A 47,834-nucleotide genomic window follows, 5' to 3' on the forward strand; every position below is an offset into this window, starting at 1 on the left:
ACTTCGTAATAGCACGCAAAATCATGCTACTAAAAATGTTATATATATTCATATTAACTATGTAATTTAAATTATTAAAACTGCCAAATATATATTAAAAAATAACGGCTGGTTTCTTCTTTAATAATTAATGGTTAAATTGCAATAAATCATATTCTTTGTCGATTATTTCAGGCAGTGTTGTGCCGAATTTAGTGAGTTATTAATTCGTTGTATATTTATTTATACAGCTGGTTCGGTGTACTGGAATTTAATTAGAGGAATCTATGCGAGGGAAAAAACGCATTGGGTTATTTTTTCTGCTCATAGCAGTAGTGGTGGGTAGCGGTGGGTTATTGTTGGCGCAAAAAACGTTGCACAAAACGTCGGAAACGGCATTTTGTCTTTCCTGCCACTCAATGAGCAAACCGTTTGAGGAATATCAGGGGACTGTCCATTTCTCTAATCAAAAAGGTATTCGTGCTGAATGTGCCGATTGCCATATTCCAAAGTCAGGAATGGATTATTTATTTGCTAAATTAAAAGCATCTAAAGATATTTATCATGAATTTGTTAGCGGCAAAATAGACAGCGACGATAAGTTCGAATCCCATCGTCAGGAAATGGCCGAAACAGTGTGGAAAGAATTAAAAGCCTCAGACTCTGCAACGTGCCGTAGTTGCCATTCTTTTGATGCCATGGATATTGCATCGCAAAGTGAAGCTGCGCAGAAAATGCATACCAAAGCGCAAAAAGATGGCGAAACGTGTATTGATTGCCACAAAGGGATTGCCCATTTTCCGCCAGAAATAAAAATGGATGACAACGCGGCGCATGAACTGGAAAGTCAGGCCGCCACATCAGTGACTAATGGCGCGCATATTTATCCTTTCAAACCTTCCCGCATAGGTGAACTGGCTACTGTGAATCCAGGCACCGATCTTACGGTTGTTGATGCCAGTGGCAAACAGCCGCTCGTCCTGTTGCAGGGTTATCAGATGCAGGGCAGTGAAAACACGCTCTACCTGGCGGCAGGTCAACGACTGGCGTTAGCCACACTAAGCGAAGAAGGTATCAAGGCGCTAACGGTAAATGGGGAATGGAAAGCTGACGAATACGGTAATCAATGGCGTAAGGCGTCATTACAGGGGACGCTTACCGATCCCGCATTAGCGGACCGTAAACCGCTATGGCAATACGCTGAAAAACTCGACGATACCTATTGTGCTGGTTGCCATGCACCTATTGCCGCCGATCATTACACCGTCAATGCATGGCCGTCCATTGCCAAAGGGATGGGGGCGCGAACCAGCATGAGCGAAAACGAACTGGATATTTTGACGCGGTACTTCCAGTACAACGCTAAAGATATTACCGAGAAACAGTGATCTTCGTTGATCAGGGAGGAAGTTATGACATTAACAAGACGTGAGTTTATTAAACATAGCGGTATTGCGGCAGGGGCGCTGGTGGTGACATCGGCTGTACCGTTACCTGCATGGGCAGAAGAGAAGGGCGGTAAAATTCTTACCGCAGGCCGTTGGGGAGCGATGAACGTAGAAGTGAGGGACGGTATAATTGTTTCTTCTACAGGCGCGCTGGCGAAGACCATCCCGAACTCTTTGCAATCTACGGCGGCGGATCAGGTGCATACCACGGCGCGTATTCAGCATCCGATGGTGCGAAAAAGCTATCTCGACAATCCACTGCAACCGGCGAAAGGTCGCGGCGACGACAGTTACGTTCAGGTGAGCTGGGAACAGGCATTAAAACTGATTCATGAGCAACACGATCGCATTCGCAAGGCCAATGGACCATCTGCCATTTTTGCCGGATCTTACGGCTGGCGTTCTTCTGGCGTGTTGCATAAAGCGCAAACTTTACTGCAACGTTATATGAATCTGGCGGGTGGTTATTCAGGACATAGTGGCGATTACTCAACCGGAGCTGCGCAGGTGATCATGCCGCACGTTGTCGGTTCCGTGGAGGTTTATGAACAGCAGACCTCCTGGCCGCTGATTCTGGAAAACAGCCAGGTGGTGGTGCTGTGGGGGATGAACCCGCTGAATACCTTAAAAATTGCCTGGAGTAGTACCGATGAGCAAGGGCTGGAGTACTTCCATCAACTGAAGAAATCCGGCAAACCGGTGATTGCCATTGATCCTATCCGTTCCGAAACGATCGAGTTCTTTGGCGACAACGCTACCTGGATCGCGCCGAATATGGGGACTGACGTGGCGCTGATGTTAGGGATTGCGCATACCCTTCTGACACAAGGCAAACACGATAAAGCGTTCCTTGAAAAATACACCACTGGCTATCCGCAGTTTGAAGAGTATCTGACAGGCAAGAAAGATAATACGCCGAAGAGCGCGGCTTGGGCGGCGGAAATTACTGGTGTGCCGGAAGCGCAGATAGTCAAACTCGCCGAACTGATGGCGGCGAATCGCACGATGCTGATGGCCGGCTGGGGAATCCAACGCCAGCAATACGGTGAACAGAAACACTGGATGCTGGTGACCCTGGCGGCCATGCTAGGGCAGATTGGTACGCCGGGCGGCGGCTTTGGTTTCTCTTATCATTACTCCAACGGTGGCAATCCAACACGCGTTGGCGGCGTACTGCCGGAAATGTCTGCGGCGATTGCCGGACAGGCCAGTGAGGCCGCTGATGATGGCGGAATGACGGCGATCCCTGTCGCCCGTATTGTCGATGCGCTGGAAAATCCTGGCGGCAAATATCAGCACAACGGTAAAGAACAAACTTACCCAAATATCAAAATGATCTGGTGGGCTGGCGGCGGTAATTTCACCCATCACCAGGATACCAATCGTCTGATCAAAGCCTGGCAGAAACCAGAGCTGATCGTCGTTTCTGAATGTTACTGGACGGCAGCAGCTAAACACGCGGATATCGTATTACCGATCACCACATCGTTTGAGCGCAATGACCTGACGATGACCGGCGACTACAGCAACCAGCACATCGTACCGATGAAGCAAGTGGTTGCGCCGCAATTTGAAGCGCGTAACGATTTTGACGTGTTTGCTGATCTTGCGGAATTACTGAAACCTGGCGGAAAAGAGATCTATACCGAAGGTAAAGATGAAATGGCGTGGCTGAAATTTTTCTATGATGCCGCTCAGAAAGGTGCGCGTGCGCAACGCGTCACTATGCCGATGTTTAATGCTTTCTGGCAGCAAAATCAACTGCTTGAAATGCGCCGCAGCGAGAAGAACGAGCAATATGTTCGCTATGGCGATTTCCGCGCCGATCCGGTGAAAAATGCGCTGGGTACGCCAAGCGGCAAAATTGAGATCTATTCCAAAACGCTGGAAAAATTTGCTTATAAGGATTGCCCGGCACACCCAACCTGGCTTGCACCTGATGAGTGGAAAGGCACCGCCGACGAGAAGCAGTTGCAGCTTCTGACCGCGCATCCGGCACATCGTTTACACAGTCAGCTTAACTATGCGGAACTGCGTAAAAAATATGCGGTTGCCGATCGTGAGCCGCTCACTATTCATACAGAAGATGCTGCTCGCTTTGGCATTGCGAACGGCGATCTGGTACGCGTCTGGAACAAACGCGGTCAGATCCTGACGGGAGCCGTGGTGACTGACGGGATCAAAAAAGGCGTGGTGTGCGTGCATGAAGGCGCATGGCCGGATCTGGAGAATGGCTTGTGTAAAAACGGCTGCGCAAACGTGTTAACGGCGGATATTCCCAGCTCGCAGCTGGCGAATGCCTGTGCCGGTAACACCTCGTTGGTGTATATCGAAAAATACACGGGCAATGCGCCGAAGTTAACGGCGTTTGATCAGCCAGCCATTCAGGCGTAAGAAGTGAATAGCGCCCGGAAATGGGCGCTAAATTTTTACGGCTTACGTGCAATCAGCACTGCGCGTTTAGGCGCGGGATAACCTTCTACCGTTTTACCCGGATCATGCGGGTCGAGGAAATCGGACAGAGACTCGGTAACCATCCATTCAGTGCGACGCTGCTCTTCTGTTGTAGTGACGCTCACGTCCGCAATGCGGATATCAACAAAACCACACTTCTTCAGCCAGTTTTTCAGCGCCAGCGCCGAGGGAATAAAGTAGACATTACGCATTTGCGCGTAACGATCGCCCGGCACCAGTACCGTGTTTTCGTCGCCATCAATAACCAGCGTTTCAAGCACCAGTTCACCCTCATTCACCAGCTGATCTTTCAACTGCCAGAGATGCTCCAGCGGCGAACGGCGATGGTACAGCACACCCATCGAAAAGACGGTATCAAAGGCTTTCAGTGCCGGAAGCTGTTCAATACCTAACGGTAACAGATGAGCGCGCTGATCGTTACCCAGCAGTTTGCGCACCGCTTCAAACTGGCAGAGGAAAAGTTGGGTCGGGTCGATCCCCACCGCGAGGTGCGCGCCTGCGCCGATCATGCGCCACATGTGATAACCGCTGCCGCAGCCGACATCGAGGATCGTGCGCCCGGTCAAATCAGAGAGATGGGGCAGAACACGATCCCATTTCCAGTCGGAACGCCATTCGGTATCAATGTTAACGCCATACAGCGAGAACGGCCCTTTGCGCCACGGCATCAGGTTGCGCATCAGGGTTTCAATGCGTTTAATTTGCCCGGCACTCAGCGGCTCTTCGCTTTCTGCCGTCACGCTATGCAGTAAATCAAGACGATACGGTTTAATTTCAGGCAGAAACTCCACCGCATTTGACCACTGCTTAAACAACCCGTGCTGCTGCTCGCGCTGCCAGTTAGCAATCTGCGCGGGCAGTGTTTCCAGCCAGTGCGAAAGGTGATTTTTGGCAATCAGAGAATAAAAGTTACCAAAGTCGATCATGCAGCGTCCTCTGCTTTTAATGCCACCAGCGAACCAAAGTTAAAGCACTGGAACCATAGCTCGCTATGTTCAAACCCGGCTTGATGCAGACGCGCTTTGTGGGTTTCAACAGAATCGGTCAGCATTACGTTTTCTAACATGCTGCGCTTCTGGCTGATTTCCAGCTCACTGTAACCGTTGGCTCGTTTAAAGTCGTGGTGCATGTTGAAGAGCAGTTCACCAACTTTGGCATCTTCAAAACTGAATTTTTCCGAAAGCACCAGCGCGCCGCCTGGGTTCAGCCCTTGATAAATTTTATCCAGTAACGCCTGGCGCTCGGAAGGTTCCAGGAATTGCAGGGTAAAATTCAGTACCACCATTGACGCGTTTTCAATAGCGATATCGCGAATGTCACCTTCGATCACGTCTACAGGTGTCGGCGCTTTGTATGCATCGATATGACGACGGCAGCGTTCAATCATCGCCGGGGAGTTGTCGATGGCAATAATTTTGCAATTATCATGATGAATGTTGCGACGCACCGAGAGCGTCGCCGCGCCCAGAGAACAACCCAGATCGTAAACCTGCGTACCAGGTTGAACGAAGCGTTCGGCTAACATACCAATCATGGAAATAATATTGGAATAGCCGGGAACGGAACGCTGGATCATATCCGGGAAGACTTCAGCTACCCGTTCATCAAAGGTCCAGTCGCCCAGTCTGGCGATAGGGGCAGAAAATAGCGTGTCGCGGTGAGACATAACGTAAAAATCCGGGAAAAAGAAAGTGGCGTATTGTGCGCTAACGCAGGGAGAAAACCAACTCCCAGGGCATATACCAAAGATTCGCCAGCACCATCAGCAACAGCGCACACCAGGTGGCGCTCATGCCGGAACGTCGCCAGCGGAACAGACGGTGATGAAAACCGTAATAATGCATCAGACGACCAGCAAGCAAAACGATGCCGCAAATATGCACCATCCAGGTTTCTGCGCCATTCATTTCCATAAACAGCATCAACACAATCGCGATGGGAATATATTCCACCGCGTTACCGTGAATGCGAATGGCGCTTTGCAGTTCGCTAAAACCGCCGTCGCCATAGGCAACGCGATATTGCAAACGCAGGCGAACAACATCGAAAGAGAACTTCATTAATAACAACGCACCTAAAACGGCATACAGCGCGCTTACCATACAAACTCCCTTTAAAATGGCCGATGGCACTTGTCTATGATAGGTGGCAATTTCAGAAAAGAGAAGATTGCTGTGGAATAGCCGGAACTGCTCCGATCTCTGGGAGTGTTTTACGCAAGTCTTCCCACAGAGTATGTACCAGTTCCGGTGCCTGGGCGATATCAGGTGTATGCAGGAAAAGATAAGGCGTGGTGGTCTGTTGCCATTGCGCTAATTTTTGCAACCAGACCTGAAATAATTCCCGGTTTTGTGTCATATCATCGCTACCGATAAAACGGATCAGCGGATTCTTTGCCGTCAACACGGCATGTACCGGAACTTTCGGTTTTTTCCGTTGCGCATCGCGAATGGCTTCATTATGCGGACGTGCTGCATGAACCGGACGGCTGTCTAAAATCACCCGATTAACGCTGCGTTGATGCAAACCTCGATTAAGCGTTTGTTCTTCTTCGCCTTTGGTGAAAAACTGCGGATGGCGGACTTCCACACCATAGGTAAATTCGCCAGGAAGAGAATCGAGAAAGTGCCATAGCGCAGGCAGATCCCGTGGAGCAAACGTGGCGGGCAATTGCAGCCAGTATTGTCCAATGCGCGGCGCTAACGGCGACATACGGGTCAAAAATTCAGTCACTAAATCATCGCAATGCCGCAATGCTGCCTGATGCGAAATGGTTGCCGGAAATTTAAAACAAAAACGAAAATCATCGGTGATCTGCTCGCGCCAACGCAGAACCACTTCCTGCTTTGGCAGAGCATAAAGGGTGGTGTTGCCCTCCACACAGTTAAAGTGGCGGGCATACTCTTCCAGGCTGGAGATCCCCAAACGCACCCATTTTGAATGCGACCATTGCGGCAGACCGATGTAAATCATAATGCGTTGAGGATCTCTTCCACGCGACGCACGCGGGCAATGCGCGGGTAGATATGGTTGATGCTGTTATTGTGCTGTTCGGTGCTGGCTGCACTACAGGCGTCTTCGGCAATCACCAGATTAAAGCCCAGCTCCCAGGCATTGCGGGCAGTTGATTCGACGCCAATATTGGTTGAGATCCCACATAAGACGATGGTGTCAATGCCACGACGGCGTAATTGCAACTCCAGATCCGTACCGTAAAACGCCCCCCATTGACGTTTGATGATTTCGATATCGCTGCCGGTTACACCTAATGCTGCAGGATGTTGCCACCAGTTTTCCGGCAACGTTCTGGCTGGTGAGGGAGCATCAACTGGCTGTTTTAATGCTTCGGCGTAATCGGCAGACCAGCCGACGCGCACCAGAAACACAGGCTGACCGTTAGTTCGAAATTTCGCCGCCAGCTTCCCGGCGCGATTAACGACATCTTCAGCAGTGTGCGGACCACCGGCAAACGGTAAGATGCCTTCTTGTAAATCAATCACCACCAGCGCAGTGGTTTTAGCATTCAGTTCAAGCATGATGACTCCAGATAAAACAAAATCGAGCCTCTCACCTTAATGCGATTAGCCGATGGCAGAACGACAAATTTTGTTAATTTTTATGTGCTCAGGCAACACCTTTATAGCAAACAAGGGTAGAGTCTGATTTCAGGCCTGATATAAAGTGGTAACGAGTCGTTCCAGAGCGGGCCAGACTCTTACGGTGCGGCAGAATTTCCAGTATAATAGCCGCCTTTTTTCATTCAGTTGTGACATACAGCTAACGCTGCGACTTAGGTCACCTGCGCAGCAGGGGACGTCCGCCGGCAGCTAAGTTAAGGGATATCTCATGCGTACAGAATATTGTGGACAGCTCCGTTTGTCCCACGTGGGGCAGCAGGTGACTCTGTGTGGTTGGGTCAACCGTCGTCGTGATCTTGGTAGCCTGATCTTCATCGATATGCGCGACCGCGAAGGTATCGTGCAGGTATTTTTCGATCCGGATCGTGCGGACGCGTTAAAGCTGGCCTCTGAACTGCGTAATGAGTTCTGCATTCAGGTAACGGGCACCGTGCGTGCGCGTGACGAAAAAAATATCAACCGCGATATGGCGACCGGCGAAATCGAAGTGCTGGCGTCCTCGCTGACCATCATCAACCGCGCAGACGTTCTGCCGCTTGACTCTAACCACGTCAACACCGAAGAAGCGCGTCTGAAATACCGCTATCTTGATCTGCGTCGCCCGGAAATGGCTCAGCGCCTGAAAACCCGTGCAAAAATTACCAGCCTGGTGCGCCGTTTTATGGACGACCACGGCTTCCTCGACATCGAAACCCCGATGCTGACCAAAGCGACGCCGGAAGGCGCGCGTGACTACCTGGTGCCTTCTCGTGTGCATAAAGGCAAATTCTACGCGCTGCCGCAATCTCCGCAGTTGTTCAAACAGTTGCTGATGATGTCCGGTTTCGACCGTTATTATCAGATTGTAAAATGCTTCCGTGACGAAGACCTGCGTGCTGACCGTCAGCCAGAATTTACCCAGATCGATGTGGAAACTTCTTTCATGACCGCGCCGCAAGTGCGTGAGGTAATGGAAGCTCTGGTGCGTCATCTGTGGCTGGAAGTGAAGGGCGTGGATCTGGGCGATTTCCCGGTAATGACCTTTGCGGAAGCCGAACGCCGTTACGGTTCCGATAAACCGGATCTGCGTAACCCGATGGAACTGACCGACGTTGCTGATCTGCTGAAATCTGTTGAATTTGCGGTATTCGCGGGTCCAGCGAACGATCCGAAAGGCCGCGTTGCTGCTCTGCGTGTTCCGGGCGGTGCATCGCTGACCCGTAAGCAGATCGATGAATACGGTAACTTCGTCAAAATCTATGGCGCGAAAGGTCTGGCTTACATCAAAGTTAACGAACGTGCGAAAGGTCTGGAGGGTATCAACAGCCCGGTAGCTAAGTTCCTCAATGCTGAAATCATTGAAGCCATCCTGGATCGTACTGCCGCGCAAGATGGCGATATGATTTTCTTCGGTGCCGACAACAAGAAAATTGTAGCCGACGCGATGGGCGCACTGCGCCTGAAAGTGGGTAAAGACCTTGGTCTGACCGACGAAAGCAAATGGGCGCCGCTGTGGGTTATCGACTTCCCGATGTTTGAAGACGATGGCGAAGGCGGCCTGACCGCGATGCACCATCCGTTCACCGCACCGAAAGACATGACTGCTGCCGAGCTGAAAGCGGTACCGGAAAATGCGGTGGCGAACGCTTACGATATGGTCATCAATGGTTACGAAGTGGGCGGTGGTTCTGTGCGTATCCATAATGGTGATATGCAACAGACTGTATTTGGCATTCTGGGTATCACCGAAGAGGAACAGCGCGAGAAATTCGGCTTCCTGCTCGACGCCCTGAAATATGGCACTCCGCCGCACGCAGGTCTGGCATTTGGTCTTGACCGTCTGACTATGCTGCTGACCGGCACTGACAACATCCGTGACGTTATCGCCTTCCCGAAAACCACAGCGGCAGCGTGTCTGATGACTGAAGCACCGAGCTTTGCTAACCCGACGGCTCTGGCTGAGCTGAGCATTCAGGTTGTGAAGAAGGCTGAGAATAATTGATATGACTTATAAGCGTCCCGTTTCGATCTTAGTGGTCATCTATGCACAAGATACGAAACGGGTGCTGATGTTACAGCGGCGTGACGATCCCGATTTCTGGCAGTCGGTAACCGGCAGCGTGGAAGAGGGTGAAACCGCGCCGCAAGCTGCCATGCGCGAAGTAAAGGAAGAGGTCACCATTGATGTTGTGGCTGAACAACTGACCTTAATTGACTGTCAGCGCACGGTAGAGTTTGAAATTTTTTCACATTTACGTCATCGCTATGCGCCGGGCGTGACGCGCAATACAGAATCATGGTTCTGCCTTGCGCTTCCGCACGAACGTCAGATTGTTTTTACTGAACATCTGGCCTACAAGTGGCTTGATGCGCCTGCTGCGGCGGCGCTCACTAAGTCATGGAGCAACCGGCAGGCGATTGAAGAGTATGTAATTAACGCTGCCTGAACAGGCAGGGCTATTTGGAGATATTTTTTATGGCAGGTCATAGTAAATGGGCCAACACCAGACATCGTAAAGCCGCGCAGGATGCTAAGCGCGGTAAAATCTTCACTAAAATCATTCGTGAGCTGGTGACCGCAGCTAAACTGGGCGGCGGCGATCCGGATGCTAACCCGCGTCTGCGTGCGGCCATTGATAAAGCACTGTCTAACAACATGACCCGTGACACTCTGAACCGCGCAATTGCACGTGGTGTGGGCGGTGATGATGATGCGAACATGGAAACCATCATCTACGAAGGTTACGGTCCTGGCGGCACTGCAATCATGATTGAATGTCTGTCTGACAACCGTAACCGTACTGTTGCTGAAGTGCGTCACGCATTCAGCAAATGTGGCGGCAACCTCGGTACTGACGGTTCCGTAGCCTATCTGTTCAGCAAAAAAGGTGTGATCTCCTTCGAGAAAGGTGATGAAGACACCATCATGGAAGCGGCGCTGGAAGCAGGTGCAGAAGACGTTGTGACCTATGATGACGGCGCAATCGACGTCTACACTGCATGGGAAGAGATGGGTAAAGTACGTGATGCTCTGGAAGCGGCTGGTCTGAAAGCAGACAGCGCAGAAGTTTCCATGATCCCGTCAACCAAAGCCGATATGGATGCAGAAACTGCACCGAAACTGATGCGTCTGATCGATATGCTGGAAGACTGTGACGACGTGCAGGAAGTTTACCATAACGGTGAGATCTCTGATGAGGTTGCAGCGACCCTCTGATGAGGCCGGCTAAACAACAAAACGGAGACGCGTGATGGCTATTATTCTCGGTATTGACCCGGGTTCGCGCGTTACCGGCTACGGCGTTATCCGTCAGGTGGGCAGGCAACTGTCCTACCTGGGCAGTGGATGCATACGCACCAAAGTGGATGATTTACCGTCTCGTCTGAAGCTCATCTATGCGGGCGTGACGGAAATCATCACCCAGTTCCAGCCCGATTATTTCGCAATCGAACAAGTCTTTATGGCGAAGAATGCCGACTCTGCCCTGAAACTGGGGCAGGCACGCGGCGTGGCGATTGTGGCGGCGGTGAATCAGGAATTGCCAGTATTTGAATATGCGGCACGTCAGGTAAAGCAAACGGTGGTAGGTATTGGTAGTGCCGAAAAAAGCCAGGTGCAGCATATGGTGCGCACTTTGCTAAAACTACCCGCCAACCCACAGGCGGACGCCGCCGATGCGCTGGCGATTGCCATCACCCACTGCCATGTCAGCCAGAATGCGATGCAGATGAGCGAATCGAGGCTGAATCTGGCTCGCGGGCGACTGCGTTAAGTTATACCGCCTCGGTCAGTTCTTGCTGAGGCGTTACTACTCCTTCTGCATGTATTAACGCCAGATCCGGATGATGCCACAAACTCGCTGGAGTGACCGTTTTACGCGCCCACGGAATCGAACCTAAAAACCAGAATTTCCAGAAGGTGAGTTTTGCATTCGGATTGCTGTTTAACAGTTCTTCAAATGTCTCTATTTCATCCACCGGGATACATAGCGCCTCTTTATAAATATCAAAAACGAATTTTGAACAGAACTGGCGGGAAGATTCGTATTTAAAACCGGTATGGTAGAGCTTGCGTAGCCGGGAGGGAACCTGTTCTACCAGCCGTTGTTTTTGCTGTTCTGTTAGCCCGGCACCTAATCGCTTTACTGCATAGCGTTGGTTAGCAGAGCGTTTAATAAAGCGGGACAGTGTGGTTATGGTGGAAAGGGGAACACGGCTTTCTGCGACCAGATAATCATCGCTGTCATGACCGATAATGATCCCGACGTGATTACTCCAGTAATTTGATGCGGCAGATATTTGACCAAATAATGCAGCACCTATACATGTAAATACAATATCGCCAACTTCATATTCAGAAGGGTAATTAATTTTCACTTTGTCATTCCATTGAAATAATATGAATATGCGTAATACCATAAAAAATATTTTTTTGCAGGAGCAGAAAGGTTTATTTTTTGTAGATTTATCCACTAAATATTTAACATTAAAATATTTATTATAAATATGGCTTAGCGGATCAATTATACTGCGCCATTTTTCAGTTCATCGAGACGACTCGCAATTTTTCTTCATCCTTCGCTGGATATCTATCCAGCATTTTTTTATCATACAGCCTTATCTTTGATTCATTACGCAGGAGCGTCATGTGATAGGCAGGCTGAGAGGCATCATTCTGGAAAAACAACCCCCGCTGGTGTTACTTGAAGTGGGCGGCGTAGGCTATGAAGTGCATATGCCGATGACCTGTTTTTATGAACTCCCTGAAGCGGGCCAGGAAGCGATTGTTTTCACCCACTTTGTGGTGCGTGAAGATGCGCAGCTACTGTATGGTTTTAACAACAAACAAGAGCGCACGTTATTTAAAGAGTTGATCAAAACTAACGGCGTGGGACCGAAACTGGCACTGGCTATCCTCTCGGGTATGTCAGCGCAGCAGTTTGTAAATGCCGTTGAGCGTGAAGAACCTGCGGCACTGGTGAAATTACCTGGCATTGGTAAGAAAACTGCTGAACGCCTGATCGTTGAAATGAAAGATCGCTTTAAAGGTCTGCATGGCGATCTGTTCACACCGGCTGCCGATCTGGTATTGACCTCACCGGCAAGCCCGGCAACCGACGATGCCGAACAGGAAGCTGTTGCTGCGCTGGTGGCGCTGGGCTATAAACCACAAGAAGCCAGCCGCATGGTGAGCAAAATCGCTCGCCCTGATGCCAGCAGTGAAACATTAATTCGCGAAGCCCTGCGCGCCGCGTTATGAGGTAAAGGATGATTGAAGCAGACCGTCTGATTTCTGCCGGTACGACTTTGCCGGAAGATGTGGCAGATCGCGCCATTCGCCCCAAACTACTGGAAGAGTATGTTGGTCAGCCGCAGGTTCGTTCACAGATGGAAATTTTCATCAAAGCGGCGAAACTGCGCGGCGATGCCCTTGATCATCTATTGATTTTTGGTCCTCCGGGTCTGGGTAAAACCACACTTGCCAACATCGTCGCCAATGAAATGGGCGTCAATTTACGCACCACGTCCGGCCCGGTACTGGAAAAGGCGGGTGATCTGGCGGCGATGCTCACCAACCTTGAACCACACGATGTGTTGTTTATTGATGAGATCCACCGTCTTTCGCCTGTGGTGGAAGAAGTGCTGTATCCAGCCATGGAAGACTACCAGTTGGATATTATGATTGGTGAAGGCCCGGCAGCGCGTTCAATTAAAATCGATCTCCCCCCGTTCACCCTGATTGGCGCGACAACGCGTGCTGGTTCATTGACATCGCCACTGCGTGACCGTTTCGGTATTGTGCAGCGCCTGGAGTTTTACCAGGTGCCTGATTTGCAATATATCGTCAGTCGTAGCGCACGGTTTATGGGGCTTGAGATGAGTGATGATGGCGCGCTGGAAGTGGCTCGCCGGGCGCGAGGTACGCCACGTATCGCCAACCGCCTGCTGCGTCGTGTGCGAGATTTCGCCGAAGTGAAGCATGATGGCACCATCTCGGCAGATATCGCTGCTCAGGCGCTGGATATGCTGAACGTTGATGCTGAAGGTTTCGATTATATGGATCGCAAGTTATTGCTGGCGGTGATCGATAAATTCTTCGGTGGGCCGGTTGGCCTGGATAACCTGGCAGCGGCCATTGGCGAAGAGCGTGAAACTATTGAGGATGTGCTGGAACCTTATTTGATTCAGCAGGGCTTTTTGCAGCGGACGCCGCGCGGGCGTATGGCGACAGTGCGTGCCTGGAACCACTTCGGGATTACGCCGCCAGAAATGCTGTAGGCCGGGCAAGGCATCTGCACCGCACCCAATATTAAGCTCTCGGCAAGGTGAAGCCAGACAGGCGCTCCCGCAGGAGCGCCGAATTGATTAGCGACCAAACAGGTCACGTTTTTTCGCTTTAAACGGCTGAGAGAGTACCACCAGCACTGCGACAATCAGGTAAGCAACAAAAATACCGAGCAGCCACTGCGGCATATCCAGGCCTAAAAAATCCCACTGACGCTCAGCGCAATCGCCAGAGGCGACAAACACTTGTGGCACCCATTTATCCAGCGGCAGCCAGTCCGGGAATCTAACCATGAAATCACAGGTCATAAACGGTGAAGGATAGAGCTGGAGCATGGTGTGCTCGTAAGTTAATTGCACGCCACGAAAAGCACTATACAGCCAGATGATCATCGCCACATAACGCAGCGGAGTTTTCGGGGCGATAGCGCCAATCAGCGCGGCGCCCAGAATGCCGAATAACGCACAGCGTTCATAAATACAGAGCACGCAAGGTTTAAGTAACATCACATGCTGGAACCACAGCGCCGTCAGTTCCAGAGCCAGAGCGGTAAACGCCATTAACAGCCACGCCCCCCGGCCTTGTGAACATTGGTTCAAAAATCGCAACATAATAATTTCCCTGCAATATGCATCGAATGCGCAGTTTAAACCAATTCATTCGTTGCGCCACCAGGAGGGAGTAAAAATAGGATGTAATTGAACAATTATCGGGCGGAAAGGCAAACCGGGCATAAATATGCCCGGTAAGTTGTTATCAAAGCGTTGCAATCCACCCCATTTGCATAAACCATTCAGTTACAGGAGCAAGCGTAAACTCTACGCAGAGTAATCCGACGAGGGTCAGTACGAGAGTGTAGGGCAGAGCCATCCACACCATGCGGCCATAAGAAAGACGTATTAATGGCGCGAGTGCTGAGGTCAACAGGAATAAGAACGCAGCCTGTCCGTTCGGCGTGGCGACGGAGGGCAGGTTGGTTCCGGTGTTAATGGCGACTGCCAGCAGTTCATATTGCTTCAGTGTAATCGCGCCGCTTTCCATTGCCGCTTTTGCTTCGTTGATATAAATCGTCCCTACAAAGACGTTATCCGAAATGGAAGACAGCAAACCGTTGAAGATATAGAACAGCGATAGCTGAGCGTGTTCTGATGCCTGCAATACAAACTGGATAATTGGGGAGAACAGTTGTTGGTCGATAATCACCGCCACTACCGAGAAAAAGACCGTCAACAGTGCGGTGAATGGCAGAGACTCGGTGAAGGCTTTGCCGATAGCATGTTCATCAGTTACACCGGTCAGTGATGTCGCCAGAATAATGACAGACAAACCAATCAAGCCGACCTCTGCCAGATGCAAAGCCAGCGCGGTGACCAGCCAGACGCCGATAATCGCCTGGACAATCAGACGAATTTTATCCTGACGTGTACGCTGGAGACGGCTTTGATCGTCAAACTGTTGCAGCACTTCGCGGACTTTCTCCGGCAGCGTTTCGCCGTAGCCAAACCAACGCAGCTTCTCCACCAGCAGGCAGGTTAACAGGCCGCAAATCAGGACAGGGACGGTCACCGGTGACATGCGCAGGAAGAAATCGCCAAAATGCCAGCCAGCAGCTTTGGCAATGATCAGGTTCTGTGGTTCGCCTACCATAGTCATCACGCCGCCTAATGCAGTGCCGACACCCGCATGCATCATCAGGCTACGCAGAAAGCCACGGAACTGCTCCAGAACCACTTTGTAATGCTTGTCGATATGGCTGTCGTCTTGCAGGTCGGTATCTTCGGTGCGGGAAGAAGCTACGCGGTGATAAATGCCATAAAAACCAACTGCAACACTGATCACTACGGCAACGACGGTTAAGGCATCGAGGAACGCAGAGAGAAACGCCGCCGCCATGCAAAAAGAGAGCGACAGCAGCATTTTGGAGCGAATGCTTAACAGTAAACGGGTAAATATGAACAGCAGAAGCTGTTTCATAAAATAGATGCCCGCCACCATAAACATCAGTAACAGCAAGACTTCAAGATTTGCCGCCACTTCTTCACGGACGTGTTCCGCACTGGTCATGCCGATGAAGACAGCTTCGATAGCCAACAGACCGCCGGGGAGCAGCGGATAGCATTTCAGAGCCATCGCCAGAGTGAAAATAAATTCCGCGACAAGCAGCCAGCCAGCAACAAAGGGGCTGATGAGGAAAATTAATGGGTTAACAATTAAGAAAATAATAAGGGCAAGTTTGTACCAGTCAGGTGACTGACCCAAAAAATTGCGCCATAACGCGCGGCCCCAGGAGATCTCCATGATGGTTTCCCTTACCTTACAAATAATAAATGATGTTTTTATGTTAGAACGCAAAGCTTAACGGTCAGGGGGGATCGAGGCAAGTCTTGATAGTCAAGGGGAAAGAGATACAGAAAATGAAGCCTTGATCCCTTTTTTCTTCTTTTTGTCTGCTATCAGCGTTGTTAGCCCTCTGGTATGATGAGTCCAACTTTGTTTTGCTGTGTTATGGAAATCTCACTATGGTCATTAAGGCGCAAAGCCCGGCGGGTTTCGCGGAAGAGTACATTATTGAAAGTATCTGGAATAACCGCTTCCCACCCGGGACTATTTTGCCCGCAGAACGTGAACTTTCAGAATTAATTGGTGTAACGAGAACGACGTTACGCGAAGTGTTACAGCGCCTGGCGCGAGACGGCTGGCTGACCATTCAACACGGCAAACCGACGAAGGTGAATAATTTCTGGGAAACCTCCGGGTTGAATATCCTTGAGACGCTGGCGCGACTGGATCACGAAAGTGTACCGCAACTCATAGATAATTTGCTGTCAGTGCGCACCAATATTTCGACCATTTTTATTCGCACCGCGTTTCGTCAGCATCCTGATAAAGCGCAGGAAGTGCTGGCAACGGCTAATGAAGTGGCCGATCACGCAGACGCCTTTGCTGATCTGGATTACAACATTTTTCGCGGTCTGGCGTTTGCCTCTGGTAACCCGATTTATGGTCTGATCCTTAACGGAATGAAAGGGTTGTATACGCGCATTGGTCGTCACTATTTCGCCAATCCGGAAGCGCGTAGTCTGGCGCTGGGCTTCTACCACAAGCTGTCTGCGTTGTGCAGTGAAGGTGCTCACGATCAGGTTTACGAAATAGTACGCCGTTATGGGCATGAGAGTGGCGAGATTTGGCACCGGATGCAGAAAAACCTGCCGGGTGATTTAGCCATTCAGGGGCGTTAAGCCATCCATACTGATGACCAACGCATAGTTGCCTGATGCGCTATGCTTATCTGGCCTATTGAATTTGTGATGCTTTGCAGGCGGATAAAGCGTGTACGCCGCATCCGGCAAAAATGACCCCTCCTCAAATGAGGAGGGGTTTTTTTATAGATTCCCCATTCTTGGCGGGCAGCGTTCCAGCAACTCGACGCTGCCGTCTTCGTTTTGCTGTTCCAGCATCACATCAAATCCCCACAGGCGATGTACATGCTTCAGCACTTCTTTACGCCCCCGATCCAGCGGTGCGCGGTTATGTGGAATGTAACGCAGCGTCAGCGAACGGTCGCCGCGCAAATCCACGTTCCAGATCTGAATATTCGGCTCCAGATTACTTAAGTTATATTGCGACGATAAACGGTTACGGATCTCCCGATAACCTTCCTCATTATGAATGGCGGAAATCTCCAGATAATTATGCCGATCGTCATCCAGCACGGTGAAGAAGCGAAAATCACGCATTACCTTCGGTGACAGGAACTGGCTGATAAAGCTCTCATCTTTGAAATCACGCATCGCGAAATGCAGCGTTTCCAGCCAGTCGGAACCGGCGATATCCGGGAACCAGTATTTGTCTTCTTCCGTTGGCGACTGACAAATCCGTTTAATATCCTGAAACATAGCAAATCCGAGGGCATACGGGTTAATTCCGCTGTACCACGGGCTGTTATAGGGCGGCTGGAAGACCACATTGGTGTGGCTATGCAAGAACTCCAGCATAAAACGTTCGGTCACTTTCCCTTCATCATACAGATGGTTAAGGATGGTGTAGTGCCAGAAGGTCGCCCAGCCTTCGTTCATCACCTGAGTCTGTTTTTGCGGATAAAAATACTGGCTCACTTTACGTACAATGCGCAGGATTTCACGCTGCCATGATTCCAGCAGCGGTGCATTTTTCTCCATAAAATAGAGCAGATTTTCTTGTGGCTCGGACGGATAGCGGCGCGCTTCGGCAACGGTTTTCTCTTCCTCGCGCTTAGGCAGCGTTCTCCAGAGCATATTGACCTGGCTCTGCAGATACTCTTCGCGACTTTTCTGCCGGGCTTTCTCCTCTTGCAGCGAGATTTTTTGTGGGCGTTTATAACGATCCACACCGTAGTTCATCAGCGCATGGCACGAATCCAACAGCTTTTCTACCTCATCAACGCCATAGCGTTCTTCGCACTCGGTAATGTATTTGCGGGCGAAAATCAGGTAATCGACAATCGAACTGGCATCGGTCCAGCTACGGAATAAGTAATTGTTTTTGAAGAAAGAGTTGTGGCCATAACAGGCGTGTGCCATCACCAGTGCCTGCATGGTAATGGTGTTCTCTTCCATCAGATAAGCGATACACGGATTAGAGTTAATGACGATTTCATAGGCCAGCCCTTGCTGACCGTGCTTATACAGACGCTCGGTTTCAATAAACTTTTTACCAAACGACCAATGCGGATAGTTAATTGGCATACCGACGCTGGAGTAGGCATCCATCATTTGCTCTGATGTAATTACTTCAATCTGGTGCGGGTAGGTATCCAGCCGGTAGAGTTTTGCTACCCGGTCTATCTCTGCCAAATAAATATCCAGCAGGTCGAATGTCCAGTCAGGTCCATCGCTCAAACGTGTGGAGTCCTTATTCATAGAATCGATCGTCGCCATACGCGCACCTCATTGTTGTCGGCGCTCTCTGTGTGGAACACCTCATTTCAAGCATAGAACACCAGTTAAAAACCGCGTCGCTGGAGAATTTTTTTCTTTGCGATTTCTTATTATCGGAGTGCCAATAATTAGCTTTTGAACGGAATTTTCTGCTGGATATAAAGCGCGACCAGCAGGAGATACCAAAGATGCCATATTCCCGCAAAGTCAGGGAGATGTGAGCCAGCTCACCATAAAAAAGCCATATGTTGAATAATATTTTCATCTGGGTTATCAAGATGTAATTAGATTATTGTTCTTTTACTGTATCTACCGTTATCGGAGTGGCTATGCGAGTTGTCATACTGGGAAGTGGTGTGGTAGGCGTTGCCAGCGCCTGGTATTTAAATCAGGCAGGACACGAGGTCACCGTCATTGATCGGGAACCTGGGGCAGCACTTGAAACCAGCGCAGCAAATGCCGGGCAAATTTCTCCTGGATATGCCGCGCCGTGGGCGGCGCCAGGCGTGCCTTTAAAAGCGATTAAATGGATGTTCCAGCGACATGCGCCGCTGGCGGTTCGTCTCGATGGTACGCAATTCCAGTTGAAATGGATGTGGCAAATGTTACGTAACTGTGACACCAGCCACTATATGGAAAACAAAGGTCGGATGGTGCGCCTGGCGGAATACAGCCGTGATTGCCTGAAAACATTGCGCGCCGAAACCAATATTCAGTATGAAGGACGGCAGGGCGGGACGCTGCAACTGTTCCGCACTGAACAACAGTATGAAAACGCCACTCGCGATATCGCCGTACTGGAAGATGCAGGCGTGCCATATAAGTTACTGGAATCCAGTCGCCTGGCGGAAGTTGAACCTGCGCTGGCGGAAGTTGCGCACAAACTGACTGGTGGCCTGCAACTACCCAATGACGAAACCGGTGACTGTCAGCTCTTTACCCAGAATCTGGCGAGCATGGCGGAACAGGCGGGGGTAAAATTCCGCTTTAATACACCAGTCGATCAGCTGCTTTGTGACGGCGAGCAGATTTATGGTGTGAAGTGTGGTGGTGAAGTAATTAAGGCCGATGCGTATGTTATGGCATTTGGCTCTTACTCGACGGCGATGCTCAAGGGCATTGTCGATATCCCGGTTTATCCGTTGAAAGGTTATTCTTTGACCATTCCGATTGCGCAGGAAGACGGTGCGCCGGTGTCCACCATTCTTGATGAAACCTACAAAATCGCCATTACCCGTTTCGATAACCGTATCCGCGTTGGCGGAATGGCGGAAATTGTTGGCTTTAACACCGAGCTGTTGCAACCGCGTCGTGAAACGCTGGAGATGGTGGTTCGCGACCTTTATCCGCGCGGCGGCCATGTTGAGCAGGCCACGTTCTGGACGGGGCTACGTCCGATGACGCCAGATGGCACGCCGGTTGTGGGGCGTACACGCTTCAAAAATTTGTGGCTGAATACCGGTCACGGTACGCTTGGCTGGACGATGGCTTGCGGTTCTGGTCAGTTGTTAAGCGATCTGCTTTCTGGCCGCACGCCAGCGATCCCGTATGAGGATCTAAGTGTAGCGCGCTACAGTCGTGGATTTACGCCATCACGTCCAGGCCATTTACATGGCGCGCACAGTTAAGGAATCGAGATGACTCGTCCGATACAGGCCAGCCTCGATCTGCAGGCATTAAAACAAAATCTGACCATTGTCCGCCAGGCCGCGCCGCATGCACGCGTCTGGTCGGTGGTAAAAGCGAACGCTTACGGGCACGGTATCGAGCGTATCTGGAGCGCGCTCGGGGCGACCGATGGTTTTGCGTTACTTAATCTTGAAGAGGCCATTATCCTGCGCGAGCGCGGCTGGAAAGGGCCAATCCTGATGCTGGAGGGTTTTTTTCATGCTCAGGATCTGGAAATTTATGACCAGTACCGTCTGACCACCTGCGTGCACAGTAACTGGCAGCTCAAAGCACTGCAAAATGCGCGGCTAAAAGCGCCGCTGGATGTTTACCTTAAGGTGAACAGTGGAATGAATCGGTTGGGGTTCCAGCCCGATCGCGTGCTTACTGTCTGGCAGCAGCTGCGGGCGATGGCGAATGTTGGCGAAATGACTTTGATGTCGCATTTTGCCGATGCGGAGCATCCTGATGGGATTTCTGGCGCGATGGCGCGTATTGAGCAGGCAGCGGAAGGTCTGGAGTGTCGGCGCTCGTTGTCTAATTCGGCGGCAACCCTGTGGCATCCGGAAGCGCATTTTGACTGGGTTCGACCTGGCATTATTTTATATGGTGCTTCGCCGTCCGGTCAGTGGCGCGATATCGCCAATACCGGATTACGCCCGGTCATGACGTTAAGCAGTGAGATTATTGGTGTTCAGACGCTAAAAGCGGGCGAGCGTGTGGGCTATGGCGGTCGCTATACTGCGCGTGATGAGCAGCGAATCGGCATTGTCGCCGCCGGATACGCCGACGGCTATCCGCGTCATGCACCAACCGGAACACCTGTTTTAGTGGACGGGGTGCGCACCATGACGGTGGGGACAGTCTCGATGGATATGCTGGCGGTCGATTTGACGCCTTGCCCACAGGCGGGGATTGGTACGCCGGTTGAGCTGTGGGGCAAGGAGATCAAAATTGATGATGTCGCCGCCGCTGCTGGAACGGTGGGCTATGAATTGATGTGCGCACTGGCGTTACGCGTACCCGTTGTGACGGTGTAACTTGTAGCAAGCCGGATAAGACGCACACGTCGTATCCGGCGATACAAACTCCATCAAATTTTAGATTCGGCTTCGTCCTCTGCCACCCGAACGCCGATCTTCAACACTGCATTATCTTCTTTCTCAGCCACCGTCCAGATCATCCCGGCAAACTCTACCTGGTCACCGACCACCGGTGCCGCGCCTAACAACTGCTGAACAATTTCACCCAGCGTTTGCTGTTTATCGCGATACTCCCGACCATCTTCCAGACCATAAATCAGCGCCACATCGGCATATTTCGCGCTGGCTTCGAGAATGAAGTCACCAAAGAAGCGTTGATCCAGCGCGACAGGCGGCGACTGGCTAAACAGTTTTCCGAGTGCCGGAAGATCGCGTTCCCGACCAATCACGCATAATACGTCGCCTTCACGCAGTCGGGTGCTGCCGGTGGGGTGAAGCAACTGGTTATCACGAAACAGTGCCGCAATGCGCGTCTCTTTTGGCATATGCAGGTCGCGCAGCGCCGCGCCCACGCACCATTTATCGGCACTCAATTGGTAAACAAATTGTTCCCACGGATTTTCCGGATGAATATCCAGTCCAACGCGTGACACCGGACGTCCCACTGGCGGAACCACCACTTTAGCTTTTTTCGCTGCCCACGACAGCGATGTTCCCTGCAATAGCAGTGAAACCAGAACTACGAAGAAGGCGACATTAAAGAACAGACGCGCATTATCCAGCCCCGCCATCATCGGGAACACCGCCAGGATGATCGGCACTGCGCCGCGTAATCCAACCCAACTAATAAACACGCGCTCGCGCAGATTGAAGCCACGGAACGGTAGCAATCCGGCAAATACCGAAAGAGGACGGGCGAAGAATATCATCCATGCGGACAAAATGAGCGCCGGAATGGCAATAGGCAGCAGGTCGCTTGGGTTAACCAACAGTCCCAGCACCAGGAACATGGCGATTTGTGCCAGCCAGGCGAGGCCGTCGAAATTTTGCAGAATGCCGTAGCGGTTGCGAATCGGACGATTACCCAGCAGGAAACCGCACAGATAAACAGCCAGAATGCCGCTGCCTTCCAGCGCCGTGGTTAAAGCAAAAATCAAAATACCGCCGCTTAATGCCAGCAATGGATACAAGCCCGCAGGCAGGGCGATGCGGTTAATCATCTGCAGCAGTAAATAACCACCGCCAAGACCGATTACGATCCCCAGGCCAAATTGCTGCAGAATATCGACAACGAACATCCAGCTAATAGTGCTTTCATGCTGCTGGATCATCGCAATCAAGGTAATTGTCAGAAAGACCGCCATCGGATCATTGCTGCCGGACTCTATCTCCAGCGTTGAGCCAACACGTTCGTTAAGCCCTTTGCCGCCAAGCAGAGAAAAGACCGCTGCGGCGTCGGTAGAGCCGACAATTGCGCCGATTAATAAACCTTCAATCAAATCAAGATTAAACAGCCATGCCGCCATCATGCCGGTTAAACCGGAGGTGATAATCACGCCCAGCGTCGCCAGTGAAAGAGCAGGTCCTAACGCCACGCGAAATGAACTGGCCTGGGTGCGCATTCCGCCATCGAGCAAAATAATCGCCAGTGCCAGGTTACTTACCATGTAGGCAAAAGGATAATTATCAAACGGAATGCCGCCGACACCATCGACCCCAGCCAGCATACCGATCGCCAGGAAAATAACCAGAATCGGAATGCCAAGGCGGGAAGAAAATGAACTAAGTAAAATACTACTGGTGACAAGGATGGAGCCTAAGATGAAAAGGCTAATAATTGTTGCGGCATCCAACGGTCGGTTACTCCTGATTACGCTGTCTCGTACTATAAACCTACCATATTCACGGCAGAAACAGCGTTTTACTTAGCCCGGAAGCGTGATTTTTTTACGCTTTAAGAACAGGATGACCGCTAATCGTCAATTGTGTACCGTTTTTGGCGTTTTTGAGGATAGCATGTGCGCCCAACGGGAGGGTAACTGTGCGTTGTTCATGACCAAAGTCGAGGCCGGTAATCAGCGGAATCGACAGGCGGGAACGCAAGAACGTGTACACCGACGCCAGGTTGTAACCCGCGTCATAATCATTGGGCGTGCTACCACTAAAGCTGCCGAGAATAATCGCCTTCTGGCGCTGTAAAATTCCAGCATGATAAAGCTGTAATAACATGCGTTCGACACGGAACGGATGTTCGTTGATGTCTTCCAGTACCAGAATACCGTTCTCAATTTGTGGCATCCACGGCGTACCGATAAGCGAAATCAGCATCGCGAGGTTGCCTCCCCACAGTGTTCCTTCTGTCTGACACGCCGGGCCTTCCCCTTGCCATTCAATGCTGAACGTTTCATTGCGTAACGCCAGCCAGAAGTGATGCTCGGTAAAGGCATTCAGCTCATCCGCGCCAAAATTTGCCACCAGCATCGGGCCGCTAAAGGTGATGACATTGCCTTGTGCCAGAAGACCGCACTGAATGGCCGTAAAATCGCTATGCCCGCAGATAAGCAACGGATCATTTTGTTGGCGAGCCACCAGAGCCTGCCAGTCAATATCCGCCAGTAAGCGACTGGCACCGTAACCGCCGCGTACTGCCAGCACGATGGTGTTGGGCGAAGTCAGTCTGGCAAGGGTATTGAGATCTTCCAGGCGCTCCGTTTCCGTACCAGCAAAACGCTCACAACGACGGGCGATAACCTCGACGTTATTGACCTGATGCCCCGCATCGGTAAGGCGCTGAATGCCGCGCTGTGCGGCGTGCTGATTAATGCAGTAACCCGACGGGGCAATTAAGTGAAACTGATACATGGCAATTCCTTGCTGACAACAGAAACGAAATGTATATCATGCCGCTTAGGTGTGCCGTTGTCACCTCAACGGCGATTCCAGGCGATAAGGATAGATGAAGTGAAATTGAGATGGTTTGCCTTTTTGATTGTGTTATTAGCGGGTTGTTCTTCAAAGCATGACTATACGAACCCGCCGTGGAATGCGAAAGTCCCGGTACAACGTGCGATGCAGTGGATGCCAATAAGCCAGAAAGCCGGAGCGGCCTGGGGTGTCGATCCGCAATTGATCACGGCGATTATCGCTATTGAATCAGGCGGTAACCCGAACGCGGTAAGTAAGTCGAATGCTATTGGTTTGATGCAGTTAAAAGCCTCAACCTCCGGACGTGATGTTTATCGACGCATGGGCTGGAAAGGTGAGCCGACGACCAGCGAACTGAAAAACCCGGAGCGCAATATCTCAATGGGGGCGGCTTACCTGAATATTCTGGAAACCGGCCCGCTGGCAGGCATTGAAGATCCGAAGGTCCTGCAATATGCGCTGGTGGTGTCATACGCTAACGGGGCTGGTGCGCTGCTACGGACTTTCTCATCAGATCGGAAAAAAGCGATCAGCAAAATCAATGATCTGGATGCTGATGAGTTCCTCGATCACGTAGCAAGAAATCATCCTGCACCGCAGGCACCACGCTATATCTACAAACTTGAGCAGGCGCTGGACGCGATGTAACTCAGTCGCGCACTTTGTCCGCTTTCTCCCGGGCTTCCCGTTCGAGTGAGAATATAATCCGCTGTAATTGCCGCTCCACCGTCGGGCTGACGTTAAGAAAACGAAAGCTCAGGCGGGGAGTGGAGATCGTTTCATTTCTGCTATCAATCACTTTGCGCTCGCTGATGGTCAGTAACTGGGCGTCAAAGTGAAAAACGCCCCATTGTCCCATGTTGACTTCAATCTGTGCGAAGCGCATACCTTCGTGCAACCCGCCAGGTTTTTCCGTTTCCAGTAATGCACCCATGCCACCTAGCGATAAATCACTCAGGCGAAAACGTAACGTACTGTTATCCGTCAGTTTGGTCTGACAATAATAAGGCGGATGAAGTGGGGCGGAGATGCGGAAATATCTGCGTCGTTGCACAAACCATAATGCGGGAGGGGGAGTGGCGATAAACGCCGGAAGCTGCAAATATTCACTTTGCTGTAATTGCGCAAGGGTAAATTCGATTTTGGCGCCTTGCGTTTCGGCGGTAATAGTGATTTGACGCGCTTTAAGCACGGCATTGTTGTCTTCTTGCTGACTACCAAAATCCAGCACCAGTTTATCAGGGCTTATCGCCAGTATATTGCTGATCAGCTGACCATCTGACCAACTGATACGCAGTGGCACTGCGGCTTTATGTAAATCGCGTAAAACGCCCAGGACTGCTAACGGATTTTGTTTCAGGAACTGCTCATGGTAATGACTCACGCGGAAAAACTCCTGACCGACAAACTGTCTTTGGTTTATCGGTAGGGACTAACAAAACTTAATACAAATGCGTGAATTTTTTTTACAACTTACGACTAATTCAACCGACAGCCTCCCTCCATTGATCCTGTGCTTGCCTATACTTAGAGCGTTGACGTAAGCATTTCTTGCGTCCGATTCATCGAAACGAGGGCCTGAACATGGGAATTATTGCCTGGATTATTTTTGGCCTGATAGCCGGCATTATCGCCAAGCTGATCATGCCAGGGCGTGATGGTGGTGGATTTTTCCTGACCTGCATTCTCGGGATAGTCGGTGCGGTTGTCGGCGGCTGGCTGGCGACCATGTTTGGCATTGGCGGCTCCATCAGTGGTTTTAATTTACATAGCTTCCTGGTGGCGGTGGTCGGCGCTATCCTGGTGCTGGGGGTATTCCGCCTCCTGCGAAGAGAATAACGTAATATTTCTGGCGGATAGCGGTGCAGGCATCGCTATCCGCTTTCAAATTATGTGTAAACCTCACGGTGTTTGAAAACCAGATAAAACGGCAACGTCATCCAGATAAGCAGAATGACGCTGACGGGAGAAGAAAAGATTAAGGTGTGGGTTCTGTGACTTTTGTTGGCTGCGTTGCGGAAGCACTGGTCGGGCGCGTTGCCGGAACGTTGTCACACGGTTTTTCTTTCGGGCAGATCAAATCCAACATTTTCAGCGTTACGCCGTTGGTCCAACCAAAACCATCCTGCAACGGATATTCGCCACCACCGCCACCTGTTCCGGTGGTGCTGACATCATATTTCTCCACCAGCTTTTTCTCCCGGTCATAGGTGTGCTGAACATTGGTCAGAAAGTGCCAGCTAATGTCCATCGCTACATCTTCCTGCCCGTAGTTTTGCAATCCTTCAGTAGCGACCCATTGTAACGGCGCCCAGCCATTTGGCGCGTCCCATTGCTGCCCACTTTTCACCGAGGTGGTGTTCAGTCCGCCAGGTTGCAGCAGATGCGTTCTGGTCGCCGTTGCCATTTTACTGGCGCGATCTTTCGCTGCTGCATTAACGTACAACGGGAACAGGGCAGCGGCAGTTAACTGATTACGTACTTTATTACTCTTCAGATCGTAATCGGCATACCAGCCGTGTTGATCGTTCCACAAGTATTTTTCGATCCCTTTCTGACGGGAATTTGCCAGCGTTTCGTATTGACTGGCCATCGCGTTATCCCCGGCGGCTTTACTGGCGCTGGCAAGGATTTTTTCCATTTTATACATCAGGCTATTGAGATCGACCGGTACGATGCTGGTGGTGCGTAATGTATTTAACTGCTGAGGATTGTCCATCCAGCGCGAGCTGAAATCCCAGCCAGATGCGGCGGCGGAACGCAGGTCACGGTAAATTTCAGTGGCAGGGCGATTTGGATTGCTTTTCGCGGTGGCAATATCCTCTACCCATGACTCCGGACGCGGTGTATCGCGGTCGTCCCAGTAGCGGTTAAGAATCGTGCCATCCTTGAGCTTTACAACGCGCTTTTCCTGTTGCCCGGCTTGCAGATTTTCAACGCCGTCCATCCAGTAAGCATATTCTTTTTGTAGTTGTGGCAGATACTGTTTCAACGCGGCGTCGCCTTCATGTTGCGCCAGTAACTCCACCATCAACGCAAAGAAAGGCGGCTGCGAACGGCTTAAATAGTAGCTGCGGTTCCCGTTGGGAATGTGTCCATAAGTATCTATTTCATAACCAAAATTCGCCACCATATCCGCCACTTTATCCCAGTGACCGCTTTCGCCAAGCCCCAGCATGGTGAAGTAACTGTCCCAGTAATACACTTCCCGAAAACGACCTCCCGGCACGACATAGGGTTTCGGCAATGGCAACAGAGAGTCCCATTTTTCGGTGCTTTCCGTTGTGCGGGTTAATACCGGCCAAAGTCCATCAATATGTTCACGCAGCGACTGTCCCTTCGGCGGGACATGCTTCTCGCCTTCTTTTGGCAGGGTGAAATTAACTTTCACGAAGTGACGCAAATCAAACCCGCTCTGGTTCTGTTGCATCCGATAGTCAGCGAGGATCATTAGCGGGTCGCTGTTGGGCACGGCGTCGGCAAAAGTTTTTTGATCAGGAAAAAGTTTGGCGTTTTGAACATCGTCAAACAACGGTCCCAACAAAATATCAGGTGATGGTGGTGTGACGGCGATTTCTTCCGCCTGTGCCGATAGCGTGGCAAAACACAATAAAACGGTGGTGGGAATTAACGCCATTCTTTGCAGGTGACGAGGGACACGTGGTTTCATCAATCATTCTCCTTTGGCGATACCGAACAAAACGGTAATCAAGTATCAGAAAACCTTAGTTCAGGATCGCGGCAACTGCATGATTGAAATCTCATTCTGCGAAGTGTCAGGCATTATGGACGGTGTAATTAACGGCCTAAATAGTGTTGCAATATATTCATAAAATATATGTTGTTTATTAAATGGGCAGTGACTTTTGTTGTGTGATCACAGAAGAAAAAATCATAAGAATTTAATGAAAAAACATAATAGACCGACCAAAAACTTCCGTGAAGAATTGTGCCAGTGAAAGGTATTCCGTGAAGTAAATTTATAGATAAGGATAAAACATGTCTAATGTGGAAAAATTGCCAATAAAAGAAAAAATAGGCTATAGCCTGGGCGATGCCGCCAGCCATATCGTCTTTGATTCTTCTGTTGCCATCCTCGCTTATTTCTATACCGATATTTATGGTCTGCCGCCAGCCGTAATGGGAACCATGTTTTTACTGGTGCGTCTACTGGATGCAATTACCGATCCGATTATGGGGGCAATCGCCGATGCAACCTCATCTCGTTGGGGGCGTTTCCGTCCGTGGCTGTTGGCCATCTGTGTACCATTTGCGGTCAGTTGCGTGCTGGTTTACTCCATTCCTGATTTCTCTGATAGCGGTAAGGTTGTCTACGCGGTTGCTGCATATATATTTATGACATTAATGTATACGGCCATTAATATTCCTTACTGCTCATTGGGCGCGGCGTTGACATCCGATCCACGTGAAAACCTGTCATTGCAATCCTGGCGTTTTGCCATCACACCTATTGGCGGTGCGTTAGGTACAGCATTTATCCTGCCGGTCGCTGACTTCCTCTCGCCAGGCGATCGGGCTACTGGTATCCAGATTGCGATGGCGGTGTTTGGCGTTATTGGCTGCATTATGTTTTTAATCTGTTTCCTGACCACCAAAGAGCGGGTACAACCTATTCAGGAAGAAAATCTGAATATTGCGCGCGATTTGAAGATTCTTTTTAAGAATGATCAGTGGCGCATCCTCTCTGTTTATAATTTTATGATGCTGGTGGCGGTGGTTATCCGTGGCGGTGCTGTTGTTTATTATGTTAATACCGTTTTAAATAAAGGTTCAGATATTCTTACCTGGTTTATGCTCGGCGGAATGTTTGCTTCTATGTTAGGTTCTGTACTGGCGAAACCATTTGGTACTCGCTTTTGTAAAATTAAACTTTCATTCTGGGTTAATATTATTAATGCGGCGTTGGGCGTGCTCTGTTATTTCCTACCGGTGGAATACTGGGTTATTCCATTACTGGCTCATCTGGCAATTCAGATTATTCAGGGCGGAAATGGCGCACTCCAGTGGTCGATGATTACCGATGCGAATAACTATGGTGAATGGAAAACGCGTCGTCGTATTACGGGGATGAACGTTGCTGCGAATATTTTTGTCATCAAACTGGGCGTTGCAGTAGGTGGGGCGGTGATTGGTTGGGTACTGGCTTATTATGGCTATGCAACCAGTAGCACAACTCAATCCGCTAATTCAGTACAGGGCGTAGTGTTACTGTTTACCCTCCTGCCGGCATTCTTCTACTTCCTGACTGCAATTTCTATTAAGTTTTATCTGTTGAATGAAGCGAAAATGAACAAAATAGTACAGGATTTACAACATGGTCAGTACGCTGGCTAATAGCGTAAGGCTTTCCCGGATGGCATCGTAACGACGCCATCCGGACACTGGTTTAGCCATCATGGCTAAAACGTTGTGTTTTAACGTCCAGAGTTAACGTCTCTTCAGGTTGTACCGCGTACAGTTTTTCACCCTGTAAGCAAACCCAGCCAATACCCAGTTCACGGGCAATTAAGGCGCTATGGGATACCGGACTTCCGGCACTAAGGCAGATGCCTTTAACGACCGTCGGATCCAGTTGCAGCACGGTGGAGGGGTAAATGTTCTCTGCCAGCAAAATGGTTGGTGCGCTAAATTGCGGTAGTTCTTCTTTTGTCTGTGTCAGATGGAGCAGGGTGCGATGCAGAAGATCATCCACATCGATATAGCGCGCCTGCAGATATTCATCATCAATCTGTTGATATTGCTGGCTAAGTTCTTTAAGAACCTGCTGCCAGGCATACTCTGCGGTGCAATGTTCATGCAGAAGAAGTTCGCTTGCTGCTGCCAGCAGTTCAGGATCGTCTAACAGAGTATGGTGACCGGAAAAGATCGCGGCGATATCGTTAAGCCCGCTTGCTTCTGCCTTTGCCGTTAACGTCATCAGGTCTAACAACGTAAAATCAATTGCCTGGCGTAATCGTTCCTGTTCTTGTTCCACCGTAAGGACTGATTTCGCCTGTACGGCGCATAAAACGGGTTGATAATAAAAGGCTTTCCCCGTAACAGGATTAACCTGGTGCAGCGTTGGCGGCGTAATATCTTCTGTTTCACCAAAGTTATCTTCAGCCAACTGGCGGAAAGCGGCCAGCGCCTCTTCAGCTTCTGGCCCTTTCACAATCAGGCGCAGAGTATCGTTATAGCGGACTTGTAATAGCGCAATCTGGTTAATACTTTCCGGCGTGACGCATTTGCCGTTTTTCTCCAGTAACATGTCTGCATTAAATACCGATAAGGTATAGACCAGTCGAGAGGCCGGGCGCACGTGGAGGCCGTTACGGTTTTTAATCACCACAGCCAGGGAACGGGCTTCTTCATCGTGCGGCGGGCATGTGTCAGATATCTCACTGGCGGATGACGGTAAACCCAGTTGTTCGCGTTTGGCTTCCAGCGCAGACATAGCATCATAAATAACTTTGTCGATATCGGCACCTGATGCCGCGCTAACTGTTGCCGCCAGAGTTCCTTCGACCAATGGCGCTGCGCACAAACGTACTTTTGCGGCGATCTCTGGCGCCAGCAATTCCAGAGCGGTTTCTGCACTCAATAACGCGCTCCCCATGTCCATCATAACCAGCACATGGTCGGCATCAGCAACGGATTCGATGGCTTCCATCACTTTGACGGCATCAGTACCAATGGGATTTTGCGGGTCATCAATCCCAGCGGCAATGGCGATTTTACAACTATCGCTCATTAACATCTGACGGGCTAATTCACCGACACCTTCACCCAGCCGGGCGCTATGTGAAACTATGACCAGGTTCACCATCACCAATTCCTTACTCTTTCGCGGCTAACGCCAGCATTTGCATCATAAACATCACGGAGGTCGCGCCAGGATCCTGGTGACCAATACTGCGTTCGCCGAGATAACTGGCACGGCCTTTGCGAGCTTGCATCGTAATCGTGCTTTGTGCAGCGGATTCAGCGACACTGCTGGCTGCGTCGAGCGCAGCCGGAACAGAGAGATTTTGCTCGCTGGACTGGCGTAACGACTCAACCACTGGTTCCCAGACATCGCACATGGTTTTATCGCCAGGTTCGGCTTTCCCCCGACTGATTACGCCGTCCACACCATCGCGAAACATCTGATAAAGCTCTTCCTGCGTCAGGCTCTGGCGCGCCTGAGTCGCCTGCGCGGCGCGAATAAAGAATGTACCGAATAGCGGACCACTGGCTCCACCGACGCTGGAAAGCAGTGTCATACCGGTATTTTTGAGGATGAAACCAATATCCTTGTCCTCAATGGCGGGTAGTTTTTCCACCACTTTGCAAAATCCTCGATTCATATTTAGCCCGTGGTCAGCGTCGCCAATTTCACGATCCAGCCCGGTAAGATAATCGCTCTCTTTGCTGAAGATTTCTCCACAGCGAGTAAGCCAGTTAACAATTTGAGTTCTGCTCAGTGACATCGTTATCTCCTTATTTACCCCAGTTCAGCGCCGGGGTGTGGACTGGGGCATCCCATAACGCCAACATTTCGTCATCAACTTTCAGTAAGGTGATGGAAAAACCGGTCATATCCAGTGAAGTGCAATACGCACCAATTAAATTGCGTTCGATAGTCAGCCCCGCTTGCTGACAACGCGTAGTCAGACGGTTATAGACGCCGTAAAGCTCAGAAAGTGGTGTGGCGCCAAGATTGTTGACCAGCGCAATCACCCGATCGCCAGACTGTAGCTGCTGTTTGGTTTGAATCTCTTCCTGCCAGTTTCCTTGTTGATAATTCCAGAAGCGCAGTGTGCGATGGTATGTGCCATTTTCCAGCAGCGTGTCGAACATTTCATCGACGGTTTGATCAAGGGAAGAGAAGGGGCGACGATCGATACCCGGCTCGCCATGAATGCCGACGCCAAACTCCATCTCATTATCTTCCAGCGTAAATGAGGGTTTGCCAGCGGCTGGAACGGTACAGGCACCGAGAGCGATACCAATTGAGTGACCCTGATTATTCAGCTTACGCCCCAGTTCCGCACAGGCATCCAGTGAGTCGCCACGTTCTGCCGCCGCACCCACAAGTTTTTCTATTAACACCGTATTGGCAACACCGCGCCGCCCGGCGGTATAAAGACTGTCTTTCACCGCGACGTCGTCATCAATGACCACTGTGGTCACTTTTACGCCGCTGTCGTGGAGTAATTCGGTTGCTGTTTCGAAGTTAAGAATATCGCCGGTGTAATTTTTGATGATCAGCAGTACGCCTTCGCCGCCATCAATCTGCATGGCGCATTCAAAGATTTTATCGGGGGTAGGTGAAGTGAAAATTTCGCCCGGACACGCCCCCGAAAGCATCCCCTGACCGATATAACCGCAGTGCATTGGTTCGTGTCCGCTGCCGCCGCCTGACAGCAGGGCGACTTTTCCGGCAACCGGTGCATCAGCTCGTGTGACGTACAGCGGATCCTGATGCAATGTCAGCGAAGGATGCGCTTTCGCCAGCCCTGCCAGTTGTTCGTTCAGTACGTCTTGCACATCATTGATCAATTTTTTCATTATCTTGCTCCAGCAATTATCGTAGGGCATGGATGATGTTCAACGACACGGCGACCACTGACTGCCGATGAATCCATTGTGCATCAGACTTGGGAAAAGAAAATTCATACAAATTATGTTTCATGCTGAAACATATGTTTTAATAAAAGTTCCATAATGGAACATAAGAATGCCCTGATACTTAAAATTGCGAGTCAGAACACCTTTTGCCAGAAGTGAGCGGAATATGAGAGGCGGTTTTCACAACGATGACCAGGCTAACGCCCCCTGGATTGCAGCATCCTGGGAGCGATGCCGCAAACTGATGAAACGGGAGTCGTGGAGCGTACCGCACCAGGCCCAGGGCGTGACATTTGCTACCATCTGTCGGCGTAAAAAGGCGATGCTGACACTCGGGCAGGCGGCGCTGGAAGATGCCCTGGAATATATGGCGCCACGAGCGTGCGTTTTGCTTATTCTCGATGAAACTGCCTGCATCCTTAGCCGTTATGGTGATCCGCAGACTATGGAGCAGCTTAGTGCGTTGGGATTTAATGACGGCACTTATTGCGCCGAAGGAATCATCGGTACTTGTGCGCTATCGTTAGCGGCTATCTCTGGTCAGGCGGTGAAAACGATAGCCGATCAACATTTTAAACAGGCGCTCTGGAAATGGGCATTTTGTGCAACGCCGCTGTTTGACAGCAAGGGGCGATTGACCGGGACGATAGCCCTGGCGTGTCCAGCGGAACAATCGACAGCAGCCGATTTGCCGTTGACGCTGGCAATTGCTCGCGAGGTGGGAAACTTACTGCTAACGGACAGTTTGCTGGCTGAAACTAATCGGCATTTAAATCAACGTAACGCTCTGTTAGAAAGTATGGACGATGGCGTGATTAGCTGGGACGAGCAGGGTAATCTGCAATTTATTAATGCTCAGGCGGCGCGTGTTTTGCGTCTGGACGCAACGGCCAGCCAGGGAAGAGCAATCACGGAACTGTTAACGTTACCTGCCGTGCTGCAACAGGCAATAAAACAGGCACATCCGCTCAAACATGTGGAAGCGACCTTTGAAAGTCAGCACCAGTTTATTGATGCGGTCATTACCCTTAAACCGATAATTGAACCCCAGGGAACCAGCTTTATTCTGCTGCTGCATCCGGTGGAGCAGATGCGGCAATTGATGACCAGTCAATTAGGCAAAGTTAGTCATACTTTTGCTCATATGCCACAGGATGATCCGCAAACCCGTCGCTTGATTCATTTTGGTCGTCAGGCGGCGCGCAGCAGTTTTCCGGTGTTACTTTGTGGAGAAGAAGGCGTTGGTAAGGCTCTGTTAAGTCAGGCGATTCATAATGAAAGCGAACGCGCTGCAGGTCCCTATATCGCCGTCAATTGCGAGCTATATGGTGATGCGACGCTGGTGGAGGAGTTTATTGGCGGCGATCGCACGGAGAATAAAAATGGTCGTCTGAGTCGTCTGGAACTGGCACACGGCGGCACGCTGTTTCTCGAAAAGATTGAGTATCTGGCGGTGGAGTTACAGTCAGCATTGCTTCAGGTCATCAAGCAGGGCGTTATCACGCGGTTGGATGCGCGGCGTTTAATCCCGATTGATGTCAAAGTGATTGCCACGACGACCGCAGATCTGGCAATGCTGGTGGAACAAAATCGCTTTAGTCGCCAGCTTTATTACGCGCTCCATGCATTTGAAATTACCATCCCGCCTCTGCGTATGCGGCGCGGCAGTATTCCGGCGCTGGTGAATAACAAATTGCGTAATCTCGAAAAACGCTTCTCAACTCGCCTGAAGATTGATGACGATGCGCTTGCTCGTTTGGTCTCCTGCGCATGGCCCGGTAATGATTTTGAACTGTATAGCGTCATTGAGAACCTTGCCCTGAGCAGCGACAACGGACGCATTCACGTCAGTGATTTGCCTGAGCATCTGTTTACCGAACAGGCGACAGAAGATATCAGCGCCACGCGTCTTTCCACCAGTCTGTCATTTGCGGAAGTCGAAAAAGAAGCGATTATTAACGCCGCCCAGGTGACAGGTGGGCGTATTCTGGAAATGTCGGCGTTACTTGGAATTGGTCGCACCACGCTTTGGCGAAAAATGAAACAATATGGCATTGATGCGGGTCAGTTTAAGCGTCGGGGATGATCGACAAAAACAAAAAAGCCATTATGTGCATCCACACATAATGGCTGATTTTTTGCGCCAGTACGGAGACTTCAGTACTGGTAGTAACGTATTAAACGTTAAACAGGAAGTTCATCACATCGCCATCTTTAACGATGTAATCTTTACCTTCTGCACGCATTTTGCCTGCTTCTTTCGCGCCTTGTTCACCTTTGTAAGTGATGAAATCTTCAAACGCGATGGTTTGTGCACGGATAAAGCCTTTTTCAAAATCGGTGTGGATTTTGCCAGCCGCCTGCGGCGCAGTTGCACCAACCGGAATGGTCCATGCGCGCACTTCTTTCACCCCTGCGGTGAAGTAAGTTTGCAGGTTCAGCAGTTTATAACCGGCACGGATCACACGGTTCAGACCCGGCTCTTCCAGTCCCAGTTCCTGCATAAACTCGTCACGTTCTTCGTCGTCCAGTTCGGCAATGTCTGCTTCAACAGCAGCACAAACCGGAACGACAACAGAACCTTCTTTCGCCGCGATTTCACGCACCTGGTCCAGATACGGGTTGTTTTCAAAACCGTCTTCGTTGACGTTGGCGATGTACATTGTCGGTTTCAGCGTCAGGAAGCTCAGGTAACGAATAGCAGCTTTTTCTTCTGCGCTTAAATCCAGCGCGCGCAGCATACCTGCGTTTTCAAGTTGTGGCAGGCATTTTTCCAGTACCGCCAGCTCGGCTTTCGCGTCTTTATCGCCACCTTTGGCTTTTTTCTGTACCCGGTGAATTGCACGTTCACAGGTGTCGAGATCCGCCAGAGCAAGCTCGGTATTGATAACGTCAATATCGTCTGCCGGGTTAACTTTGCCGGAAACGTGAATGATGTTGTCATTTTCAAAGCAGCGAACAACGTGACCGATCGCTTCGGTTTCACGGATGTTGGTCAGGAACTGGTTACCCAGACCTTCGCCTTTCGACGCGCCTTTTACCAGGCCAGCGATATCGACAAACTCCATGGTCGTGGGAAGCGTACGCTGCGGTTTTACGATTTCAGCCAGTTGATCCAGACGCGGATCGGGCATTGGCACAACGCCTGTGTTCGGCTCGATGGTGCAGAATGGAAAGTTGGCCGCTTCAATACCGGCTTTGGTCAGCGCGTTGAACAGGGTAGATTTCCCGACGTTGGGCAAACCGACGATACCGCATTTGAATCCCATGATTTAAATCACCTTAATATCTTAATAATCAACCTGTTATCGTAAACAGATTGTAGAAATGGAAATAACTCTGCCTATTATACACGGCACGCGGCAAAAATGCCGCAGACAACGACTTATTGCGCTTTAAAGGCGTGCAATCGGTTCGTTGCTTTGGTCAAGCCATCTGTAAACCACATTTCAGTACAACGTGCCGCTTCGTCGATGGCTTCATCAATTAACTTCTGTTCACTAACAGGAGGTTTGCCTAACACAAACCCGACAACTTTGTTTTTATCGCCCGGATGACCGATTCCAATGCGTAAACGGTGAAAGTTAGGGTTATTACCCAATTTACTGATGATGTCTTTCAGTCCATTGTGACCACCATGACCGCCGCCCAACTTAAATTTGGCGACGCCAGGGGGCAGATCCAGCTCGTCGTGGGCGACCAGAATTTCGTCCGGATTAATGCGGAAAAAACTGGCCATCGCCGCGACGGCTTTGCCGCTGAGATTCATAAATGTGGTCGGGACTAACAGGCGGACATCTTCGCCTCCAAGGGTAACTCGCGAGGTATAACCAAAGAATTTAGCTTCTTCGCGCAAGGGAGCGCGCAAACGCTCCGCCAGTAAGTCAACGAACCAGGCGCCAGCATTGTGTCGCGTTGCGGCGTATTCAGCGCCGGGGTTCGCCAGGCCGACAATCAATTTAATCGTCACGTTTTTTGTCCTGAGTGAGTGCATAACTGGCGCGTAGTTTACTGGTTGTGGCCTCGCTTGACAAAAAACAGCACCTTATACGCAGACAACATAATAATTGCCTCTGCGAACTATTAGAAAGTCAGGATGTTCAGGCGTTTATTTGTAAAGTTTTGTTGAAATAAGGGTTGTAATTGTGATCACGCCCGCACATAACCTACAGGGTGTTGTCTATACTTTACACATAAGGAAGAGGGGTATTCCCTGTTACAACCCAGAAAGTTCCGGAGGTGACACATGAAACGCAAAAACGCTTCGTTACTCGGTAACGTGCTCATGGGGCTGGGTCTGGTGGTCATGGTGGTCGGCGTGGGGTATTCAATCCTCAACCAGTTACCACAGTTTAATATGCCCCAGTATTTCGCACATGGTGCAGTGCTGAGTATTTTCGTCGGTGCCATTCTCTGGCTGGCGGGTGCCCGTGTTGGCGGGCATGAACAGGTGTGCGACCGTTACTGGTGGGTTCGTCATTATGACAAACGTTGCCGCCGTAACGATAATCGTCGTCATAGCTAACGCATAATGCAGTTTGCTGACCAGTCAGTTTGTGCTGACTGGTCAATTTAATGCCTTTCTTACAGATCAGCCATTGCTGCGCTGCGATTCGGGAAGAATGCCAGGCGTCCAGGGATCGGTTGAATACCAGAACGAGCCATGGTGCGCAGTGGCTGGAACTCCACATTACACACCCGCAGTTCACATCCTTCAGGCAGGCGCTTCACAAAACGCTGGAACGCATCAAGGCCACCGGCATCAAGAACCGGAACTGCATCCCACTTCAGAATAACAATTCGTTTGCCTTCCAGACGTGATTCAAGATCGGTGAATAAGCCTTCAGCCGCAGCGAAAAACAGCGGACCAATAACGCGCAGAACCAGTACATCCTCAGGAACATCTACCGCCACGGGTGCCAGACGAGTCATACGGGCGATACGGCGCATAAACAGCAGCGATGCCAGTACGATACCCACACTGATGGCAATAACCATATCAAACAGCACGGTCAGCGACATGCAAAGCAGCATGACGATGATGTCATCTTTCGGCGCATGGCGCAGCAAGTCGACCACTTTGTGTGCTTCACTCATGTTCCACGCCACCATCAATAGCAGGGCAGCCATGGCGGAAAGCGGCAGCCAGGAGAGCAGCGGTGCCAGTACCAACAGAGCGAGAATAACCAGAATAGAGTGGATCACCGCCGAAATAGGGGAAGTTGCACCGGCACGGACGTTAGCGGCAGAACGCGCGATGGCAGCTGTAGCGGTAATACCACCAAAGAACGGAGCGATGATATTCCCCAGCCCCTGACCGACCAGTTCGCTGTTCGCCTTGTGTTTCGTCCCGGTCATGCCATCCAGTACCACCGCGCAGAGCAGAGATTCGATTGCGCCGAGCATTGCCATTGAGAATGCCGCAGGCAGCAGTGTGCGAATAGAATCCCAGGTTAGTGTGAATTCTGAATCGGGGAGATCCCACGGCAGTACCAGTTGCGGCAGCAGTTGCGGAATACCATTACCCTGGGAACCATCGGCCAGAACGTAGTGGAATTGCGAGCCGATGGTAGCAACGTGTCCACCGAGCAGGTTAACAATGCCCATCACCGCACAACCAGCCAGCAAGGCCGGAAGATGACCAGGTAAACGAATGCCCAGACGCGGCCAGAAAACCAGAATGCCAAGCGTCACAATGCCAATGGCAGCATCACCCACATTAATGGTGGGCAGCGCCATAAATAATGCGCCGACTTTTTGCAGATAATGTTCCGGGACATGTGCCATTTGCAGACCGAGAAAATCTTTAATCTGCATCGTACCGATGGTGATCCCGATACCCGAAGTGAAGCCTAAGGTAACGGAAACCGGGATATACTCAATCAGGCGCCCGAAGCGCGCCAGCCCCATCAGGATCAAAAAGATCCCGGACAGCAACGTCGCAACCAGCAGGCCTGCCAGTCCAAACTGTTGCGAAACGGGATAGAGAATTACCACAAATGCCGCAGTTGGACCGGAAACGCTAAAACGCGACCCCCCCGTCAGAGCAATGACAATCCCTGCAACAGCAGCGGTATATAAACCGTACTGTGGAGCCACGCCACTACCAATTGCCAACGCCATCGCCAGCGGAATAGCAATAATCCCGACGGTAATCCCGGCAATCAGGTCACGGGTAAACCGTGCGGCAGTGTATTTTTCTTTCCAGCAAGCGTCGATCAGAGCGCGGAAAGGCATCACATGTGAGGAGAATATTTTGTTCACAATAATGTTTCATCCGTGAGCGCATCATCTGTCAACTAAATGGCAGGTGAAGGAGGCATAGGTCATACAAATGGATATTACAGACAAAAAAACCCGCCGCAGCGGGTCTTTGAGCCGGGTTCGATTAATGTTCGAACATAGCAGAGATCGATTCTTCGTTGCTGATACGACGAATCGCTTCGGCCAGCATACCTGACAGAGTCAGAGTACGCACGTTCGGCAGTGATTTGATTTCATCGCTCAGCGGAATGGTATCGCAGACAACGACTTCATCAATTACAGAGTTACGCAGGTTGTTCGCCGCGTTGCCAGAGAAGATCGGGTGAGTCGCGTACGCAAATACACGTTTAGCACCACGTTCTTTCAGAGCTTCAGCAGCTTTACACAGCGTACCGCCAGTGTCGATCATATCATCGACCAGTACGCAGTCACGACCTGCAACGTCACCGATGATATGCATCACCTGGGAAACGTTCGCACGCGGACGACGTTTATCGATGATTGCCATATCGGTATCGTTCAGCAGCTTAGCGATAGCGCGGGCACGCACAACGCCGCCGATGTCCGGAGAAACCACAATCGGGTTATCCAGATTCAGCTGCAGCATGTCTTCCAGCAGGATCGGGCTACCAAATACGTTATCAACCGGAACGTCGAAGAAACCCTGAATCTGTTCAGCGTGCAGATCCACTGTCAGCACACGGTCAACACCGACGCTGGAGAGGAAGTCTGCAACCACTTTCGCAGTGATTGGCACACGAGCGGAACGGACGCGACGGTCCTGGCGCGCATAGCCAAAGTAGGGGATAACAGCGGTGATACGACCTGCGGAAGCACGACGCAGGGCATCAACCATCACGACTAATTCCATCAGGTTGTCGTTAGTAGGGGCACAAGTGGACTGGATGATGAAAATATCACCACCGCGTACATTTTCATTGATTTGTACACTGACTTCGCCGTCGCTAAAGCGACCTACAGCGGCGTCGCCGAGTGAAGTGTACAGGCGGTTGGCAATACGTTGTGCTAGTTCCGGGGTGGCGTTACCAGCAAAAAGCTTCATATCAGGCACGAGAAGAACCTCAGGCATGCGTCCATTGGTGGAAAGAATCTGCCGAAAACTGTGCGGGCCAGGCAATATTCTTTCCAGGCGGTGTATTAAAGAGCGCGATGCAACGTCTGGAACAAGGTGACGTTGTCACCGAAACTCAGCTTGCCCGGCTTAAAGCATGGCTCTGTGCAATGGGGAAAGATTAACACCTTTCGCCACAAAGCCATTGAGCCATTCCGGGGCTTGCTCTAGCACCTGGCGGGCTTCAGACTCTGTATCAAATTCAGCAAAGACACAGGCTCCTGTCCCAGTCAGGCGCGACGGGGCGTATTCTAACAGCCAGGAAAGCACCGCATCAACCTCGCGAAAACGTTTTCTTGCGATAACCTCGCAATCATTACCGAATTCACATTTTAGCAACGTATCAATTGACCTTTTCGGCGTGTTGCGTGGGAGTTCAGGATCTTTAAAAATCACCGGTGTCGGAATACTTACACCAGGGTGTGCCACCAGATACCATTTCTCCGGTGGATTCACTGGCGTTAATATTTCGCCAACCCCTTCAGCAAACGCGGCATGACCGCGTACAAAGACAGGAACATCTGCGCCCAACGTCAGACCCAGTTCCGCCAATTCATCAATACTTAGCCCGCATTGCCAGAGATGATTTAACGCCACCAGCACAGTCGCGGCATTCGATGAACCACCGCCCAGGCCGCCGCCCATAGGCAAACGCTTGTCAATGCTGATATTTGCACCGCTCCCCGCCGGAAGACGCCCGCTGTCTGCCGCTGTTTTCATCAACAACCGTGCTGCGCGAACGATCAGGTTATCTTCGTGCTCCACGCCTTCAACGGGCGTTAACAGACGAATATCCCCATCGTCACGAAGTTCAATGCTGATGGTGTCGCCGTAATCAAGAAACTGAAACAGCGTTTGCAGCGTGTGGTAACCGTCCGCTCGCTGACCGGTAATGTATAAGAACAGATTAAGTTTTGCCGGAGAGGGCCACTGTGTCCGCATTATTTCACTATCCAGTTATCCATTTTTAACTTGATGCGCTGACCACCGTCGGTGAGTTCCATATTGGCTGGCATCGCAGGTTGCGTTTTGGTGTCATAACCACCGTATACGACTTTCCAGTTTTTGCCGTTCTGGCTGTAGGTGATTTCGCTCAGGCGGTACTGGTCGTCCAGTTTGTAGTCGGTTGCATCACCAGGCAAACCTAAAATCCACTGGCGCAAACTGTTGAGCGGAATCGGCATTCCTGTCAATTTGCCAATCATCTCTTCGGCGTCATCGGCGGTGTAACGCTGACCTTTGTTATCTACCAGCTGCACGTTACCCGGCTGAGCATTCAGCTCCAGTTCGGTGCTTCCCAATGGGTTGGTCAGCAGCAGACGGTAGCGATCCTGGCCAGTTTGCTGCCAGAAGAAGCGGGCATACACTTTCTGCTGGTCAGAAATATACGCAAATGCACCGCGTGTCTGATACTGGTTGAGGTTACGAACCTCTTGCTGATGCTGACGCCACTGCGGGGAGTCCGGGCTTTTGCCGGGGCCTTTTGGTGTGGTAACGGAACAGGCAGTGAGCACGAGGGCAGCCAGCGGTAGCAGGCGGATAAAGCGAAAATCGGGCAGGGGCATGATAATGACAAGTCCTTGAGATACGTTGCAGTTATAACCCTTAATGCTAGCGTTACCGTCCGCTATCGTCTATGTTCAAGTTGTCTTAATTGCCAGAATCTAACGGCTTTTGGCAATTACTCCAAAAGGGGGCGCTCTCTTTTATTGATCTCACGCATCCTGTATGATGCGAGCAGACTAACCATATCAACGTTGGTATTATTTCCCGCAGACATGACCCTTTTAGCACTCGGTATTAACCATAAAACGGCACCTGTATCGCTACGAGAACGTGTATCGTTTTCGCCGGACAAGCTCGATCAGGCGCTTGACAGCCTGCTCGCGCAGCCGATGGTGCAGGGCGGCGTGGTGCTGTCGACGTGTAACCGCACAGAACTTTATCTTAGCGTTGAAGAGCAGGATAACCTGCAAGAGGCGCTCATTCGCTGGTTGTGCGATTACCACAATCTCAACGAAGAAGATCTGCGTAATAGCCTCTACTGGCATCAGGATAACGACGCGGTTAGCCATTTAATGCGTGTTGCCAGTGGCCTGGATTCACTGGTTCTGGGGGAGCCGCAGATCCTCGGTCAGGTTAAAAAAGCGTTTGCCGATTCGCAAAAAGGCCATATGAAGGCCAGCGAACTGGAACGCATGTTCCAGAAATCTTTCTCTGTAGCGAAGCGCGTTCGCACTGAAACGGATATTGGCGCCAGTGCTGTGTCTGTCGCTTTTGCGGCTTGTACGCTGGCGCGGCAGATCTTTGAATCGCTTTCTACGGTGACGGTATTGCTGGTTGGTGCGGGCGAAACCATCGAACTGGTGGCGCGTCATCTGCGCGAACACAAAGTGCAGAAGATGATTATCGCCAATCGTACTCGCGAACGAGCCCAAATCCTGGCAGATGAAGTCGGCGCAGAAGTGATTGCATTGAGCGATATCGACGAACGTCTGCGCGAAGCCGATATCATCATTAGTTCCACTGCAAGCCCGTTACCGATTATCGGTAAAGGTATGGTGGAGCGCGCATTAAAAAGCCGTCGCAACCAACCGATGCTGTTGGTGGATATTGCCGTTCCGCGCGATGTCGAACCGGAAGTCGGAAAACTGGCGAATGCCTACCTTTATAGCGTTGACGATCTGCAAAGCATCATTTCGCATAACCTGGCGCAGCGTAAAGCCGCCGCAGTTGAAGCGGAAACTATCGTCGCTCAGGAAACCAGCGAATTTATGGCGTGGCTGCGCGCACAAAGCGCCAGCGAAACTATTCGCGATTATCGCAGTCAGGCAGAGCAGGTTCGCGATGAGTTAACCGCCAAAGCGTTAGCAGCCCTTGAACAGGGCGGCGACGCGCAAGCCATTATGCAGGATCTGGCATGGAAACTGACTAACCGCCTGATCCATGCGCCAACGAAATCACTTCAACAGGCTGCCCGTGACGGGGATAACGAACGCCTGAATATTCTGCGCGACAGCCTCGGGCTGGAGTAGCAGTACATCATTTTCTTTTTTACAGGGTGCATTTACGCCTATGAAGCCTTCTATCGTTGCCAAACTGGAAGCCCTGCATGAACGCCATGAAGAAGTTCAGGCGCTGCTGGGTGATGCGCAAACCATCGCTGACCAGGAACGTTTTCGCGCATTATCTCGTGAATATGCGCAGTTAAGTGATGTTTCGCGCTGTTTCACCGACTGGCAACAGGTTCAGGAAGATATCGAAACCGCACAGATGATGCTCGACGATCCTGAAATGCGTGAGATGGCGCAGGATGAACTGCGTGAAGCTAAAGAAAAAAGCGAACAACTGGAACAACAACTTCAGGTTCTCTTGCTGCCAAAAGATCCTGATGACGAACGCAACGCCTTTCTCGAAGTGCGTGCCGGAACTGGTGGTGATGAAGCCGCATTATTTGCAGGCGATCTGTTCCGTATGTACAGCCGTTACGCAGAAGCCCGTCGCTGGCGCGTGGAAATCATGAGCGCCAGCGAGGGCGAGCATGGTGGCTATAAAGAGATCATCGCCAAAATCAGTGGCGATGGTGTGTATGGTCGCCTGAAATTCGAATCTGGCGGTCATCGCGTGCAGCGTGTTCCTGCTACGGAATCGCAGGGTCGTATTCATACTTCTGCTTGTACCGTTGCGGTAATGCCAGAGCTGCCTGACGCAGAACTGCCGGACATCAACCCGGCAGATTTGCGCATTGATACTTTCCGCTCTTCAGGGGCAGGGGGGCAGCACGTTAACACCACCGATTCGGCAATCCGTATTACTCACTTACCAACCGGTATTGTTGTTGAATGTCAGGACGAACGTTCACAACATAAAAACAAAGCTAAAGCACTTTCTGTACTTGGTGCTCGCATCCACGCAGCAGAAATGGCAAAACGCCAGCAGGCGGAGGCGTCTACCCGTCGTAACCTGCTGGGCAGTGGCGATCGCAGCGATCGTAATCGTACCTACAACTTCCCGCAGGGGCGCGTCACTGACCACCGTATCAACCTGACGCTCTACCGTCTGGATGAAGTGATGGAAGGTAAGCTGGATATGCTAATTGAACCGATTATCCAGGAACATCAGGCTGACCAACTGGCGGCGTTGTCCGAGCAAGAATAATGGAATATCAACACTGGTTACGTGACGCAATAACCCAACTTCAGGCGAGCGAAAGCCCACGGCGCGATGCTGAAATCCTGCTGGAGCATGTTACCGGCAAGGGGCGTACTTTTATTCTCGCCTTTGGCGAAACGCAGCTGACTGACGCGCAGTGTGAGCAACTCGACGTACTGCTGGCGCGTCGTCGTGCAGGTGAACCTATTGCTCATTTAACCGGTGTGCGTGAATTTTGGTCGTTGCCGTTATTTGTTTCGCCAGCGACCTTAATTCCCCGTCCTGACACGGAATGTCTGGTGGAGCAGGCACTGGCTCGGTTACCTGAACAGTCTTGCCGTATTCTCGATCTCGGTACGGGCACCGGGGCAATTGCGCTGGCGCTGGCCAGCGAGCGTCCAGATTGCGAGGTAACCGCCGTTGACCGAATGCCGGATGCCGTTGCCCTTGCGAAGCGTAATGCGCAGCATCTGGCGATTAAAAATATCCACATTCTGCAAAGCGACTGGTTTAGCGCGCTAGCCGGGCAGCAGTTTGCGATGATTGTCAGCAATCCGCCGTATATTGACGAGCAGGACCCACATCTTCAACAAGGCGATGTCCGCTTTGAGCCGCTCACTGCGCTGGTTGCGGCAGACAGTGGAATGGCAGACATCGTGCATATCGTCGAACAGTCGCGTAACGCGCTGGTATCCGGCGGCTTTCTGCTTCTGGAACATGGCTGGCAGCAGGGCGAAGCGGTGCGACAGGCATTTATCCTCGCGGGATATCATGACGTCGAAACCTGCCGGGACTACGGTGATAACGAGCGCGTGACGCTTGGTCGCTATTATCGATGACAAGTTTTACTACGCTGCTTAGCGTTCATCTCATTAGCGTTGCGCTTTCTGTTGGGCTATTAACCTTACGTTTCTGGCTACGTTATCAGGAGCATCCTCAGGCATTTGCTCGCTGGACGCGCATTGCGCCGCCGGTTATTGACACGGTGTTATTGTTAAGCGGTGTGGCGCTAATGGCTAAAGCGCACATCCTGCCATTTTCCGGGCAGGCACAATGGCTGACTGAAAAGCTGTTTGGAGTTATCATTTATATCGTTTTGGGTTTTATTGCTCTCGATTATCGTCGGGTGCACAGTCAGCAGGTGCGCATTATTGCCTTCCCGCTGGCGCTGGTGGTGCTGTACATCATCATTAAACTCGCCACCACAAAAGTACCGTTACTGGGGTAAGTCATGAGATCGTTAGCTGATTTCGAATTTAATAAAGCGCCGCTGTGCGAAGGCATGATCCTGGCTTGCGAAGCAATCCGCCGCGATTTTCCCTCGCAAGATGTTTACGACGAACTGGAGCGTCTCGTTAGTCTGGCGAAGGAAGAAATTAGCCAGCTTCTGCCTTTAGAAGAGCAGCTGGAAAAATTGATCGCGCTGTTTTACGGCGAATGGGGATTTAAAGCCTCACGCGGTGTTTATCGTCTTTCCGATGCATTATGGTTGGATCAGGTGTTAAAAAATCGGCAGGGCAGTGCGGTATCATTAGGCGCCGTTTTGGTGTGGGTCGCTAATCGTCTCGATTTGCCGCTGATGCCGGTGATTTTCCCGACGCAGCTTATATTGCGCATTGAATGTCCGGATGGCGAAATTTGGTTGATTAACCCTTTTAACGGTGAATCGTTAAGCGAACATATGCTGGATGTATGGTTAAAGGGAAATATCAGCCCGTCGGCGGAACTGTTTTATGAAGACCTGGATGAAGCCGATAACATTGAGGTTATCCGCAAACTATTGGATACGCTGAAAGCGTCGCTGATGGAAGAAAATCAGATGGAACTGGCATTACGCACCAGCGAGGCCTTATTACAGTTCAACCCGGAAGATCCGTATGAAATTCGCGATCGTGGGTTGATTTACGCGCAACTGGATTGCGAACACGTTGCGTTAAATGATTTAAGTTATTTCGTTGAACAGTGTCCGGAAGACCCGATCAGCGAAATGATTCGTGCGCAAATTAATAACATCGCGCATAAACATATTGTGCTGCATTAATTAATCGACATTTTACTTAAGATTAAGGCGATCCTATGAAACAAAAAGTGGTTAGCATTGGCGACATCAACGTAGCAAATGACCTGCCGTTCGTGCTGTTTGGCGGTATGAACGTGCTGGAATCTCGCGATCTGGCGATGCGCATTTGCGAACACTACGTAACCGTGACCCAGAAACTGGGTATCCCTTACGTGTTCAAAGCCTCTTTTGACAAAGCCAACCGCTCCTCTATCCACTCTTATCGTGGACCGGGCCTGGAAGAAGGGATGAAAATCTTCCAGGAATTGAAGCAAACTTTTGGCGTGAAAATTATCACCGATGTTCACGAACCAAGCCAGGCACAGCCAGTTGCTGATGTTGTGGATGTGATCCAGTTACCGGCATTTCTCGCTCGTCAGACTGACCTGGTGGAAGCCATGGCGAAAACCGGTGCGGTAATTAACGTCAAAAAACCGCAGTTTGTCAGCCCGGGTCAGATGGGTAACATCGTTGATAAATTCAAAGAAGGCGGCAACGATAAAGTGATTCTTTGCGATCGCGGCGCTAACTTTGGCTATGACAACCTGGTTGTCGATATGCTGGGTTTCAGCATTATGAAGAAAGTGTCTGGTAACTCGCCGGTGATTTTCGACGTGACCCACGCACTGCAATGCCGCGATCCGTTTGGCGCAGCTTCCGGCGGTCGTCGTGCTCAGGTGGCTGAGCTGGCACGAGCCGGTATGGCGGTAGGTCTGGCGGGGCTGTTTATTGAAGCTCATCCGGATCCGGAACATGCGAAATGTGATGGCCCATCCGCGCTGCCGCTGGCTAAACTGGAACCGTTCCTCAAGCAGATGAAAGCGATTGATGATCTGGTGAAAGGTTTCGAAGAACTGGATACCAGCAAGTAATCTTTTTTGCTTGAAAAATAAAGTCTTAGCGTTCTGCGTTAAGACTTTTTTCATGGGGGCCAGATACAAAAAAGGCCGCAGGCTGTTACCCCTGCGGCCGGTTTCGGGCGCATATTGCCATCACGGCAGCCTGACGCCCGTTTTCGCCTTACTTCCGGTTACGCCACCAGCCGACAATCGCTGCGGTAATAATTCCCGCCAGGATCGGTGCTGCCAGGTCGTGCCAGAAAGTCATGGCAAACTGCGCGAGCGTCATATAGCCGCCTTGTTGTAATGACAACATTTTGCGGCTATCCTTGAATTGTTCTGGTTCAAGATTAGCCCCCGTTCTGTTGTCAGGTTGTACCTCTCAACGTGCGGGGGTTTTCTCTTTCCAGCAACCAATGCCACCAGGGATAAAGCCCCCGCAACATTGCGCCTCACCGGATAACGCCGGCTTGGAGTGGAT

Annotated in this window: 45 protein-coding genes; 22 read left to right on the forward strand and 23 right to left on the reverse strand. The window is 50.9% G+C overall.

The features are described 5' to 3' along the window. The first annotated feature begins 266 nt into the window (after nt 1-266). Together A7098_RS22710 and torZ are read left to right on the forward strand one after the other, a co-directional pair. On the forward strand, nt 267-1,367 hold the full coding sequence (locus A7098_RS22710) for a NapC/NirT family cytochrome c (protein WP_085460800.1): 1,101 nt from the start codon (nt 267-269) through the stop codon (nt 1,365-1,367). A 24-nt stretch (nt 1,368-1,391) separates the two neighbouring features. Continuing rightward, nucleotides 1,392-3,821, forward strand: coding sequence for a trimethylamine N-oxide reductase TorZ (gene torZ / locus A7098_RS22715; RefSeq protein WP_105281466.1), 2,430 nt, complete (start codon nt 1,392-1,394; stop codon nt 3,819-3,821). Nucleotides 3,822-3,856: 35 nt separating this feature from the next. Here the strand turns inward: torZ and cmoB are convergent, their stop codons facing one another. From cmoB to A7098_RS22740, 5 genes are read right to left on the reverse strand one after another with little or no spacing between them, the layout of a single operon-like run. After that, nucleotides 3,857-4,828, reverse strand: a complete 972-nt coding sequence (gene cmoB, locus A7098_RS22720) for a tRNA 5-methoxyuridine(34)/uridine 5-oxyacetic acid(34) synthase CmoB (RefSeq protein ID WP_000564729.1) — start codon at nt 4,826-4,828, stop codon at nt 3,857-3,859. After that, nucleotides 4,825-5,568: a carboxy-S-adenosyl-L-methionine synthase CmoA gene (cmoA, locus tag A7098_RS22725; RefSeq protein WP_000019591.1), complete on the reverse strand. Its 744-nt coding sequence runs from the start codon at nt 5,566-5,568 to the stop codon at nt 4,825-4,827. Before cmoA ends, cmoB begins: the two co-directional genes overlap by 4 nt. A gap of 40 nt (nt 5,569-5,608) precedes the next feature. After that, a complete protein-coding gene (locus A7098_RS22730) occupies nt 5,609-6,004 on the reverse strand; it encodes an MAPEG family protein (protein WP_010345040.1) in 396 nt (131 codons plus the stop codon). A 52-nt stretch (nt 6,005-6,056) separates the two neighbouring features. Then, nucleotides 6,057-6,875 (reverse strand): DUF72 domain-containing protein, encoded by an 819-nt coding sequence (locus tag A7098_RS22735; protein ID WP_105281467.1) that lies wholly within the window; start codon nt 6,873-6,875, stop codon nt 6,057-6,059. Further along, nucleotides 6,872-7,438: a hydrolase gene (locus tag A7098_RS22740; RefSeq protein WP_105279375.1), complete on the reverse strand. Its 567-nt coding sequence runs from the start codon at nt 7,436-7,438 to the stop codon at nt 6,872-6,874. The genes A7098_RS22735 and A7098_RS22740 overlap by 4 nt, the downstream gene beginning before the upstream one ends. Before the next feature lie 310 nt (nt 7,439-7,748). Here A7098_RS22740 and aspS point away from each other — a divergent pair, with 310 nt between their 5' ends. The 4 genes from aspS to ruvC are packed head-to-tail and all read left to right on the forward strand — an operon-like array spanning nt 7,749 to nt 11,292. Beyond that, on the forward strand, nt 7,749-9,521 hold the full coding sequence (gene aspS, locus A7098_RS22745) for an aspartate--tRNA ligase (protein WP_105281468.1): 1,773 nt from the start codon (nt 7,749-7,751) through the stop codon (nt 9,519-9,521). Continuing rightward, a complete protein-coding gene (gene nudB / locus A7098_RS22750; protein ID WP_105281469.1) occupies nt 9,514-9,966 on the forward strand; it encodes a dihydroneopterin triphosphate diphosphatase in 453 nt (150 codons plus the stop codon). Before aspS ends, nudB begins: the two co-directional genes overlap by 8 nt. Before the next feature lie 29 nt (nt 9,967-9,995). Continuing rightward, nucleotides 9,996-10,736, forward strand: a complete 741-nt coding sequence (locus tag A7098_RS22755) for a YebC/PmpR family DNA-binding transcriptional regulator (RefSeq protein ID WP_000907234.1) — start codon at nt 9,996-9,998, stop codon at nt 10,734-10,736. 34 nt (nt 10,737-10,770) lie between these two features. Beyond that, a complete protein-coding gene (gene ruvC, locus A7098_RS22760) occupies nt 10,771-11,292 on the forward strand; it encodes a crossover junction endodeoxyribonuclease RuvC (protein WP_001295503.1) in 522 nt (173 codons plus the stop codon). A gap of 1 nt (nt 11,293) precedes the next feature. Here ruvC and A7098_RS22765 read toward each other — a convergent pair whose 3' ends face one another. Beyond that, nucleotides 11,294-11,896, reverse strand: a complete 603-nt coding sequence (locus A7098_RS22765) for a YebB family permuted papain-like enzyme (protein WP_105281470.1) — start codon at nt 11,894-11,896, stop codon at nt 11,294-11,296. Between the two features lie 271 nt (nt 11,897-12,167). Here A7098_RS22765 and ruvA point away from each other — a divergent pair, with 271 nt between their 5' ends. Both ruvA and ruvB read left to right on the forward strand, forming a co-directional pair. Then, entirely contained in the window at nt 12,168-12,779 is a 612-nt protein-coding gene (ruvA, locus tag A7098_RS22770) for a Holliday junction branch migration protein RuvA (RefSeq protein WP_000580342.1), read from the forward strand. 8 nt (nt 12,780-12,787) lie between these two features. After that, nucleotides 12,788-13,798 carry a Holliday junction branch migration DNA helicase RuvB gene (ruvB, locus tag A7098_RS22775; RefSeq protein ID WP_105281471.1) on the forward strand — a complete coding sequence of 337 codons (1,011 nt, stop codon included), beginning with the start codon at nt 12,788-12,790 and terminating at the stop codon, nt 13,796-13,798. Between the two features lie 87 nt (nt 13,799-13,885). On the opposite strand, the gene dsbB is transcribed toward ruvB, so the two are convergent. Together dsbB and nhaB are read right to left on the reverse strand one after the other, a co-directional pair. Next, complete coding sequence (gene dsbB / locus A7098_RS22780; RefSeq protein ID WP_000943446.1) at nt 13,886-14,416, reverse strand: disulfide bond formation protein DsbB; 531 nt, start codon at nt 14,414-14,416, stop codon at nt 13,886-13,888. Nucleotides 14,417-14,561: 145 nt separating this feature from the next. Next, nucleotides 14,562-16,103, reverse strand: coding sequence for a Na(+)/H(+) antiporter NhaB (nhaB, locus tag A7098_RS22785; RefSeq protein ID WP_000406374.1), 1,542 nt, complete (start codon nt 16,101-16,103; stop codon nt 14,562-14,564). A gap of 221 nt (nt 16,104-16,324) precedes the next feature. On the opposite strand from nhaB, the gene fadR reads away from it, so the two are divergent. Beyond that, complete coding sequence (gene fadR / locus A7098_RS22790) at nt 16,325-17,044, forward strand: fatty acid metabolism transcriptional regulator FadR (RefSeq protein ID WP_105281472.1); 720 nt, start codon at nt 16,325-16,327, stop codon at nt 17,042-17,044. Between the two features lie 144 nt (nt 17,045-17,188). On the opposite strand, the gene A7098_RS22795 is transcribed toward fadR, so the two are convergent. Continuing rightward, nucleotides 17,189-18,721, reverse strand: coding sequence for a SpoVR family protein (locus A7098_RS22795; RefSeq protein ID WP_000190825.1), 1,533 nt, complete (start codon nt 18,719-18,721; stop codon nt 17,189-17,191). A gap of 329 nt (nt 18,722-19,050) precedes the next feature. Between A7098_RS22795 and dadA the strand changes: the two genes are divergently transcribed. Both dadA and dadX read left to right on the forward strand, forming a co-directional pair. After that, nucleotides 19,051-20,349: a D-amino acid dehydrogenase gene (gene dadA / locus A7098_RS22800; RefSeq protein ID WP_001266918.1), complete on the forward strand. Its 1,299-nt coding sequence runs from the start codon at nt 19,051-19,053 to the stop codon at nt 20,347-20,349. Between the two features lie 9 nt (nt 20,350-20,358). After that, nucleotides 20,359-21,429: a catabolic alanine racemase DadX gene (dadX, locus tag A7098_RS22805; RefSeq protein WP_000197887.1), complete on the forward strand. Its 1,071-nt coding sequence runs from the start codon at nt 20,359-20,361 to the stop codon at nt 21,427-21,429. A 53-nt stretch (nt 21,430-21,482) separates the two neighbouring features. On the opposite strand, the gene A7098_RS22810 is transcribed toward dadX, so the two are convergent. Together A7098_RS22810 and ldcA are read right to left on the reverse strand one after the other, a co-directional pair. Beyond that, on the reverse strand, nt 21,483-23,225 hold the full coding sequence (locus A7098_RS22810; RefSeq protein WP_105281473.1) for a potassium/proton antiporter: 1,743 nt from the start codon (nt 23,223-23,225) through the stop codon (nt 21,483-21,485). Nucleotides 23,226-23,319: 94 nt separating this feature from the next. Beyond that, nucleotides 23,320-24,234, reverse strand: a complete 915-nt coding sequence (gene ldcA, locus A7098_RS22815; protein WP_105281474.1) for a muramoyltetrapeptide carboxypeptidase — start codon at nt 24,232-24,234, stop codon at nt 23,320-23,322. Nucleotides 24,235-24,333: 99 nt separating this feature from the next. Here ldcA and emtA point away from each other — a divergent pair, with 99 nt between their 5' ends. Next, entirely contained in the window at nt 24,334-24,945 is a 612-nt protein-coding gene (gene emtA, locus A7098_RS22820) for a membrane-bound lytic murein transglycosylase EmtA (RefSeq protein ID WP_000776968.1), read from the forward strand. A 1-nt stretch (nt 24,946) separates the two neighbouring features. Here the strand turns inward: emtA and A7098_RS22825 are convergent, their stop codons facing one another. After that, entirely contained in the window at nt 24,947-25,681 is a 735-nt protein-coding gene (locus A7098_RS22825; RefSeq protein WP_000020173.1) for a flagellar brake protein, read from the reverse strand. Between the two features lie 200 nt (nt 25,682-25,881). On the opposite strand from A7098_RS22825, the gene A7098_RS22830 reads away from it, so the two are divergent. After that, complete coding sequence (locus tag A7098_RS22830; protein ID WP_000511315.1) at nt 25,882-26,136, forward strand: GlsB/YeaQ/YmgE family stress response membrane protein; 255 nt, start codon at nt 25,882-25,884, stop codon at nt 26,134-26,136. Nucleotides 26,137-26,275: 139 nt separating this feature from the next. On the opposite strand, the gene A7098_RS22835 is transcribed toward A7098_RS22830, so the two are convergent. Then, nucleotides 26,276-27,967 carry an alpha,alpha-trehalase gene (locus A7098_RS22835; protein ID WP_105281475.1) on the reverse strand — a complete coding sequence of 564 codons (1,692 nt, stop codon included), beginning with the start codon at nt 27,965-27,967 and terminating at the stop codon, nt 26,276-26,278. 329 nt (nt 27,968-28,296) lie between these two features. Between A7098_RS22835 and A7098_RS22840 the strand changes: the two genes are divergently transcribed. Next, on the forward strand, nt 28,297-29,652 hold the full coding sequence (locus A7098_RS22840; protein ID WP_105281476.1) for a glycoside-pentoside-hexuronide (GPH):cation symporter: 1,356 nt from the start codon (nt 28,297-28,299) through the stop codon (nt 29,650-29,652). Between the two features lie 52 nt (nt 29,653-29,704). Here the strand turns inward: A7098_RS22840 and dhaM are convergent, their stop codons facing one another. Genes dhaM through dhaK form a run of 3 tightly spaced genes read right to left on the reverse strand, consistent with a single transcriptional unit; the run spans nt 29,705 to nt 32,847 of the window. Then, nucleotides 29,705-31,123, reverse strand: a complete 1,419-nt coding sequence (dhaM, locus tag A7098_RS22845) for a dihydroxyacetone kinase phosphoryl donor subunit DhaM (RefSeq protein WP_024212517.1) — start codon at nt 31,121-31,123, stop codon at nt 29,705-29,707. Between the two features lie 10 nt (nt 31,124-31,133). After that, nucleotides 31,134-31,766, reverse strand: coding sequence for a dihydroxyacetone kinase subunit DhaL (dhaL, locus tag A7098_RS22850; protein WP_105281477.1), 633 nt, complete (start codon nt 31,764-31,766; stop codon nt 31,134-31,136). A gap of 10 nt (nt 31,767-31,776) precedes the next feature. Next, nucleotides 31,777-32,847 (reverse strand): dihydroxyacetone kinase subunit DhaK, encoded by a 1,071-nt coding sequence (dhaK, locus tag A7098_RS22855; RefSeq protein ID WP_105281478.1) that lies wholly within the window; start codon nt 32,845-32,847, stop codon nt 31,777-31,779. A gap of 226 nt (nt 32,848-33,073) precedes the next feature. Between dhaK and dhaR the strand changes: the two genes are divergently transcribed. Then, nucleotides 33,074-34,993 carry a dihydroxyacetone kinase operon transcriptional regulator DhaR gene (gene dhaR, locus A7098_RS22860; RefSeq protein ID WP_085460793.1) on the forward strand — a complete coding sequence of 640 codons (1,920 nt, stop codon included), beginning with the start codon at nt 33,074-33,076 and terminating at the stop codon, nt 34,991-34,993. A 91-nt stretch (nt 34,994-35,084) separates the two neighbouring features. Here dhaR and ychF read toward each other — a convergent pair whose 3' ends face one another. Continuing rightward, nucleotides 35,085-36,176 (reverse strand): redox-regulated ATPase YchF, encoded by a 1,092-nt coding sequence (gene ychF / locus A7098_RS22865; RefSeq protein ID WP_000505860.1) that lies wholly within the window; start codon nt 36,174-36,176, stop codon nt 35,085-35,087. Nucleotides 36,177-36,292: 116 nt separating this feature from the next. After that, on the reverse strand, nt 36,293-36,877 hold the full coding sequence (pth, locus tag A7098_RS22870; RefSeq protein WP_000152933.1) for an aminoacyl-tRNA hydrolase: 585 nt from the start codon (nt 36,875-36,877) through the stop codon (nt 36,293-36,295). A gap of 276 nt (nt 36,878-37,153) precedes the next feature. Here pth and ychH point away from each other — a divergent pair, with 276 nt between their 5' ends. Next, nucleotides 37,154-37,432, forward strand: coding sequence for a stress-induced protein YchH (ychH, locus tag A7098_RS22875; protein WP_000823884.1), 279 nt, complete (start codon nt 37,154-37,156; stop codon nt 37,430-37,432). A 59-nt stretch (nt 37,433-37,491) separates the two neighbouring features. Here the strand turns inward: ychH and dauA are convergent, their stop codons facing one another. The 4 genes from dauA to lolB form a co-directional block, all read right to left on the reverse strand. After that, nucleotides 37,492-39,171: a C4-dicarboxylic acid transporter DauA gene (dauA, locus tag A7098_RS22880; protein ID WP_071995177.1), complete on the reverse strand. Its 1,680-nt coding sequence runs from the start codon at nt 39,169-39,171 to the stop codon at nt 37,492-37,494. 124 nt (nt 39,172-39,295) lie between these two features. Then, nucleotides 39,296-40,243 carry a ribose-phosphate diphosphokinase gene (prs, locus tag A7098_RS22890; RefSeq protein ID WP_001298109.1) on the reverse strand — a complete coding sequence of 316 codons (948 nt, stop codon included), beginning with the start codon at nt 40,241-40,243 and terminating at the stop codon, nt 39,296-39,298. A gap of 150 nt (nt 40,244-40,393) precedes the next feature. Next, nucleotides 40,394-41,245 carry a 4-(cytidine 5'-diphospho)-2-C-methyl-D-erythritol kinase gene (gene ispE, locus A7098_RS22900; RefSeq protein ID WP_001260320.1) on the reverse strand — a complete coding sequence of 284 codons (852 nt, stop codon included), beginning with the start codon at nt 41,243-41,245 and terminating at the stop codon, nt 40,394-40,396. Next, nucleotides 41,245-41,868, reverse strand: coding sequence for a lipoprotein insertase outer membrane protein LolB (gene lolB, locus A7098_RS22905; protein ID WP_001130680.1), 624 nt, complete (start codon nt 41,866-41,868; stop codon nt 41,245-41,247). Before lolB ends, ispE begins: the two co-directional genes overlap by 1 nt. 213 nt (nt 41,869-42,081) lie before the next feature. Between lolB and hemA the strand changes: the two genes are divergently transcribed. Genes hemA through kdsA form a run of 6 tightly spaced genes read left to right on the forward strand, consistent with a single transcriptional unit; the run spans nt 42,082 to nt 47,386 of the window. Continuing rightward, entirely contained in the window at nt 42,082-43,338 is a 1,257-nt protein-coding gene (hemA, locus tag A7098_RS22910) for a glutamyl-tRNA reductase (protein WP_010346781.1), read from the forward strand. A 40-nt stretch (nt 43,339-43,378) separates the two neighbouring features. Next, nucleotides 43,379-44,461: a peptide chain release factor 1 gene (prfA, locus tag A7098_RS22915; protein ID WP_000804726.1), complete on the forward strand. Its 1,083-nt coding sequence runs from the start codon at nt 43,379-43,381 to the stop codon at nt 44,459-44,461. Continuing rightward, entirely contained in the window at nt 44,461-45,294 is an 834-nt protein-coding gene (gene prmC, locus A7098_RS22920; protein ID WP_105281479.1) for a peptide chain release factor N(5)-glutamine methyltransferase, read from the forward strand. The genes prfA and prmC overlap by 1 nt, the downstream gene beginning before the upstream one ends. After that, nucleotides 45,291-45,683 (forward strand): invasion regulator SirB2, encoded by a 393-nt coding sequence (sirB2, locus tag A7098_RS22925; protein ID WP_000200410.1) that lies wholly within the window; start codon nt 45,291-45,293, stop codon nt 45,681-45,683. Before prmC ends, sirB2 begins: the two co-directional genes overlap by 4 nt. Before the next feature lie 3 nt (nt 45,684-45,686). Beyond that, nucleotides 45,687-46,496: an invasion regulator SirB1 gene (sirB1, locus tag A7098_RS22930; protein WP_032225535.1), complete on the forward strand. Its 810-nt coding sequence runs from the start codon at nt 45,687-45,689 to the stop codon at nt 46,494-46,496. Nucleotides 46,497-46,531: 35 nt separating this feature from the next. After that, a complete protein-coding gene (gene kdsA, locus A7098_RS22935) occupies nt 46,532-47,386 on the forward strand; it encodes a 3-deoxy-8-phosphooctulonate synthase (RefSeq protein ID WP_000811058.1) in 855 nt (284 codons plus the stop codon). A gap of 148 nt (nt 47,387-47,534) precedes the next feature. Here the strand turns inward: kdsA and A7098_RS22940 are convergent, their stop codons facing one another. Then, a complete protein-coding gene (locus A7098_RS22940) occupies nt 47,535-47,642 on the reverse strand; it encodes a type I toxin-antitoxin system toxin Ldr family protein (RefSeq protein ID WP_000170963.1) in 108 nt (35 codons plus the stop codon). Nucleotides 47,643-47,834 lie beyond the last annotated feature (192 nt).

The sequence above is a fragment of the Escherichia sp. MOD1-EC7011 genome (assembly GCF_002965005.1).
Lineage (GTDB): Bacteria > Pseudomonadota > Gammaproteobacteria > Enterobacterales > Enterobacteriaceae > Escherichia > Escherichia ruysiae.

Coding starts and splice junctions, on each gene's coding strand:
- A7098_RS22710 (WP_085460800.1), top strand. CDS start 267: ATGCGAGGGAAAAAACGCATTGGGTTATTTTTTCTGCTCATAGCAGTA.
- torZ (WP_105281466.1), top strand. CDS start 1,392: ATGACATTAACAAGACGTGAGTTTATTAAACATAGCGGTATTGCGGCA.
- cmoB (WP_000564729.1), bottom strand. CDS start 4,828: ATGATCGACTTTGGTAACTTTTATTCTCTGATTGCCAAAAATCACCTT.
- cmoA (WP_000019591.1), bottom strand. CDS start 5,568: ATGTCTCACCGCGACACGCTATTTTCTGCCCCTATCGCCAGACTGGGC.
- A7098_RS22730 (WP_010345040.1), bottom strand. CDS start 6,004: ATGGTAAGCGCGCTGTATGCCGTTTTAGGTGCGTTGTTATTAATGAAG.
- A7098_RS22735 (WP_105281467.1), bottom strand. CDS start 6,875: ATGATTTACATCGGTCTGCCGCAATGGTCGCATTCAAAATGGGTGCGT.
- A7098_RS22740 (WP_105279375.1), bottom strand. CDS start 7,438: ATGCTTGAACTGAATGCTAAAACCACTGCGCTGGTGGTGATTGATTTA.
- aspS (WP_105281468.1), top strand. CDS start 7,749: ATGCGTACAGAATATTGTGGACAGCTCCGTTTGTCCCACGTGGGGCAG.
- A7098_RS22755 (WP_000907234.1), top strand. CDS start 9,996: ATGGCAGGTCATAGTAAATGGGCCAACACCAGACATCGTAAAGCCGCG.
- ruvC (WP_001295503.1), top strand. CDS start 10,771: ATGGCTATTATTCTCGGTATTGACCCGGGTTCGCGCGTTACCGGCTAC.
- ruvB (WP_105281471.1), top strand. CDS start 12,788: ATGATTGAAGCAGACCGTCTGATTTCTGCCGGTACGACTTTGCCGGAA.
- dsbB (WP_000943446.1), bottom strand. CDS start 14,416: ATGTTGCGATTTTTGAACCAATGTTCACAAGGCCGGGGGGCGTGGCTG.
- nhaB (WP_000406374.1), bottom strand. CDS start 16,103: ATGGAGATCTCCTGGGGCCGCGCGTTATGGCGCAATTTTTTGGGTCAG.
- fadR (WP_105281472.1), top strand. CDS start 16,325: ATGGTCATTAAGGCGCAAAGCCCGGCGGGTTTCGCGGAAGAGTACATT.
- A7098_RS22795 (WP_000190825.1), bottom strand. CDS start 18,721: ATGGCGACGATCGATTCTATGAATAAGGACTCCACACGTTTGAGCGAT.
- dadA (WP_001266918.1), top strand. CDS start 19,051: ATGCGAGTTGTCATACTGGGAAGTGGTGTGGTAGGCGTTGCCAGCGCC.
- dadX (WP_000197887.1), top strand. CDS start 20,359: ATGACTCGTCCGATACAGGCCAGCCTCGATCTGCAGGCATTAAAACAA.
- ldcA (WP_105281474.1), bottom strand. CDS start 24,234: ATGTATCAGTTTCACTTAATTGCCCCGTCGGGTTACTGCATTAATCAG.
- A7098_RS22830 (WP_000511315.1), top strand. CDS start 25,882: ATGGGAATTATTGCCTGGATTATTTTTGGCCTGATAGCCGGCATTATC.
- A7098_RS22835 (WP_105281475.1), bottom strand. CDS start 27,967: ATGAAACCACGTGTCCCTCGTCACCTGCAAAGAATGGCGTTAATTCCC.
- A7098_RS22840 (WP_105281476.1), top strand. CDS start 28,297: ATGTCTAATGTGGAAAAATTGCCAATAAAAGAAAAAATAGGCTATAGC.
- dhaM (WP_024212517.1), bottom strand. CDS start 31,123: ATGGTGAACCTGGTCATAGTTTCACATAGCGCCCGGCTGGGTGAAGGT.
- dhaL (WP_105281477.1), bottom strand. CDS start 31,766: ATGTCACTGAGCAGAACTCAAATTGTTAACTGGCTTACTCGCTGTGGA.
- dhaK (WP_105281478.1), bottom strand. CDS start 32,847: ATGAAAAAATTGATCAATGATGTGCAAGACGTACTGAACGAACAACTG.
- dhaR (WP_085460793.1), top strand. CDS start 33,074: ATGAGAGGCGGTTTTCACAACGATGACCAGGCTAACGCCCCCTGGATT.
- ychF (WP_000505860.1), bottom strand. CDS start 36,176: ATGGGATTCAAATGCGGTATCGTCGGTTTGCCCAACGTCGGGAAATCT.
- ychH (WP_000823884.1), top strand. CDS start 37,154: ATGAAACGCAAAAACGCTTCGTTACTCGGTAACGTGCTCATGGGGCTG.
- ispE (WP_001260320.1), bottom strand. CDS start 41,245: ATGCGGACACAGTGGCCCTCTCCGGCAAAACTTAATCTGTTCTTATAC.
- lolB (WP_001130680.1), bottom strand. CDS start 41,868: ATGCCCCTGCCCGATTTTCGCTTTATCCGCCTGCTACCGCTGGCTGCC.
- hemA (WP_010346781.1), top strand. CDS start 42,082: ATGACCCTTTTAGCACTCGGTATTAACCATAAAACGGCACCTGTATCG.
- prfA (WP_000804726.1), top strand. CDS start 43,379: ATGAAGCCTTCTATCGTTGCCAAACTGGAAGCCCTGCATGAACGCCAT.
- prmC (WP_105281479.1), top strand. CDS start 44,461: ATGGAATATCAACACTGGTTACGTGACGCAATAACCCAACTTCAGGCG.
- sirB2 (WP_000200410.1), top strand. CDS start 45,291: ATGACAAGTTTTACTACGCTGCTTAGCGTTCATCTCATTAGCGTTGCG.
- sirB1 (WP_032225535.1), top strand. CDS start 45,687: ATGAGATCGTTAGCTGATTTCGAATTTAATAAAGCGCCGCTGTGCGAA.
- kdsA (WP_000811058.1), top strand. CDS start 46,532: ATGAAACAAAAAGTGGTTAGCATTGGCGACATCAACGTAGCAAATGAC.
- A7098_RS22940 (WP_000170963.1), bottom strand. CDS start 47,642: ATGACGCTCGCGCAGTTTGCCATGACTTTCTGGCACGACCTGGCAGCA.